Consider the following 55,574-nt stretch of genomic DNA (forward strand, 5'->3'; position numbering starts at 1 on the left):
CATCCACCTTGAAGTTTTTCCATCGTATCAAGATCTCCTGGCATGCGGCTAGGTTTACATCGGTGCTAAAGCATCCGCTCCAATATGCTATAATGGCAGCGCAGATTTCACTGTGAATAATGCCAACAATGTCGATATCATGCGACTCAAATAGTCTAACCAAACATTAGAAAATCTACAGTATGGATTGGTTACACCTTCCTCCGATGAACGCTTTGCGTGCCTTCTCAGCGGTTGCGGAAGCAGGGAGTTACACCGTGGCAGCTGAACGCTTGAACGTGACCCAAGCGGCTGTCAGCCAGCAGGTGAAATCGTTGGAAAGGCATTTGGGTGTAGCTCTCGTTGCCAGACGTGGGCGCAGCATCGAATTGACAGAGCCAGGCATCATTCTTTCACGTGAACTGGGTATCGGCTTTGAAATTATCGGAAGGGGTGTCGAACGACTGGCAGAACACACAGCGCAGCGCCCCGTTCAAGTGACCATGTCACCAGCATTCGCGGTGGAGTGGCTATTGCCGAGAATGGCAGAGTTTCAACGTGAACATCCAGAGATCACTTTGATGCTGAACCCAACCTCGGAACTGGTTCAGATAAGACCAGGTGGTATCGATGTCGCCATTCGGTATCACGACAGACGCATGCCGAGAAAAGAAGAGGATACTGTCCTTGTTTCCGACATGGTCGTGATCGGGACACCTTCACTGGTGGAAGGCCAAGATCTGCGTGACCCGGCCTCTCTGACAAAACTGCCTTGGTTGCAGGAACTGGGCACCAACGAAGCGGCCGACTGGTTCACCTATCATGGGGTCGTACCTCTCGAGCCATTGACGATAAATCACATGCCGGGGAACCTGATCATGACTGCGGTTCGCCGGGGTGACGGTATCACGTATTCTGCCAGAGCTTTTTTCGAGGACGATCTGTCATCTGGTCGGATGATTGAATTGTTCTCTGAGCCTCTCTTCGGCGTCTATTACATCCAGACGCAGGCAGAATTTCAGCGTCCCGAGGCTAAGGTGTTCGTCAACTGGCTTATATCTCAGTCGCAAGTCGTATCGGCAAACACGTCCGAAAACTGATCCAGTTGCAGTTGGAAACTTTCGAACCAAGCTAGGCTCGAGGCTGTCGCGCACCTCATTTGTTCGAAGTGCAAATCAAGTGATCAACTACGTACTCCGCGTCCTCGCCCACGCCATAAAACAGGCCAGACCCTTGTGTATGCATCCAATGCAGTCCGCAGAAGTACAGGCCTGCTATATCCGTAGTACCTCGCTCATATAGCGGATAGCCAGTCTCATCGAAGACTGGCAAGTCGATCCATCCAAAATCGCGGTGAAACCCAGTTGCGTATATGACGGTTGAAACATTTGCTGCAGCCAAGTCGAAGAACGGTGGTTCAGGTTTGGGCTGCCAGTTGATCGGGACAACAATTTCCTTGGGATCATCGAGTCCATTCTCTGCAACAAACGTGTCGATGCTCTCCATTTCCGCGCGACACACATCGTCCACTGCCTTGAGCGTCTCTTCAAGGCCGCCCGCCAAAATCAGACACCCGTCTTGAACACCCTCAACCTTGCTGTGTAGCTTGACCCCGTCGAGCGCCATCTGGCGCAGATCAATTGTACGACCGCTCTCTCGCCCAGAGAGATGTGGATGGGCTTTGAACCGGATAGTTGTCCCTTTGGGATGGTCTTTCACCGCCATGTTCATGTACCCAGTCGCCAAGTCCCATTCAAAAATGTCGCGCCCCCTATAGCGACGTGGGATGCGGCCAGCACTGCCCACTGCGAGATGTATGTCGCGCCCGGATAAGTGCAGGTCCTCAGCGACCTGACACCCTGACTGACCACTTCCAATAATGAATACCGCACCATCCGGTAGGCTCGCTGAGTTGCGATAGTCACAAGTATGTATGCCAGTAACCCTTTCAGGCAGATCGTAATGCCAACTTGGTATATTCGGGTGTTGATGCGTGCCGACGGTGACGATCAAGTTCTGCGCTCTGATTTCGCCATCTGATGTGGTTAGTTTGAACCGACCCGGTCCTGCACTTGCCTCGATTCTAGCCACCTCGACGCCCCCTCGATAGGGCGGACCAAAACTGCTCGCATAGTCTTCAATGTACTTGACGATCTCATCGCGGAGCATGAAACCATCGGGATCATCCCCATCGTAATGGAAACCAGGAAGTCGGCAGAGTTTGTTAGGAGAGACAAGGCAGAACGAGTCCCAACGGTTACGCCATGTATCGCCAATCTGCCCGCGGTCCAAAACAACGTGATCATGACCAGCCTGTTTTAAGTGCCAGCTAACAGAAAGACCAGCTTGACCTCCGCCCACAACCACAGTGTCAATCAGGGTGTACATAGCAGCAAACCTCTCTATGGAACTCTATCGGCGACAGCTAGTTGCTTCAACGTATCAATGTCCGCTCAGGGCTCGGAGCAGACATTCGCTGCACCAGGCCTAATTGACTGCTCCGCGGACGAAGCCGCCGGACTGCATAGCCTGCTTGATTTTGTTTTCTCAGATTGGAAGGCCTGCTCTTAGCCATCCATCCCTCCATTGCTCCGAGCATTCGGGAACGCTGAAAATGGGGAGTCTCGTTTGTTCTTTAATGTCTAGATCCGGACGAAGCTCCTTCAGTTCAGATACCGCAGCCCTCGCTGACTCTAGGTCTCCGTTTTGAGCCAATGATGCGATGAGCATGAGATGCGTAATCACGAATTTCGCCCTAATGGCCAAGGCGTTTCGATTGGCCTCAACGGCTTCAGCATAGCGGCCAAGTTGGAAAAATGCGGAGGCCTGCCCGACATAGGCTGCGTGCCGCATCGGATCTTTCGGACTGAGATTGATTGAGTGTGTCGCGTGTTCCAGGGCTTCTTCGGGTCTGTCGAGAAAACTCAGATTGATGCTAGCGAGCATGTGAACGGTCGCAGCGTTTGGATTTTCGGCCAATGCTTGTTTGAAAACTGCGCGAGCTCGCGGCAAGTCTTGTGCAAGCATAGAGATCGAGTGTGCGGCGTAGGCCAACGCAATTCCATCTGCGCGATCGCTCAACAATACACGTTCTGCTGCAGCAACAGCTGCCTTCGGCCCTTCGTCAATCGGTTTCAGTCCCTGCACCATTCTTTGGATATGCAACCACGCAAGTAATCCAGCTGCCGACGAATAATCAGGATCGCGCTCCAACGCCAGACGCGTAAGGCGAATGGCCTCACGGTTGTCTTCGTCCGTCAGCAGGTGAAAATGTGACTGGGCCCTAAGATAAAGTTCATAAGCGTCGAGATCTTCTGTCGGTTTCGCCCGAGCGCGAACTGTCTCGGCACGGCGAACGGACGGTTCGATCGCCGTAACAACTTCCTGCGTGACCTGATCTTGAAGGTCAAAAACATCGTCCAGCATCCCATCGAAACGATCGGCCCAAAGATGACTGCCATTCTCTGCATCAATTAGCTGTCCTGTTATCCGAAGACGCTGGCCTGCGCGCCTTACCGAACCCTCAAGCACATACCTCACGCCGAGCGCCTGCCCAACTTCGCGAATGTCGGTGCTCTTACCTTTAAAAGTAAAAGATGAGTTTCGCGCTACGACCATCAACCAACGAAAACGAGACAACTCTGTTATGATGTCCTCGGTAATTCCATCAGCGAAAAACTCTTGTTCCGGGTCGCCTGACATATTGTCAAACGGCAGCACAGCAATACCGGGTTTCTCAGATTTGACAGTTGCACTTGTAGCCGTCGAACCGACAGGCCACTGCCACACGCCAACTGGGCGTGCAATGTTCTTCAACTCAGTCTTCCGACCGCCAGAGAACGAGGCGGCGGCTTTCCGGTCTAGGCTGTTGTGTGCTGTGTCTGAAAGCAATATCTGCCCCGGTTCCGCTAATGCCTCGAGACGTGCAGCTATGTTGATACCGTCACCGAATATGTCATCGCCTTCCGAAACTACTTCCCCTGTATGTATGCCGATGCGGACTTGAATCTCCTGTGGTCGGTCAGCCGTCTGAACAGCAATCGCGCATTCTGTCGCAGCCGATGCGGAGCGAAACTCAGCAATCCAGCCGTCACCCATGCTTTTGATCAATCGTCCTTCATGAATAGCCAAAGCGGGCATTAGATGATCCTCACGGAAAGCCTTAAGCGCTTTGAGTGTTCCGTCCCTATCCTGATCCATCAACGCCGAGTAACCAGCGACATCAGCCGCCAGCACAGCCGCAAGCCTCTTTTCCATGTTTCTCTCCCCGCTTGTTGGAAGCTAGCCTGCAGAGAGAGCACTGTCAGCCCGGTATTTAGAGCAAAGTGGTCCCATCAAGAAAGCGCGATCGCTTTGGGCTCTCAACAGACACGGGAGCCCGTGCAGCATGTGTGATCACAAGGCGCCCTGCCCTTCGAGGACGACCAAAAGCGGCCGCTTGACCTTGACCTCTGTCGCCGCGGTGCGGCCCGTCAAAGGAGATACTCGTTGCACGAGTGAGGCTGGAAGAGGGACGGAGGTCCGAAGAGCGCACAAAGCTGCTGTTCGCCGCTGCGCGGCGCTGGGATGTAACCTGAATATCTGGTTCGTGGACAAGGTGGCCGTTGGTTCTATATACAAAAAGGCCATTCTTGGGTTTAGAGTATGCGGATTTCGTAAAGCGGGCAGGATTATGTGTCTTCTCTTCCGTAAGCACAATATCTCAATTGGCACCCTTATTGGATGTTGAGGAGGCAGCTACCAATCGAATTTCCATCATATCTTTAGGTCCAGGCGCGGCTTCCAAAACGGGCGGAAGAGTTCAATCTTGGGGCATCGGTTCATCACGACTTTAAGGCCCGCCGCTTCGGCGAGTTGCGCTGCTTTGTCGTCGTACACACCGATTTGACCCCAAAGAACTTTTGCCCCGATTGCGATAGCCTTCTCGGCAAAGGCATAAAACTCTTCCTTCGGGCGAAAAACGTCTACCATATCAACATGTTTGTCGATCTCTTCCAGCGAGTGGTAGACCTTGAGCCCTCTAATTTCCGAAACATTCGGGTTAGGATTCACCGGTAGAATATCATAGCCGATTTCACTCAGCTGTCGCAGAACGCCATAGCTGAATTTCGTTTTGTCCGCGCTAGCCCCCACCATTGCAATGGTTTTAACCGACTGCAGGATGTCGGCGAGGTATTTGGGGTCGTAATCGTAGATGCGGTCGATATCTGCTTCGGGCATCGGTTAACCTTCCTTCGGCGTCGCAATGTCAGCCTTGAGTTCGTGGGGTTTGAGAGGGTCGAGAAACGGATTGCGGTACAGCTTGTCATGGCTCTCGACCCCGATCTCAAGCGTGATGTCGGATGTCGGACGTGCCACGCAAAGGATCACATAGCCGTTCGCGATTTGCCGATTATTCAGCGCAACCTGTCGGCGTTGATCGATCGCGCCAGTCTGTAGTTTTGCCGCGCAGGTAATGCAGCCGCCATACTTGCACCCAAAAGGCAAGTCGACGCCCTGTTCTCTCAGCGTTTCCAGAAGTGGACGCCGCGCATCCACACAGTATTGCGCGCCATCTCTGTTCGCGATCGTCACGGTATACACAGTCATAGCCAGATGTCGCTTGTGCAATCACCGCCCGGATATCGGCTCTCGTGACAGCGCGATGGCCCATTCGGTTCTTTGCCAAAGTCCACAATGAAATCCTCGTTGATCTTCATGCCACCGTTTTCAGGGTCGCAATCGATCATCACCATAACCCCGCCCTTTTCGCGGATCTCGGGATAGAACTGGTTATCCCAAGTCGAGAACAGCGAGGTCGTGACATAAAGCCTTCGTCCGTCGAGAGAGAGCTGGAACATTTGCGGACCACCCGCGACCTCAACCCCATTAACTATCGGAGCTTTACCCAAAAGCCCTCCCATAAACACTTGGCCGGTTAGCTTGGGATTATGCGGGTCGGTGATGTCATACTGGCGCATATCTCCATGCAGCCAATTGTTCAGGTACAAGTATTTGTCGTCCATCGAGATCAGGATCGCCGACATTACCCCCGGCAACGGGATCGGCCATTCGGGGTGCATCTCGTTTTCCACGTCGATGATCTTTTCCCACTGCCACTTTTTGGCATCGTCTTGCCACCAATGGATCACATTGGTCGAAAGAGCTGCGCCACAGAACCCATGCGTGCTGTTGGGGTCATGGTGGAACTTGACTTCCAGTGGCAACAGCCCGTCTTCACCCAAATAGAAACTTTCGACCGGTTCGCGCTTTTCGAAATTCCAAAAATGCAGCTCCCGCCCATATTTCAGATGGCCCACTTCTTCCAGATCGAAGCCCGGCATGAAGGTATTGGGCGCAGCCCATTCGGAACTGACCATCACGTTGTGGCGTGGTTGGTACCAGAAGTCATAGCCGAATTTAATATCTCCCATCGAGGTTTCCCAGCGACCGACGATGTTGAACTCTTTGTCGAGATGCAGATAGCCTCCAGGAGCCTCACCCTTGGCATTTCCAAGGAAGGAAATGATAATTTCCGAGCCCAAACAATGCACCGTATGCGGGCCCGATAAATCTGCCTTGGCCTTGATTTCGGCCCCGTCGATGACCTTATGCAACCGCGGCGCACGCGGGTCAGTGGCTGTATCAACGATGTGAAGGTTGTTAGAGCGTACGCCCGGCAGGATCAGGTATTTGCGGGACATCGAGCCGTCGTCGTGACAGGACGAACAGGCGTTCCACCCCATGTGGTGAAGCTCGTCCCCAATCCCCGGCATTTCCAGCCTATGGATTACCTGAGAATAGGTCGGGCTGTCAGGGTCGACATCCACTGTAGCAAGATAATCAGGTTTCTGGATCCCTGTCCCGGTGTAGATGGCGATCGTGTAGAGTAGCTTTTCTCGGGGGGCTTTGATGGCTTCTTGCGGACTCTTGAAGCCCGGTCCACAGCATTGTCCATACATCGTATGCTCCTCCCTTGATTCCCCAAATTGTATCGTATATCGAAAAATCAATTATCATAAAGTGAGAAAAATGCATCTCGAACGATTAGCGCTGGTTTTGGAAATCGTGGGTCAAAAAGGACGTGCGTCCGTAGCGGATATATGTGCTCAGTCCGATATACCTAAACCGACGGCCTACAGGCTGGTTCAAGACCTTGTTTCGTCCGGCCTCCTTGAATCACCAACCCGCGGAGAGTTCGCGATTGGGAATAGGCTAAAGCGTATCACGTTGAGCGATCACTCTGATCCCGCTCTTTTGCAAGTGATTGCGCCTGTCCTATCTGGCGCCGCGAATGACTATGGCGCTGCATTTTTCTTGTCTCGGCTACGGGGCCATTGGGTCGAGATTATTCATGTGGAGACACCGCAGACGGGCGTGTCTTTTCTTCATCCAGGTATGGGCAAACGACCAATGCACGCGTGCTCTTGCGCCAAGGCAATCGCCGCCGTTTCGCCTGAACTGCTGTCTCAAGACCGATTGGATGGGCAGCTTAAGCAGTACACAGATCGCACGATTACAGACCCCAAGGATCTGGCCGCGGAACTCGATGTCATTCGAGCCAAAGGGTATGCCGAATGTGTTGAAGAGCTCGAGCGCGGAATCAGTTCTGTCGCTACAACGCTGACCAAGACAGGTGTTGGTGCGACGCTTTCAATCGGCGCTACGGCGTCTCTTCGGGTGTTTACACCTTCCGAGCGAGAAAAGATTGGCCATACACTTACCACAATGTCACACGAACTTGCTCGCGCGCTAGGATGGGGTGAAGCAGATGAAGAAAGGATATCCGCTTAGGTTCATGGGTATCGCAGTGCTTTAGGTTTATACCATCCAGCAGGACAGGTGTGTTTTGCGACCTTCGCCGCTTTCAGGTCAATGAGGGAGACAAATATGGACGATGCAATGTTTGGTGGGTTCTTCGTGATCAACGTAAAACCTGAGTATCGGCAGCCCTTTTTGGACGCCAGCATCTTCCAAGCGCAAAATGTTGTCAGTGAAGAACCCGAAGTTTTCCAGTTTCATATTATGGTGGATGAAACAAACCCAAATCGTTTCTATTTCTACGAAGTGTTCCGGAACGAAGCCGCAGTCCAGGATCATTGGGAATCTGAAACCTTCAATAACTGGTTAAACACTGTCCGAAAGATGCTGGATGGAGAGATCGAACTTGTTGCTAGGATGCGCTCGCTTTTTCCGACGCCAAAAGGTTTCGAGGCGCAAAAAGCAAGCCTGCTACTATGGTAAAATTGACCGACGTTTGAAACTACCACCGGTACGAGAAAATTATGAGATTTGGTGCTTGTCCGCTTTGGGCTCGAAGAGGACGTTCGCCGCACTTTACAGGAGTGACTGCTTACTTCGCACAAGCAGTCACATGGGAGTGATGACGCCCCAGCTACTGACCTGAGCCCGGCGATCCGGGCGGGAGCTTCAACTCAATCGACAACGATGGTGACGCTCGTCTCGGCTCAGAAGCCCAGTGGATGGTCAACACTCATGCGACAATCGCCAGTCACGAAAAGCGGGCGACTCTTGCCGCCCGCTCAATCTTCACACGTCGATCTTTTCTGCGATACTCAGCGCGTCTTCTAATTCAACGCCAAGATATCGAACTGTGCTGTCAACCTTGGTGTGGCCAAGCAAAAGCTGCACCGCGCGTAGATTGCCTGTTTTCCGGTAGATCAGTGCCGCTTTTGTGCGTCTCAGCGAATGCGTGCCGTAACCGCTCGGCTCCAAACCAATCGCCGACACCCAATCGAGGACCAGACGCGCGTACTGTCGTGTCGATATATGCGGCCTTTCGTGGAAGCGGCTTGGGAAAAGGAAAGTGCGCCCAAGCATCTCCGGGCGACATATCCAGGTACAGACGGACTGGCGGGTGTTTTCCGAGACCTCGAATTGGACCGGCCGTTTTGTTTTGCTCTGGACAACTGTCACGCGTTCGCGGACACGATCACCAGTAACAAGATCGGCTACGTTCAATCGAACGAGATCGCAGCCTCGCAGCTTGCTATCGATCGCAAGATTGAAGAGTGCCAAATCCCTGAGATTGTCCGAGAGTTCAAGCCGGGCGCGGATGGCCCAGACCTGCTTCGCGAGAAGCGGGCGTTTCTGGCCTATAAGGCGACCTTTGTTCCACGGCGGGCGCTTCGGTGTGATGGCAGGAAGTTGAATAATGGACATCGATTGTCCTCCATCCTTCCCTCCCTCTCCAGGCACCGACACCATGTCGACCAACTGACTCTATCAAGGAGCAAAATGGCAGGTGTCATCAGCTTACCCGACGTTCGTGAGCAGCGCAGCGTATGACCGTTTCGAGCCCAGAGTGGGTACAAAGTTAGACGGGTAAACGTGCGTGGATCTCAATCGGGGCAATCAATCCGCCTTCTATGTTTCGAACCATGTGTTGAATCTTTAGCGCTGTGTCATCGCCCATGATCAGATGCAGACCAAGGGGTGGAGGACCATCCGCGCGGCGTTGCGCCGCCGCCAAATCAGCAAAGAACTGTTTGGCAAATGCAGTGCGGTCGATCCGGTTGCTAACCTCGAAACCAACGGATTTCAACGCCGCCTCATATGTCTCCGGTCGTGCTAGCGCACTCTGTTCTGAAGAAGAAGCCCAAGGAGCCGGATAGTCCATGTGTCCTTCTCCGACCTGCATCACATCGTAAATTGCAAAGATGCCACCTGGCTTGAGAACCCGTTTCGCCTCCTGCGCTACGCCCACTTTGTCCTCAATGTTCATACCTACGTGGATCATATATGCGGCGTCAAAGGATTCAGCTTCTAGCGGCAAATCGAGCACGTTGCCTTTGATAAGCTGAACCCTATCCGACAATCCGGTCCATTCGGTAAGGGCGCGTCCGGTCTCCACAAACTCTGCGGTCAAATCAATGCCGGTTACGTTCGCTCCGGTGGTCGCCGCGATATAGCGTGCTGGACCGCCGAGGCCACATCCCAAATCGACAACCTGGCTTTCGGGCGTGAGGTCTAGAGCATTCACAAAGGGTTCGGTCGCAAGACGCCCGCCAATGTGAAATTCGTCAACCGGAGCCAACGCGTCATGAAAAAATGGCGGGGTTAAGTCCATAGCTGCGCAACCGTCAGAAATCCGTTTGAGCAAGTGTCCGGAATGGTAATGGCGCGCGACTTCATTGGGATTGGTCATTTGGAAGCCCCCTAATCGGTGCTGATAGTTTAAACACAGTGATCCTGTATGTCAGCTTTGTCCGCATAGCAGTCGTTCACGCCAGATGCAGCGAACGAGGGCACCGAGCCCGTTTCCGTCGCGCATTGAGTGAACTGTGATCTGTGCCGTGTGCACGCCAGATTAGGTTAATTTTTCGAGTCATGTTAGCCTGTTAAGTGATCGCAGTTCATAAGCCGGCCAGTGCTTTCTTTGCGATCGGCCTTTCTATTGCGCACCCAAGTCCACTGATCGGCTCATTGGATACCCGTCTATTAGGCGGGAAAACTTGAAACGACGGGGGAAGAATATGACAGCCAAGACACCAAGTGAACTCCGCGACTTATTGCGCGGGGATGTCATAACTGAGGACGACGCCAGCTACGAAGAGGCGCGCAATGTCCACAACGGGATGATCGACAAACGTCCCGCCGTTATTGTGCGGACCGCCAATGCAGGGGACGTGATGACGACCGTCAACTTCGCGCGCGATAACGGCCACGACCTTTCGGTTCGTGGCGGCGGGCATAGCGGGCCAGGATTTGGCACGAATAATGGAGGAGTCGTTATCGACCTATCGCACATGCGTAGCGTTCGTGTCGATCCCGGCGCACAGACTGTTCGCGCCGAAGGAGGTGCGACTTGGGGCGATTTCAACTCTGCCACACATGCCTTCGGCCTTGCCACCACAGGCGGCGTGATATCAACGACGGGTATCGCAGGACTCACGCTTGGTGGCGGGATTGGTTATCTGTCGCGCGGGCATGGTCTCTCTCTCGACAACCTGATTTCAGCGGACGTGGTGACAGCGGACGGCAAGATGCTGATGGCAAGCGAAGTCGAAAATGCCGATCTCTTTTGGGCGCTCCGTGGCGGCGGCGGCAACTTTGGTGTCTGCACCTCACTCGAGTACAAGCTTCAGCCGGTGGACACAGTTTACTGGGGCCCGATGTTCTTCGAGATAGAAGAGACAGAAACGATCTTCAAGTTCTACCGAGATTACATAAAGACGGCGCCGCGCGAGATGGGAGCCTTTCCAGCCTTCCAGATAGCTCCGCCGCTGCCTTTCATCCCTGAAGATCGCCACGGCGACATGTTTTGCGCTATCGTCGCCTGCTGGTCGGGTGATCCGGCAGAAGGAGAAAAACAGTTTAAGGCCTTCCACGAAGTCGCCGAGGTCAAGGCTGAACATGTCGGCCCTGTGCCTTATCCGGCTATCAACGCAGCCTTCGACGGCCTATTTCCAAAGGGCATACGGCAGTATTGGAAGGGCAATTTCGTCAAGGAGCTTACCGATGAGGCAATTGCCGCCCACGTCCAGCACGGGCCCAACGCGCCGACGGTCAGTTCCACCATGCATCTCTACCCGATCGACGGCGCCTGTCACGACGTGAACCCGGACGCAACGGCATTCGGGCACCGGGACTCCAATTTTTCGATGGTTGTCCTGGCCGCATCTGACGACCCGGCCAACGATGCGGCGCATACCAAGTGGGTGCGGGACTACTCAGATGCGATAGCGCCGCACTCCGAGCCCGGCGGGTACATCAATTTCATGGATGACGATGATGCCGGGCGCGCGCAGGAGAATTTCGGCGGCAACTATGAGCGGCTTCTCAAACTGAAGCGTCAGTACGATCCGGACAACCTTTTCCGCATAAACCAGAACATTGCTCCTTAGATCGAAGACACTGAACTAGAAAAGGCCTGCCTTGTCATCCTGGCTGTTGCCGACGGGGCAGGTCAGAACATTTTTATTTACAGGAAGGGACACCACATGATGATCGCACGCTGGACCTGTGAGGCGAAGTTCGGAATGAAATCAGAGGCGTTGGCGCTTCACAAGGAATGGGCCGAGCAGATCGGCTCGCAGACGGATATCGATATGTCGAAAAGCCGGATCGTTACCGGTTCGGTTGGCGCCAAGGAAGCAATCATTCAAGACGAATTCGAGATCGAAAATCTTGCCGAACTGGATGCGTTTTTTGACAAAATCGCTTCGATCAAGATGCACGCCAACTGGGGAAAAAAGATGGGGGAAATGATAGTTTCCGGCTCGACATATTGGGAGGTTTTTCGCGTCGTGGAGTAATGGACGAGGATCTCCCAGAACGTCATCCAAGCGACCGGCTGCGAATAACTGCTTTGGGCTCAAAGCGGCCCTGAGAAATGACGCAGCACATCGCCCGTGGTGAATGTAGGCGCGCGCTTTGGGTTGGGTGGCGGTAGAATATCGAAAGGAGAGAACGAGGTACATGTCTGCCGCTCGGCTATCAGCCTAGGCTCTCGTGACCCATCTAGGGCTCTATGCTTGGATCGGATCACCTGGCAAACCAATAGCCTCTCTAATGGGGTCAGGCAGATGAAGATTTTGTGCGAGGATATCCGCTTTTTCTGACAGCGCTTCAGCACGTTCTGCAGCAGTTTCCGCTTTGGAGTGCATTCCCGACTCCCTAAGTATCCAAGCCTTCACTAACCAAAAGTGTCTGCAGTAGGGACGCATTTCAGTCGCGTCTGAAATTGCTTCGATCGCGAGTTGCTTATCACCTGCCATCATGTGGGCAATTGAAAGGGGATAAAGCCGGTACGGAAGAAACGGATCCTCGGTGGAACGACACACGGCCTTTGCTAAACTCTTCCGAGCAGCCTCCCAGTTGCCAGCAATAAGCTCTGTGTAGCCGCTCGCCTCCATGCCCAAAACGTAGCTGGGATTCAGTCGGAAAATTCTATCAATGTCTTTCCGCGCACCATGCAGATCGCCCGCGAGGCGTGATCGCACCTGTGCCCGCGTGTACCAGCAATAGTCGGAGCGAGGCGCAGCCTGAACAGCCTTGTTCGACGACTCGATGATCCGCGTGCGCAGATCAGGACCAGCCTCGCGATAGCATGCTTCCAAAGGGTACAGTTTGGCTTCACACCACATCGCAAGCCCGGACCCATTCTCAGGATCAAGTCGAAGCGCTCGCTCCAGCAATTTACTCGCATGATTATAGTCCTCGACGGTGGCACGATAAAAGAGCATAGCCGCTCGGGATCTCAACTCACTGGGGCTCAATTGATCGTCTGGAATGTCGCTAAGTCGGTCACCGTCAAATGCGTTGATCTGCAGCCGCAATTCGTCCGAGAGCTGCTCTGCAGCCCGGTCAGTCAATTCAAACAGGTTCTCAGCATCTCCGTTTAATAAGCGAGACCAAATCACCTGCCCATCTCCTAAGCGGGTAAGGCTGGACGAGATCCTTGCTTCGGTCTCTCGGCAGCGCAATCTGCACCTTAGGCTATACGTTGCTTCGGTCTCGAACGTTAAATCTGTTGCGATCACACGTACACCAGTACGGCGCGAAAGACTGTGAACTAATTGCTCCTGCAGATCAGCACAAACCTCAAGCGTTTCTCTCGTTTCGGGAGCACTTGTGACCGGCTCCACTGCAATGGACGGCAAATCGGTGTGCTCAATTTCACGCTGCATTGCGGGCCGCCATTGAAACCCGTTCACCGGATTAGCAAGGTTCTTTAAATCGAACGTACCCGCATCGCTGAAACCCACTGACAGCTTTTCGTCCAACTGCCGCTTAAGGTCTTCGGAGATCATCACTCCGCCGGGTGGCGCCTCGGTTTACAGGCGCGCGGTGATGTTGATGCCGGCGCCATAAATGTCAGTCTCGTCTTGAACGATCTCCCCGAGATGCGCGGCCATCCTCAGCCTGATTTTCTCGTGGTTGACCAATGCCAATTGCACAATTTGAGCGGTTTCGATTGCCGCTGAAACCGAAGGAAAGGCAATGATCCATCCGTCACCCATCCGTTTCAGTATATCGCCGCCTCTTCGAATGGCCTCGGGCTCTAGACGTTTATCACGAAGTTCGCGAACCAACTCGATTGCGAGCGACTGATCCGCCTCCATTGCGGACGTATAGCCGACCAGGTCGGCCATCAAGATCACAGCAAGGCGAGCTCTCATGCAGCGAAGTTAGGACAACATTAAAGTTTTGTCATCTTTTGAAAGCGGAGGATGCTACCTCAGAACATCATCACGGCATGCAGCGAAAGACTGCTAAGTCCGCACAGCGGTCATTGATGCACTGCGCAGCGAACGTCTGCTTTGAGCCCAAAGCGGGCAGTCGGATCCGCCGCATTTTCAGATGCCGAGTCGAAAATGATACAGCTCAGCGCTCACCGACAATGATATTCAGAATTGCGTTCAGGTCCTCGCCCAAAGGATCTCGCGGACCAGTCTCGAAGACCACCTCTGACCACATAAAATAGACCACGAAGAGCCGCGCGCGCATTTCCAACTCGCTTTCATTGGTGCCGGCTTGGTTGAGCAGACCTTTTGCGAATTCTATCCGCATGTCCCGCACGCGATCGACAAGGTCGCGTACACTGGCGTCGGTTTGCGCCCACGAGGCAAAAGCAAGATCCAGTTTGCCGCTTTCCTTTTCCCGGATCACCCGAATAAGGTGCAGAGTCTTCTCCCGAACAGATCCCTCAAACGCGCGTGCGTCTTCCATGAATTCCTGACTGAACTCTTCGATCCAATAGAACTTCATCGCATCAAGCAGATCGTTTCGGTCGCGAAAGTGCCAGTAGAACCCGCTTTTTGCGACATTCAGCTTTCGTGCCAGATCGACCACACGAACAGCATCGATCCCACCTGCAACAAGGATCTCCAGCGCCTTGTTCAGCCAGTCGCGTTTAGACACACGGCCCGTAGGCCGCCCTTTCGGCTCTAATTCCCGTACCGATCTATCAACTAGACTCGGCTGTACAGTATTTGTTACCTTTTTATTCATCTGGCTAGCATCAATGGAGGAAACAGTGACTATGCATATTGTCCTAAATCGATCCAGAACGCTACGATGGATGAATATGATTGCTGTCCTGGCGATTAGCTCGCTGTCTGAACCTGCCTTCGCACAGGAAGTGTCTCCAACGGAACCCTTCGGAGAGCGCGACACCTACTATCCGAACACTGAGGCTTTGGGTAAGGACGAGATGCGGGTAATTGCCTGCGGAACGGGGATGCCGACAACCCGGGCTGCGCAAGCTGCGGCGTGTTTTCTTGTCGAGTTGGGCAACGGCGACAAATTCATCTTCGATATCGGGTCAGGATCGGCAGAGCGAATTTCTTCGCTTCAAATCCCATACGACTATCTCGACAAAGTGTTCATCGGCCATCTTCACGCGGACCACTTCGGCTCGCTTGCCGAGTTATGGATTGGCGGCGCACTTATGGGGAGGCAGAAACCCTTGCGTGTCTGGGGGCCAAGCGGTCCATCCGAGGAACTGGGCACCGCCGCCGCAATCGAGGCGCTGAAGATGGTATATCGTTGGGACCTCGCAGGGCGCGTCGGACTTGTGGATTTTAGAGGCTACGATCTTCAGGTTAACGAGTTCGACTACAAGGGTGAGAATGCAGTGGTCTATGAGGAAGACGGGGTTACAATCCGCTCCTGGCCTGCAATCCACTCGCTCGATGGACCTGTGAGTTTTGGTCTGGAATGGAACGGCCTGAAGTTCGTCTTCAGTTCAGATACCTATCCGAACAATTGGTTCAACGAGTATGCCAAGGACGCGGATCTTGCCATCCACGAGTGTTTCGTAGCTGTGCCGTCTCTGGTTGCGAAGATGGGGTTTACTCCGGAACAGGCCCTGTTGGTAGGGACGCAAATCCATACAGCCCCCGAGGCTTTCGGCAAGGTTATGAGCGAAATCGAACCGCGGATGGCCGTCGCCTATCACTTCTTCAAGGATTTCGACACGACGGCGGAGGTATACAGCCGCATCCGAACGACCTACGAAGGACCACTAAGCCTCGCTGAAGACTTTATGGTTTGGAATATCACTGAGGACGAAATCCGGGTCCGTTTGGCGGTCGTCGAAGAGGCCACGTGGGCCCCGCCACTCACTGGAGAAGCGCAACCGCCAGGTGGCGACGCTGATCGGGAAGCCTTTAGCGACAGTTCCGGCGTAGCCGTAGAGGACATGATCTATTCTGACTTTATTCTTGGGGGGAGCTGGGATGGTGTCGAAGACGCGCTTCGCGGTGTATACAAGGAAGCAGAAGAGAAACTCGGTCAGACCTTCCCATATCCGGGCGACGAATAAATTCAGTGATGATCCCGAAGCAAGAATGCGCGTCGGGATCTCATTTTTTTTCAGGCTTGCTATGAACAGTCCCGTACTCACTGCTCCCGCTATCTACGCGGGACATGATCTGGCGGACACTCTTCCAGTTCGAGCTCATGATGTGGAAAATCGCGACGCGGGCGTTGGTGGCGGCCAACCGAGTGAACAAGCGGCTGCTTCGTCCGCGAAATGGTCGTTCGGAACATACCCCAGCGCCGCACAGCAGCGAACGGCTACTGAGTCCGCACTGCGGTCACTGATGCACTGCGCAGCGAACGACTGTTCCGAGCCCTAAGCGGGCAATTTCTGATAGCTCAAAGGCTTTTTGTGTATAAGGTTTGCATTGCATCAAAACTGTCTCTGAAAAGATTTTGACGAAAGGCTGAACAGCTACGAGTTTAAATAAATCACATCACGCCGATGTTTTTTCTCGATTCCAGCATGCAGATTTCCTATACTAAAGTGGCAATCAGTGAGTGGTTGTTTCATTTAATCGATTCTGGTCGCTCCTCCCATTTGCGGTCGGAGCGACAAATTTTTTGACATGCTTGACGAAAAGCGTTCTAACCAGCTTCTTGATCCGATTGATTGATTTATTTTCCGCTAAAGTAAGTTCGGTAAATACTGCCGCTTTCCAAGTTCACTGAGTTTATTGCTGGGCGCGAGCATAACGCAGAGTTTGCTCCTGACCGTTATAGAGTTCGCGGCCAAGACTAAAGTCTAGGGTGGGGGCGGATCCACAAATGCAACGTGAACTGAGCAAAACGGATACTTCACATCGATCGGGCGAACGTGCAAAAGGTCCTAACTATACCGGAGAGTTCGAATTTGCTAGCAAAGCAGCTTGCGTTCTATTACTCACCCGCAGTTTTCCGAGAATATTCGTTATATGAAACTTCACGGTCACTTCCTTTAAACTTAAATCTTGCGCTATCGATTTGTTGGATTGACCTGATGCCAGCATCTGGAGGATCTGCCTCTCTCGAGCTGTTAAGCCATAGATTTTCAGTCTATCTTCAGATTGTTTCAGAGAATTGTCACTTGAGTGATCAACAGGACTATTCGCAATCAGTTCGTTGATACTAGCTAGCATCAAATCCACAGGCATAGACTTTGGAAAATAGGCGAGCGCCCCAAGTTCAATGGCTTTATCCGCAACTTCAGGAGAGGCTACTCCGGAAATTATCACTGTTTTTTGGTTTGGAAACCGCGATCTGAGTCTCACTAGACCCTCTAACCCGTCCATTCCTGGCATCTGATAGTCAATAATGGCGAGATCGATATTTCTGAAAGCTGAAAGCGATACGTATGCTTCCTCAGCGCTTGAAGCTACTTTTACTTCAAACCCAGCTTTTTCAGACAGATAGGCGGCCAAGGTATCGCGAACCAGTTGGTGATCATCGGCTAGTAAAATAGTACGCATCGACAACTAGGTTGCCTCCGAATAAGAACTATTGTCCACCAAGCGGCGATTGGCTCGGCTTTCCTTACAGTATGTTCGCTGCCCAATTAAATGATAACATCAATGTAACACCATGCGTTTGGGGAGGCCAACTCTATGATATCAAAAAGTGTTCTGAGCATCGTTTTAGCACTTGTCGCGATGTGTTTTTCATCAGCTAACGCACAAAATTCAATCCCATTGACGGTTGTGCTTGTTGGTGGAGAGCAAATAGAACTCTCATTGGAGGACTTGGATTCGTTGGAACAGGTTTCCTTTTCTACTTCTACAATTTGGACTGACGGAGTCCGAAAATTCAGCGGCGTGCCGGTTTCCGGCCTGCTTGGAAACCTCAACGCCGAAGGTAGTCTTCTTAAATTATTCGCTTTGAACGACTATTCAATAGAAATGCCCGTTGCAGAGTTGGAGTCGGAAGTGCCGATAATCGCGACCCGGATTGACGGCGCCACAATATCGGTTCGTGAAAAAGGACCTTACTGGATAATGTTTCCGTTTGACGACAGTCCTGACTATCAAACAGAGACGACTTTCGCCCGCTCAATCTGGCAGTTGCAACGAATTGTTCTTCACGAATGAGTTGTAAGCGACTCTAGTCTAAAAGGCAGAGTCTCAGGGAGTTGTGATGCAAGATAAACTGGCTAGGATCCTTATTCCGGCATCCGTGTTATTTCTTGTTGCGCTCGTGGTTGCCTTGGGGCGGAATCTTTGGCTTGAACAGCGCGCTTTGTCCACTGCTGGTAACGAAAATGCCCAGTGGACAATTTTGCAGCTGGACACTGAGTTTGCTAATTTGCGTTCTGTCTTGCTTGAGGAATCTTCAAGTCTCAGCCCCCACAGTGCAAGGATCGAAATACAGACCCAGATCGCCTTGAGCCGAATTGACCTCGTTAGTGAGGGAGTTGCGCGAGAAATAATCGAGAGCGATAACCGTGCTACGGAGCTGTTGCAACAACTCCATCATTTCGCCGAAGAAGCTACCAAACTTACTCAAAGCGACAGCCTACCCGCTGTTGTTGATGAACTTTTCAACTTGACGACACTTTACAAGCCAGTGGCAAGAGAATTGTCGTTGCTGGGAGTGTCTATCGGAGCCAAAAGAACTGAAGCTCGCCGACAAGTGTTTTCATCAGCTCTTAGAAATGCTGGCGTGATCGCAACTTCAGTCGTCATTTTATTGGCCGCCGTGCTTCTGTTTTTGTACCGAATGTTGCGGATATCAAGGAAGCGCGACCTCGCACTTCGCGAAACGACAGCCCGGTTAGAGTCGACAGTTTCAGCTTCGCTTGATGCTATAGTGATTGGAAATGAGAAGGGAGAAATTGTAGAATTTAATCAAGCTGCTGAGCATGTTTTTGGCTCGAAGAAGAAGGAAGTTTTAGGTAAGAAAATTGAAGGCACGATTCTGCCCGCTGTACCTTCCAAAGAAAGCAATGAGGCCGATAATACCGAACTTCCCAATCTTTTTTCTGGTTTTGCAGAAAATAAGCGAGTTGAGATTATAGGAACTAGGCGAAACGGGGAGGAATTCCCGGCTGAAGTCAATGTCATAAGGGTTTCAAAGGCCGGTAACGCTTTGGTTGCCGTTTACCTGAGGGACATAAGTGAAAGAAAGCGCAATGAGCGAGCGCTATTGGAGGCCAAGGAGAATGCAGAGCGAACTGATAGGGCAAAATCGCGGTTCTTGGAGATAATGAGCCATGAAATGCGAACTCCTATCACTGGCATTCTAGGAGTTTTGGACCTCCTCAAGACCACAGACCTTACGGAGAAACAAAGCCACTTTTTGGAGGTGGCCATCGCGTCTGGAGAAATTCTGCTGAAGCAGGTAAACGAAGCCCTTGATATTACGCGAATAGAGTCTGGATCTCTGGTTCTGTCACCTGCTAAATTCAACCCACACAATAAAATATCACAAGCCATTGCAGTTCTTGAACCATTGGCGATGGCAAAAGGATTGAAACTGAAAACCGACCTTGATCCTGACTTGTTCGGCTACTTCATTGCTGACGAATTGCGTGTCGGCCAAATCGTCACGAACCTGGTTGGAAACGCTATCAAGTTTACTTCTGTCGGAAGTGTCAATGTCCAGTTGCGCGGCAACATTTCGCAGCAGATAACTGACTTAATTTTGACCGTCTCAGATACGGGAGACGGGATTCCAGAAAACCAATTTGAAAAAGTTTTCGAAGACTATGTGACGCTTGCACTAGACAAAGGTAGACTGCCTAGGGGAGATGGGCTTGGACTACCAATTTCAAGAAAAATTGCGAGGATGATGGGGGGAGACATTACTGTTTGCTCACAGTTGGGACGCGGAAGTCATTTTACCCTGACTATACCCATGAAAAAAGCGTCCGAATCTCCGCGAAATGGACCTAAGGTCGATCGCTTAAATTTAGTAAGATCCGCCCCGAGTGTGCAGAAACTTTCTGTCCTCGTCGTTGAAGACAACGCTGTCAACAATTCGGTTCTTTGTGAAATGCTATCAAGCTTGGGTCACAACGTTCAAAGTGCGCTCTCAGGGGACGAAGGATACGAATTGGCAATAAGCACAAAGCATGATGTCATTCTTATGGACATTGGTTTACCTGACACTGATGGTTGCAAACTGACAGAGAGGATCAGAATGTCGGGTGGCCCGAACAAAACCAGTCGGATTCACGGTCTTTCTGCTTACGATGAAGGGGAATATCTTAAAAATGCTTTGAAATCTGGCATGGACGGTTTTTCAACCAAACCAATTCGCCTCCGAGATCTCCAAAAGGTATTGCTGGGAGAGCCGCTGGTTTCGGACCCTGTGCGGGGAGATGCATCTTTAATTGATACAAAAATACTGCAAGAACTTGGTGACACACTAGGTCAAGCGCAAATGGAGAATGCTCTACGGGAATTCTTCGAAGAGATGTTCAATTTCTGTGTGGAACATGAGATGCTTTCTGATTTGAATGAGAGAGGGGAACTGGCATCTCACCTTCATAAACTAAGCGGAGCAGCCGCTTTGTTCGGTTTTCGCTCATTGACGAAAGTTATTGAGCACACCCGTAAGCAAGCTGTCGAGGCAGATATAAACTCACTAGAATTCGATTTAAGCCGCTTAAAGCAAGAGACCGAAGAGACTCGCCGGAGAATGGAAAAACTAGACTTCACTAAGAAAACTGACACTTCGCGCCGGTACATTAGCTAGTTTTTTGCCTACTTTTGGCGAGTATTGTCTTGCCGATCTATTCTAATTGGTAGGTTGATAAAATTTATCGGTAGCAGATAATTCGGAGAGAAAAAACAAAAGAACGGTACTCACTCACCGGAACAAACTATCGTTCTTAGCCCGCCGACGTTGTTCGGCGGGTGTTTTTGTTGGTCTTGTCGGAAAAACTTTGGTCGAGGCGGGCAGGAGGCAGTCGTAGCTTCCAATCAACAAAACAAAGTAGCCATCCAAGTACTTGAAAAACAAGACCCGTGATCATTCGTCCGGCTGTGAAGCTGAATGTGTGGTTCTCTCTTCGCTTCGAAATGTAAAAAACCTCACGCACGAGCGTGGCATCGAAGTAAGTCATGTAACTTTGCTCGTAAAACGGTAGTACACATCACTTTCATACGCCGCTTTGAAGAAACGGCAGCTTTGTCCGCAAAGCAGTCACTCAAGACGAGGGCAACGAATGACCGCTTCGAGCCCTTTGCGGTCATTCGGCTTGACCTGACGCAAGCATTCAAGACAAGCGGCAAAGCAAGGGCCGATCACAGGAAAAATCAGGCCGGGATACCTGCCTTTGCAAGCCCTGCAAGGTAAAGTTCCATTTGATCGTCCCGCTTCAGATAGAACAGCTTATTTTTTGCGAATGACCGCGAGAATTTCGGCTCTTCCACCATTAGGTTATGCACCATCTTCGCCAGATCTTTGTCCCGCCCGAGATTGGCAAGCGCCACGACTGCATGCGCGGTGGCCCAGTATTGGCAATTTGGCACATCGCGAGCCCGCTCTGCCCAGTCCAGAGCTTTCTCGAACTGGTGATCGAAAAGCAGAGTCAGCGCGCCATAGCTCAGAAAGGCCCAAAGCTGTGGATGGTTAGGGCTCATCTCCACGGCTTTCTCGAAATTGGCAATCGCCTCTTCGTATCGTCCCTCATAGGAAAGTGAGTCTCCCAATCCGCAATATGCTGGAGCCAGCGTCGGGTTCAATTTGATTGCAGTTTCATTCTCAGCCAGCGCGCTGCGGTATTCCCGGCGGGCCAGTTGGACTCTGCCCATCAGCATGTAGAGCAGCGCATTCTGGTTATCCATTGAAACGGCGGTGCGTGCGGCAGCCAGCGCTTCGTCCATAAGGGCAGAATCCGGTTCCGTGTCCCAATACACCATCCCGAGAATCGTGGCATAGGCCCACCAGGCGTGTGCCTCGGGAAAACTGGGGTCCAGTTCGCGGCTTTGGAGAAACAACCTCTGAGCTTCACGGTTGCTTACGGCAGTAAACTTGTAAAAGTGCGCAAGCCCAAGATGATAGCAGTCCCAGGCATGGGGGTTTCGGCGCGGCGTATCTTCTAACTTGCGCCGGATCGCATTTCCGACCTCGGGCTCCAGTCTGCCAACAATTGTTTCCGTGATCTCGTCCTGAACATCGAAGATGTCTTCCAACTGACGGTCATATTTTTCCGCCCACACGTGGTTGCCAGTCGATGCGTCAATCAGCTGAACCGTGACTCGAATGCGCGCACCTGCTTTTCTGACCGAGCCTTCGACAACGTAGTCGGCGTCCAAGTCATCGGCGAGCTGCCGAACATTCGGGGATTTTCCCTTGTAGGCAAAGGTCGTGTTGCGCGCGACGACCTCGAGCCAGTGGTGTTTCGACAGAGCCGTAATTATGTCTTCGGACAACCCGTCCGAAAAATATTCCTGTTCAGGGTCGCCTGAAATGTTGTCAAATGGTAATACGGCGATCGCAGTTCCGTCAGGGGACCCGGGCGGTTCAGAATCAAAAAGCGGATCTACAGACTCGGCGTCCCCCCACCACCAGACTGGCACCGGTCGATCAATGTTCTTAAGCTCACGGTTTTCTCCGCCTTGGAACGCGCAAGCCGTTTTGCTGTCCAGGCATTCATAGGCGGAGCCGGAGATGAGAACCTGCCCGGCTTCGGCAAGCGCTTCCAAACGAGCGGCGACGTTAACGCCGTTACCAAATACATCATCCTCCTCGAAAACGACTTCACCTGTGTGTATCCCAATTCTCAACTTCAGTGTATTCTGGCTGGCCAAAGAGTTCTGAATGGCGACAGCACAGGTCACAGCGTCAGAGACTGATGGAAACTCGACTATCCAACCATCCCCCATGCATTTCACTAAATTGCCGCGATGCGCGACTACAGAAGGGTCAAAAAGCCCAGATCGAAACTCTCGCAACGCGCTGAGCGTTCCGCTTTGATCCGAGTTCATAAGGCGGGAATACCCAACCAGATCGGCTGCTAGTATGGCGGTCAGCCTGCGTTTCAGAGGTCATCCTCCTCCGAGCAAAGTGTAATTATCAAAGATTATCATGCGCAGGCTTGGAAAGAAACCGAAGGGCGACTTCGCCCGCAAGACGGCCGCCGGATGAGTAAAGTTGCAGCGAAGGCATGAGCAAGGCCATTGGATGTCACAGTCGTGCCGAAGCGCATTAGCAGCGCAACAGCAGCGCTACTGGCCCACGCGTAACAAGCTGAATTGGAAGGACTGAGAGCTTCCCCAAGGAGTATGGTGTGTGTGCTTCCGATGCGTGACCAGGGAAATACGATCGCCTAATACCTCGCATAGCCCCTCTGGATCATAGCGAACGATTGGCAAACCGCTGCACTTCTTCGGACCATCGAGTGCAAACGTTGCGATAATCGCATGGCTACCTGGGAGAAGGCAGCGGTACAACTGGTCCCGGTAGGCGGAACGGTCGTCCTCATCGACAAGGAAATGAAATACGGCGCGATCGTGCCATAGATCATAGCTTCTCTCCGGGCTCCAGGTTGTGACATCGGCTGCGATCCATTCAATCTGCTCGCCTACGGCGCCAAGTTGTCCACGAGATCGATCAAGCGCAGCTTTGGATACATCGAGCACAGAAACGTCGCTCAGTCCTCTTTCGATCAGGCGTTCTGCGAAGCGTGAAGTGCCTCCGCCTATGTCTATCACAGAAGAGGCATTATCGACGCCGACCACGTCGCAGAGCTCCAACGAGATCGAGGGATCATCCTGATGCCAACTCAGCTGGGTATCGTCTTTCTCGCGGTAGACCTCCTCCCAGTGGCTCACTCTCTCGTCTGCCATGGTGTCTCCACTTGATCCCGTCAGGTGGTGATCATGTAACTTTAGGTCAATGACTGCAATGTCCGCACAGCGGTCATTGATGCCCCACGCGCCGAAAGACTGCTTTGACCCCAAAGCAGTCGTATAGAAGACCATGAAAACCCAGTGCTATTGGAAAACTATTACAAACCCGGCGGCCCCGAATGACAGATCGGTGCCTTCGTCGCTCACTCAACAACCATCGCTACCACGAGAGCCTCGTGATTCTGACACCAGTGGACGTCTATCATGGCCGCGGTGCGAAAATCCTGAAGGTGAGAGAGGAGATCAAGACGCAGACAATCCGATAACGGCAGTTGCAGAGCCAAGCCGCTGCCACCTAAACTTCAACAGAAACCGAACTAGAGCCTCCGCTACGATACAGCCTGTGTTCTCCAAAATACTCTGACGACGGGCAAAAGGTGTATTGACATAGCCTAAGTGCGCAATGCACATTTAGACTATGAAGTCTGGTCATCTGATAAAAGTCATATCGAATGCGCTTGGTATCGATCAAGCGACAGTTCACTTTGTTGCAAGGAAGCTCCGTGAAGCAGGCTTTCTGACGACAGGAGCTCGTGGCGTGAACGCACCGGATATGACAACGCGTGATGCAGCGAGGCTTACGCTTGCGCTAATGACAGGCGCTCCGCCAAACCGTATAGTCGATACTTTTGAGATTTACCGACAATTCCGGAATGATGAGTTCGAGCATATAGAATCTGCAAAGGTCATTCAGCGTCTCGATTTCAAGCGAGAAAACACTGCGGAAGACTTCCTTGTCTACTTATTTGATTTTGTGTTGTCGCATCGGTCCAATTCTGAATCTGACATATTACTCAATGGATTAGAATTTAACGTCCATGAGAAACCAGCTTATGTGATTTTCAAAAACGCCGGATTAGAAATATATTTTACAGCGGTACATCTTTCCGAAATGAAAATAAACGAATTCGAAGACGACCCGACCATGTGGTCAAATTCAGGGCCTGCCGGATTGTTTGAAATGGAAGGCATGCATGTCATGCGCCAGATCTCGCTTGGAGAGATAGAGGCTATTGCATCAGAGTTTGGGACTGAGTGATGCCTCACGCAATAAAAAAAACCAACCGGAAATAACAGCGTCAATTGATCCTCGGGGTAAATTGACCCCAAACGGACCTCCTGGTCAACGTCATGGACCAACGAGCGTCTTGGGAGGCACTAGCAGTGGCTAACGCTAGTCTCACTATCAACGTTAATGAAAAACGCATGCTGAAACAGTCTGAGGCAGCGGTTTATACTGGGCTACCTCCAAAGCTCTTTAAAACAACGTGCCCCGTCCAGCCAATTGAAATGCGGCCCGGCACAGTTCTTTGGGACAAGCGCGATCTGGACAATTGGATTGATGCAATGAAGGAAGGAGCCGAGATGGCAACGCAGGACGTCATTCTTGGCAAGTTGTAATGACACGTGTCAGGGTTAGAGGTTTCAAGATATTCGATGATCGGCACGGGAAACCGCGCTGCTATCATCGCGCCACGGGTCACAAGATCGACCTGGAAAAGACTCCATTAGGATCGGCTGAGTTTTTTGCGGAATGCGCCCGCATTGCTGCCATTGCCGAGGCGAGGAAGGCGCAAGCTCCTAAGCCAGGAACCCTTGGCGGGCTGGTCAATGCCTATTTCCAGACTGAACACTATGGCAATCTGTCGGACGCCACCAAGCGCGACTATCGCAAGTGCGCTGACTTCCTGCACCCAATCCGGGACACGCCTGTTTCCGCAATCACGACGCCCCTCGTTTCGGGCATCCATGACAAAGCGGCGGACAAGATTGGCTGGCGGCGAGCAAACATGGTCCGCACCTTCCTGAGTCAAGTTTTTCGCTACGCCATTCCGCGCGGTCTGATCGACCGGGATTATGCGGCAGGTGTCATTCCCAAGCCGCGCCCGAAAAATCGGCCCTATGCCAACCGGCCTTGGACGGTGGAGGAACGCGCAGTTGTGCTGGATCGAGCCGCCCCGCACGTTCGAGTGGCGGTGGCGCTGATTATGAATACCGGCCTTGATCCGTCCGATGCGCTCAAGCTGACCCGTCGCCAGATAGACGACGACACGATTTGGGGCGTCAGGGGCAAGACGGGCCAGGAAGTTGCCGTTCCAATCGGTCCGACGCTGCAGGCGGCTCTGGATGCTGCGCCCAAGCACGACGCCGTGACCATCCTTGCCTCATCAAACAGAAAGCCTTGGACCTACAACGGCTTTTCGACGGTCTGGTACCGCTTCAAGAAAAAGCTGGAAGCTGAGGGCGTTGTACAACCTGGCCTGACACTCAAGGGGCTGCGGCATACCGTGGCCACGACACTGCGCGAGGCAGGGCTTGAGGAACGCCAGATTGCGGACCTGCTGGGGCAAAAGACCCCATCTATGGCCCGTCACTATTCCCGGTCCGCCAACCTCGCGGACCGCAACCGGATCACGATGGAAGCATTAGAAAAGGAGAACGAACGCAGATCGAGAGTTGTCAAACCCTTCAAGAAAACTGTCAAACCATGAAAGGCCCAAAATTGAATATTGAGAACAATCAATCGCTTGAATGGTGCCCGGGGGCGGAATCGAACCACCGACACGAGGATTTTCAATCCACTGCTCTACCCCTGAGCTACCCGGGCACGGGAACGATGTACATCGTTGGGTGGGGGCCTTCTATGACTTGCTACCGGCAGTGTCCAGAGGCTTTTTTACATTTTTTCAATGCGGTCGTTTTGGCATAAGGTCTTAGGCTTCAGCTTCGGCTTCAAGGTCCTCTTCGCGTTGCGATGGGACAGCATATGAGCCGTTCAGCCACTTGGCCAGATCAATGTCCGCGCAGCGTTTTGAGCAGAAAGGGCGGAACTTTTGCACCGTGTCTTCACCGCAGATCGGACAGCTCATTTCAGGATCTCCGCCAGCGGCAAGCGGCTGCGTTTGCGTTGCAATTCGAAATGCCCCAGCGGGGTCCAGCCTGCCAGGATGGTCTCGTCCGGGTCCGATTTGAAAGCAGCACGTAGAGCGGATTCAAAACCGCGTCGGTCCTTCTTAGGCATCGGTGCCAGGTCCAACGTGATCTGCCCCGCCAACCCACGCACACGCAGAGCCCGCGGCAACAACTTGGCGCAAGCAAAATTGGCTTTGGTGCCCGCAGCGAGAGACGTATCTGAACCGGTATTCACATCCACTGCAACCAAGGCACGCGTGGGTTCGACATAAAGATGCCCACCGCCCGGCAAAGGCTCGGACGTTCCGCGCGCCATATCGAGCGCATCCAAAACACCGTGACTTTCGAATCCCCCGGCCTGCGTGACAACCTCAGCCGGGTCGGTCCAGTCGCGCCAGGCGAGGATATGAGGGCCATCCCCTTCGCTCAGCACCTCTGTCTCTGTGCCATCGTCATTCATCACCTGATCCGCCTGGGCCAACATGGCTGAAATATCCTCGGCAATGTCATCGGCATCCGCACCTGCACAGCAGGAACGAAGGATCAGACCATAAGGGCTGTCGCCCATCTGTTCGTGTGCAATTTCCAACAACTGGTCGCGGGTATCGTCATCCCTGATGCTGCGCGAAATATTCAGACCCGGCGCTTCGGGCGTGACAATGGCATAACGGCTTTTGAATAGGATCCGGTTGCTGACAGGGATCGCTTTTCCTTGTTCGGCATAGCCACTCACCTGTACCAAAAGTAAAGCCCCCGGCGCCAAGCCTTTAACTTGACGCAAGAAAGCGGGCCCATCTGGCGTTGTCAGAAACATACCGCCCTGCCCTTTGACTGGGCGGTCTGCGCGGGCGCGGTAGATCGTGCCGGGCGTGGGCGCGTCAGCTGCAATCAGGAAGTCATCAAGCTTTCCGTCAACCATAAGGGCCGCGGCTTCGCGATCCTCGATGTGGTCCAGAACGATAGTGCGGCCCTTCATGGTGCCTCGCGATAAAGTGGATAGCCGATACCCTGCAACAGGGCGGCGGTTTCGGACAGGGGCAGTCCGACAATGCCGGTGAACGATCCCGAAATCCAGGGTATGAACGCACCTGCGGGGCCTTGAATGGCGTAAGCTCCAGCTTTGCCCTGCCAGTCCCCTGTCGCCAGATAAGCATTGATTTCGACATCGGACAGGCGTTTGACCCTCACCTGCGAGACCACGTCACGCTGTAGTATTCGATCCCCAGACCGTACAGCTACCGAGGTTATGACCCGGTGACGGCGACCGGACAATGCGTGCAGAAATTCGGCGGCCTGGCCCGCATCTTTGGGCTTTCCCAGAATGCGCCGCCCCAATGCGACCGTGGTATCTGCGCAAAGCGTGATGTCACCGCTATCCGCCTGCACCGCCAGCACTTTCTCGCGCGTTATCCGACTGCAATAAGGAACCGGAAGCTCAGCTTTCCGAGGCGTTTCGTCGATGTCAGGGGGGCGGATGGCATCGGGCTGCACACCAAGCTGGGCCAACAGGTCCAGCCGTCTCGGGCTGCCCGATCCTAGGATAAACGCCATTGCGGCAGGCGTTACTTGAAGCGGTAGTTGATCCGACCCTTGGTCAGATCATACGGGGTCATTTCGACCTGAACTTTGTCGCCGGCCAGAACACGGATGCGGTTCTTGCGCATCTTGCCTGCCGTATGTGCGATGATCTCATGGCCGTTTTCCAGCTCGACCCGAAACGTCGCATTAGGCAGGAGTTCCTTCACGACACCGGGAAATTCGAGCGTATCTTCCTTGGCCATGTTGTCTCCATCATTACGTTGAACCCGCAGAATCTGCGGGGATGAGCGCTTAAATGAGCCTATTTTGCCCTTATTTCAAGGGCGGAATCACCTAAAGGTCGGATATTGTGACCGATTCGACTCGGAGGGCTTGTTCTTCCCAATGCGTTCGGTTCAACACATGACCATCCGCACGGACTTCGGCAATGGCTGACAGATCGATCTCGGCATAGGTCCAGCCGGGCTGATTAAGCGTGCCCTCGGCCAGCACACCAGTGGCTGGAAAGCCCTTGTCAGGCGGGCCGAATATGCCGCCCGTACCAGTGTTTTTGTCCACGGCCTCGGACCAATCATTGTCACCTACCAGCGACGCCATAACTGTAACACATTGGTTTTCCAAGGATCTTGACATCGCTCCGATACGAACCCGCCAATAACCCGAAAGAGCTTCGGTGCAAGACGGGACCAATATCAGATCCGCCTCGCTCAGCGCGCGGCCCAGCAAAGGGAATTCGCTGTCATAGCAGATGAGCACCCCGATCTTGCCCAGCGCGGTGTTGAACAGCTTCAGCGGACCACCGGGGGCAATGTCCCAATCTTCACGCTCGAACCGGGTCATGATCTGCTTGTCCTGATGGTCGCAAGCGCCGTCCGGCGAATAGAACGCGGCGCGGTTCACTGGACGACCGTGGCCATCCACAACCGGGGCGGAAGCGCTCAGAATATATGTGTTGTATGTCTTCGCAAGGCGGCTGTGCAGGGTTTGCACATCCCCCATCCGGTCAGACACGGCATGGATCGAACGTTCCAGATCGCCTGCCACGGCGACCCCGTCGAGGGTCGAAAGCTCCATAGCCCCGTATTCAGGAAAGACCAACAGCTCGGCCCCCTGACCTGCGGCCTCGGCAACCCATCGGTCCAACTTGTCTTCGTACTGTGCCCAACTGTCGAGCCAGCTGAGATCGTAAGCAGCGGTGGCGACTTTCATGATTTCGTATCCAAAGGAACTCAGTCGGCGCGACACTAGAAGAGGACGGCGTGGTATGTACAGGGCATTTGTTTCCGCACCGTCCTTCTGACCCGCACCCAAGCGCTGTGGAGGTTTTACGAGACGCTGACCCAACGATCAAACGATAACCCGCCAAAAACCAGCTTGCCATCAACAATGTAATAACATTACATGATCGGCAATTTATAGCGGGAGAGGATAGGCAACCGCCTGTACCCCGAAACGAGCCATATACACAGGAGCACATTCCATGAGTGACACCCGACTTCCGGTCACAGTACTGTCCGGCTTTCTGGGCGCGGGCAAAACAACCCTCTTGAACCGCGTACTCAACAATCGCGATGGCCGCCGGGTGGCCGTGATTGTCAACGACATGTCCGAAGTGAATATCGACGCTGATCTCATACGCGCCGATACCGAGCTTTCCTGCACAGACGAGACACTGGTCGAAATGTCGAACGGCTGCATCTGCTGTACGCTGCGCGACGACCTGCTGGACGAGGTACGCAGACTGGCATCTGAAGGGAGGTTTGATTACCTGTTGATCGAATCCACCGGCATTTCCGAGCCTCTACCCGTAGCGGCCACTTTTGACTTCCGCGATGAGCTTGGCGAAAGCCTCTCGGACGTTTCACGCCTGGACACGATGGTGACGGTTGTAGATGCGGTGAACCTGCTCAAGGATTTCTCCAGCCATGATTTCCTACGCGACCGTGGCGAGACGATGGGCGAAGAAGATGAGCGCACGTTGGTACATTTGCTGACCGATCAGATCGAATTTGCAGATGTGGTCATTCTGAACAAAGTTTCTGACGCCGGACCAGATCGCGTGGATGCTGCGCGCAAGATCATCCGAAGCTTGAACGCGGACGCCCGGATCATCGAGACCAACCACTCGGACGTGGCCGCAGATGAAATTCTGGATACCGGGCTGTTCGACTTCGAAAAGGCGCATGAGCACCCGATGTGGGCCAAAGAACTTTATGGTTTTGCGGATCACGTGCCAGAGACCGAGGAATATGGCGTCACCAGCTATGTCTACCGTGCGCGGCAGCCCTTTATCCCTGAAAAGATCCTTGAAATCCTGAACGGCGATCTGCCCGGTGTGATCCGGGCCAAAGGCCATTTCTGGATCGCCACGCGCCCGGATTGGGTGGCCGAGTTTTCGCTGGCGGGTGCCCTGTCCTCGGTACAGCCGCTGGGCACTTGGTGGGCCACCGTGCCCGAAGACCGCCGCCCAGATCACGAAAGCGCACGAGCTTACATGAAGGCCCATTGGCAAGAGCCGTGGGGCGATCGGCGGCAAGAGATAGTGTTCATCGGCAGCGGTATTGATTGGCCCAGATTGAAAGCCCGGTTGGATGCTGCGCTGCTGCCCGCTGTCGCAGCAACTCGTCTGGAGGATCTACCCAATCTGGCAGACCCCTTCCCGATCTGGCGACGGGCAGAGGCTGCAGCATGAGTATTGTTCAAAACATCATCCAAGACGCCGCCATAGGGGTCGAGATTTGCACCACGCCCAACGACCTTTCAGCCATTCATCAACCCGGATGTGCTGCGGCAATTTGGAACCGGCAACCGCTGCAGGGTTTTCAATCCTGGCTAAACGGGATCGCGCCCGAACAACTGCCCAAGACCCGCGTGATCCTGCGCCCCGAGTTGGTGCGCGAGGCTGTTTCTGAAGTATGCGACGCGCGCGGCACCCCACCGGGTGCAGAGCGCGACCGGCTGGTGGACGACATTGCAGCGCTGTCTGATATCTTTGCCGGTCTGATGAACGCGAAATGGCTGCGGCTGCGGTTGGACGTGATAACGACCAATGCATGCCGCAGGTTCCACGTCGATGCCGTGACCGCGCGCCTCGTATGCACCTATAAGGGAACGGGAACGCAATATGGGGTCTCGACAGGTGGCGCAGACCCATCGCGCGTTTTCACGACCCCAACCGGCGCACCAATTCTGTTATGTGGCACGCTCTGGCCCGCACAACCAGACTCCGGTTTTCTGCACCGCTCGCCTCCGATTGAAGGCACGGGCGAGACGCGGTTGGTACTTGTTCTGGATCCGGTCTTTGACCCAGACAGTGAGTTTGACCCGATCTTAGCGCACTGAGAACCAATTGCCAGGGCATGCTCTGCCCTGGACCTGCTCTAAGCCCTGCACAGACGGGAACGTGAATTGGCATCCGCCGTCTGACGTGCTTGAATGTACGAGGGAGGCTGGTGATGCAAAAACAAGAAGAGTTCGAGAAGTTCTACTATGCCAAGGTAGGGATGGGCGAAGCCTGCGGATGCGCCGAGCGTGTCATTGACGTCTATGAGTTCAACCGCAAGGGCGGCCAGCAATCCAAAACGGCTGTGAAACTGGAAAAACGCAAACGCCTGTCGCTGCGAGCCTGGGCTGTCAAGTACGGCTTTCTAAGCCGCAGACGCGCGCCCTGACCAGGCAGCGCGCGCGTGCTGGCAAAAGCTCTTACAGGTCCCTGATCCAAAACTGCAACGGCTTGAGCGTCTCACCCTCTTCACCCAGATCTTTCCACGAAAACTTCGCGATCACGCCCGGCAGAGGCGCGTAGCCTCGAGCGCGCCAAAAGGTGTCAAGCGAGCGGTATTGCGCGGGCCGCATGGGGTGATCCGCCGGGCGTTGTACGCCGCAAAAAGCGGTTTTTGCAAACCCCAGCCGGCAGGCATGGGCTTCACGTTGGTCAAAGAATTTGTGGCCGACACCCTGCCCCCTGTACTGGGGTAAAAGCACCGATTCCGCGCAATAGAAGATGTCGCCCAAATCAAGGCCCGTACCTTCGAAAGCAGCGGCGAAATCTTCGGCATGGTCGATCAAGGGGGCACCAGTAGACGCGCCGATCAGGCGGTCGCCGTCAAATGCACCAACCACGATTGCCTGTTCGCTGTCGCGGTAGGACTGAAGGTATTTCCGCTCGTAATCGAGATCGCCATCATACAGGTAAGGCCAGTCGTGAAAGACCTTGATCCGCAGACGGGCGACATCGCCCAGAGCAGCCTCAAGCGCCGCTCCGGTCAGGGGGCGGACAGCGTTGACCTCAGCCATTCGAGACCTGTTTGGTCCAGTCCGTAAGGTTATAAAAAGTGGTGACGCGGGTGATTTTGCCGTCTTTCAGATCAAAGAATGATCCGGCAGGCAGGCGATAGGTCTGGCCGCGTGCTTCGGGCAGGCCCTCGTCGGTCTCCAGATAGGTGCCGTTCACGATGAATTCGGCCGCAGCGCGGGTGCCACCCTGGGCATCGAACACGACGATATCTGTCAGGTTCTCTTTGTAGCAGCGATTCATATGGGCGCAGAAGGCAGCAAACTTTTCCTTGCCCACACGGATTTGGCCCTCGTTTACGTGATGGGCCACGTCGTCGGACAAACAGGCCAACATGCCATCAACATCACCGGCGTTGAATGCCTCGAAATAGGTTTGAACGGTCTGGTTCATGGTTCACTCCGTTGGTTCGCCCCAGCGGTCTTTCAGATGCTTGATGATCTGATCGCGGGTCTGTCGGTAGTGGTGTAGCTTTGTTTCCCGTGTCTCACCCATTCCAGTAGGGTCCATTATTGGCCAATAATCGACATCGAGGTGAAAAATCCGGGTCAGTTCCAACGCCTTGCGTTGGCTGGCGGGGGACAAGGCGACAATCAGGTCGAACGAACTGAGGTCATCACCCCACTCTTCCATCTCGTCGAAGGATCGGGTGCGGTGGCGGGATAGCTCGACCCCGATTTCGTGACAGACGGAAATACAGAAGCCGTCAATATCCAGATCGTTGTGGACTCCGGCAGACTGCACATAGGTGCCGGTGCCGTAGAATTTCTTCATGATGCCCTCGGCCATCGGGGATCGAACCGAGTTGTGGTCACAACAAAACAGGATCGACTGCGGCAGAGGCGTCACCCGTTAGCCTCCGAAATGCAGCACGCAGATCAGCGTGAAAAGGCGGCGGGCGGTGTCGGTGTCTACGTCGGCCTTGCCCTCTAACCTTTCCTGCAAGACGCGGCTGCCTTCGTTGTGGATGCCACGCCGGGCCATGTCGATGGTTTCGATCTGGCTGGGCGGCAGAGACTTCACCGCGTCGAAATAGCTTTCGCAGATCTGAAAATAATCTTTGACCACTTGCCGAAACGGACCAAGCGACAAATGGAACTCAGCCGCTTTCTGTTCTTCCTCGGTTGCAACGTCAAAGACCAACCGCTTGTCGCGGATCGACAATTGCAGGCGATAGGGCCCGTCGGGCACAACGCGGTCATCGCGTTTGGGCAGAGAGAAACTGTTCTCTTCCAGCAAATCATAGATGGCGACCTTGCGCTCCTGCTCGATCTCTGGCGTCGGCGGAGGCAGGTTTCGGTCATCCAGTTCGATATGCGAGATGCGGGTCATCTTTACAGCTATAATCCTTGTGTCAGCACAGACCTATAACAACGAAATTGGCGGGGCAACGCGCAGAAACGCCACATCGGCCAAGTCTTTGCGCCATCTCATCCATTTAGGCGGTTCAATCGCGCTGCTACCGACAGCCCATGCGCCTCAAGGCTTTCCGATTGGGCCAGTTGTTCGGCGGCTGGACCTATGGCACGCAACGCTTCGGGGGTCATGTGGCTCAGTGTGGTGCGCTTGAGGAAGTCCATCACGCTGAGCCCCGATGAGAACCGCGCAGACCGGGCGGTCGGCAGAACGTGGTTCGGGCCGCCAACGTAGTCACCGATGGCTTCGGGCGTATATTGGCCCAGAAAAATGGCGCCAGCGTGGATCGTCTTTTCGCTCAACGCCAGCGGATCAGAAACGCACAGTTCCAGATGTTCTGGCGCAATGCGGTTGGACAGGATTGCCGCCTCGTCCAGGTCGCGTGCGGTGATGATAGAACCGAAGTCACGCCAACTGGCCCCGGCGATTGCGCGGCGTTGTAGGGTCTCAAGGCGCTTTTCCACCGCGTCCGCGACGCGTTGCCCGAAAGCAGCGTCATCGGTGATTAGGATGGATTGCGCGCTTTCGTCATGTTCGGCCTGACTGAGCAAATCCAGCGCGATCCAGTCGGGGTCGTTATCCTTGTCGGCAATCACCAAAATCTCCGACGGGCCCGCGATCATATCAATGCCGACCTTTCCAAAGACACGGCGTTTGGCGGCTGCAACAAAGGCATTGCCCGGGCCGGTGATCTTGTCGACCGGCGCGATAGTGTCGGTGCCATAGGCCAGTGCGGCCACAGCCTGCGCGCCACCGATTCGATAGATCTCGTCCACGCCCGCCAATTGCGCGGCCAGCAACACCAGCGGGTTCACCTGCCCGTCTGGTGTGGGAACCACGATGGCCAACCGCTCTACGCCCGCCACTTTAGCCGGAATGGCGTTCATCAACACCGACGACGGATAGGATGCCAGACCGCCCGGCACGTACAGCCCTGCGGCGAAGACTGCCGACCAGCGCCAACCCAGCGTCGCCCCGGCCTCATCCGTCCAGCTATGATCGGTGGGCATCTGTTTTTCGTGATAGGCCCGGATGCGGGCTGCAGCCAGTTCAAGCGCCTCGCGATCCTCGGTCGAGACTTGCGCCACCGCATCCACAATTTCCTGCGCGCTGAAGGCCAAAGTTTCCTGTGTTAGCTCCAGACGGTCAAACTTAGCAGTCAACTCGATGACCGCCGCGTCACCGCGGTTGCGAACATCATCAATGATCTGAGCCACAACCGAATCCACATCTGGGCTGTCTTCGCGCTTGGCTGACAGCAGCGTTTGAAAGGCACCCTCAAAATCGGGCGATGTGGTGTCGAGGAAAACGGGCATGATCAGGCACTCCGGGCGTTGCGCCATGGGACATATCGCCCGCTGGGCGCGGCCTCAACCCTCAGTCGCCGGGGTGCAGCGATTTGCGCATCGCCAAGCAGGACAAATCCTGGCGGTCACTGCACCGCCCGGTATCTTCCCACCCATGGCGTAGATAAAACTTCCGCGCCGTCCGGGTCGCATCCAGATGCGCCTCGGTGCAACCGCACGCAGCCAGTTGCTGTTCCAACCGATTGAGCAGAGCGGCCCCAACCCCGCTGCCCACATGACCGGGATCAACGTAGAGCAAGGTGATCTTCCCGGTCTCGAACAAACCGCCGACGGCAGCCACCCGCCCTTCATGCTCGGCCACCCAGATCTGCGACCCTGATTTGAACCAACCCCTGATGGTTTCTGGATCTTTGTTTGCAGTCCACTCTTTCAAATGGTCAGGATCATTATTGTGGTCGGCCACACAAAGCTGCGTGATCGACCGGATCAGCACCCGGCTGATGTCGAACACGTCGAACACGGTGGCCGGACGCAGCGCGATGCCTCCTGGCAGTCTAGAGAACGCCTGAGAGATACCGCGCTTATTCTGCATCTATTCGGGGTGATGCGGGGCCTGACCCGACGGGGCCTGATACGGGCGGGTTACATCCTTGAGGGTCACGTCGACGGCTTCAACCCGCAGGCGGATCACACCATCCCCTGCCAAAGTCAGCAAGATATGGCCTGCGCCATCCTCGCCCGCTTCAAAATCGACGGACAGAAGGGACATGATCATGTCCTTGTCGCTGCGATCGATACCCTGGCTGGCCACGGACAGTACTGAATCGAAAACCAACACCGATTGCACCCGTTCAAACGGGCGTTCACGACGGGTGGCCGCATCTTTGTATTCCCAGCGAAAGCGGTTCAGCAGCAGACCAAAACGGCGCTGCGACGGCTGCCATTTCATCTCGGTCACCGGGAAAACCGCGTCCTGCGCCAAGGTCGAGATCACCTGAAGGTCGTCACTGTCCTCAGCACCCAGATTCAGCGGGGCCTCGCGCCCGTCTTCAAAACTTGCGTCTGTCATTGGCCCTTGATCCGTTCGATTTTTGCACCCACGCCTTCCAGCTTGCGCACCACATGCTCATATCCGCGGTCCAGATGATAGACCCTGCTTACCGTTGTTTCACCTTCTGCCGCCAGCCCCGCCAGAATCAGCGAGACCGAGGCGCGCAGGTCCGTTGCCATCACAGGCGCACCTTTCAGGCTTTCAACACCGGTGACAGTGGCCGTACCGCCATGCACCTCGATATTCGCGCCCATGCGCACCAGTTCGGGCGCGTGCATGAATCGGTTTTCGAAAATGCGTTCTTCCAGCACCGAGGTTCCTTCGGCGGTGCACATCAGCGCCATCATCTGCGCCTGAAGGTCCGTCGGGAATCCCGGGAAAGGTTCGGTCACAACATCCACGGCCTGAACGCGGCCATTCTTTCGCGCGACTTTCAGTCCCTTTTCGGTTTCCGTAACGCTGACTCCTGCTGCGTCCAGCTTCTCGGCAAAGGATTCGACCAGCGACATGCGCCCGCCCAGCAATTCAACTTCACCGCCGCAAATCGCCGGAGCCAGCATATAGGTACCCAGTTCGATCCGGTCCGTAACGACCTGATGCGTGGCACCATGCAACCGATCGACACCCTGGATTTCAATGGTCGAGGTCCCCTCGCCCGAAATCTGGGCTCCCATCTTGCGCAAGCATTCGACCAGATCGACAATCTCAGGCTCGCGCGCGGCATTCTTCAGAACAGTGGTTCCCTTGGCCAGCGTCGCAGCCATGACGATGTTTTCAGTTGCCCCAACCGAGGCAAAGCGCATCTCATGCACCGCGCCTTTCAGCCCGCCCTGTGCCTTGGCGTGCAGATACCCGTCTTTCAGTTCGATCTCTGCACCCAGCGCTTCCAGCCCCTCGACATGCAAATCCATCGGACGCGCGCCGATCGCGCAACCACCAGGCAGTGACACAACGGCCTGACCAAACCGCGCCAGCAATGGCCCAAGCACCAGATTAGATGCACGCATCTTACGCACGATGTCATAATCTGCAGTCTGACTGGTCAGGTTATGACTCGACATTGCGATCACCTGCCCGTCCTGCAGCGCCGACACCTCGGCCCCAAGCGATTGCAGCAGGGCAGTCATCGTTTTGATGTCGCTCAGCCGTGGAGCGTTGGTCAGTGTCAGCGGTTCTTCGCTCAGAAGCGTCGCGGGCATCAACGTCAGGCACGCATTCTTGGCCCCCGCAATCGGAATTTGCCCGGTCAGCGGGCCATTGCCCGTTACAAGAATCGAATCCATCTGCTCTTATCCCTCGTCCTTATCGGCTTTGTCCCCCGAGGCCGCCCGCGCCTTGGCCTGCGCCTTGCGCCGCGCCATGTTCGCCTTCAGCGCCGCCTTCAAACGCTCTTCTCTTGCGCCCCCGGATTTGCCTTGTTTTTTGGGTGAATTTTTATCTGTCATGCTCTTTCTCTACAGGAGGCGAAAAAAACCGTCCAGACACCCTTGCGCCGCGTTTCGTTTGAGTCTAATCACCCGCCCACAGCGCTGCTGTAGCTCAGAGGTAGAGCACTCCCTTGGTAAGGGAGAGGTCGAGAGTTCAATTCTCTCCAGCAGCACCATCCATACATCTCCAATATCGTGACCACCCTTGTTTCTATGACTTCGCTCCGCCGAGTTCTAAGCAGGGAAGCATTGGATAGAAGCGCGTATAGAACAAACTCCTTGCCATCTCATGGGGCCGCCAAACCTGAAACTATGGAGCTGCGACCTGCCCGGCGGACACTCGGACCGGATATATTCAAGTGTTAATCCGCCGTTCTCAAAACGACCTTGTCGCTGAAAAATGCAGTTAGTTTGATCACCCGATTGGCTTTCTGGCAATCTGACTGACATAGGACATGAAACCAAAAAACGTGTTACTTGAAACGCGACTGCGTGCTTCTGCTTTCAGCGCTTCTGCTGTCTGAGGGAAAAGGACACCTGTTTCGACCATTCGGTCCGCCCCGCGATCTATCACTGTCATGAAATACCCGGCTTCGCCTTCGGCCACATAGCCATGTCCACAGCGTCGGCCAAGTTCGAACCCTGCGGTACCCAGCAACTCTCCGATCTGACGCATGACCCAAAGATTGGTGACATTCTGGTTGATCATAAAGCGGACAAGCTGATCCAACGGGTCGAAATCTGCAATCTGGGCCGTCGCCGTATCATAGTCGCCATCGCAGACGGCAACCAAACCGCCCGGTTTGAGTATCCTGTGTGCCTCGCGAACGGCGTCTTGCGGATCGGGAACATGGCACAACAGCGTGTGCATCAACACCAGGTCAACAGATGAGGATAGAAGCCCTGTATTCCTTGCATCACCAACCTCAAACCTCAAAGATGGTTTTCCGTCAAAACGTTGCCGCGCTCTTTCAACCATTATTGGTGATGGCTCGATGCCCAGCGCCTTGGTCGCACCGGCCATCTCGATCAAGTCGTTGGTAACGTGCCCAGTGCCAGAACCGAACTCAACCGCATACGCTCCCTCAGGCAGTTCAAGGTCACCGAGATAGGCCCTTCTGATCTCAACCTGAGCAGGCTCCAAACAACGTGCATCCATTGCATCGGCAATACGCGCCTGCAACGCATCGTCTTCGTTGGCCAGATTTGAATATGGGTCAGACATACCTTTCTCCCTTGAATTTTTGGTCTCCACAACACCGCATCAATCAGGGGAAATTCTAACACATCCGGCTTTTTCAACAACGTCAGCGCCTGGCTACAAAGCTTGACAACCTGGTTCATCTTGCGAAAATTGCCTCGGATGAGGAACACAAGAGCAAGTTGTTCGACTCGCCCTATCGAAAACGACTACTCTTTGGAAACCGTCGATTGTCCGACGAAACCGATGCCCACAATTAAGGCAAAGGTTAAGAAATGTAGGCACAAGAATCTCATGGATGACAAGTTCTCGCAATAGTTATGCCTACATCGCAATCTATTGGTAAATAATCCTGCCGATCTGTTGACTAGTCCGGTTTTAATGAGGGGGTATCTCGGCAGGGTTAGGGGGATGCCCGCTCAGGTCCGATTTGGACCGATGAAGCACGGCATCCCCTGCCGTTTTAATAGCTCTCTTTCCCGCTCAGACGCTTCTCAGTCGATCTTGTTACGCTGTGCGTGCGGTGTGACACCAAAGCTGGATCGGAACACGCGCGAGAAATGGCCCGGGTTTTCGAAACCACAAGCAATTGCGATCTCGGTGACTGAAGCCTCGGTTTGCAGCAGCAACTTTTGGGCACGTTCCAGGCGCAGTTCCATAAAGTACTTCTTGGGCGATGTGTTCAGATACTTGCCGAACAGCCGCTCTAGCTGCCGGGTGGAAATGCCAAGTTCTTCGGCAATAAAGGACGGCGAGATTGGGGTCTCGATGCTGTCCTGCATGATGTTGATGGCCTTGGCCAGGTGCGCATTGCGCATCCCGTTGCGTGACTGCAGCGAAACCCGCTGTTTCGCCGTTGCATTGCGCACCGCGTTGTAAACCATTTGATCTGCCACATCGATTGCCAACTCTTCGCCATGGTCGCGCTCGATCAGATGCAGCATCAAATCTGCCGTCGCGGTTCCGCCCGACGCGGTGATGTGTTTTTCGTCAGCAACAAAAACACTGCGAACCAGATTAACCTCGGGAAACGCCTCCATGAAGGCATCATGGTATTCCCAATGGATCGCCGCCTGCATCCCGTCCAGAAAGCCGGCTTCGGCCAACACCCAGGCACCCGAACATAGGGCACCGATTGGGGTGCCGCGGGCGCGCGCTCGCCGCAGGGTGGCCAACAGGCGGCGGGTGACGTGCTTACGCATATGAATGCCCGACAGCACAAAAAGCTGGTCGCATTTGGCCAGGTTTTCCAGCCCGGAGTGAACCAGCGTAACTGACCCATTTGAGCACACCGCCTGTTCGCCATGCTCAGACACGAAGTTCCAGCTATAAAGTTCTTCCCCGCTCACAAGGTTCGCAATCCTCAGCGGTTCCACCGCGCAAGAGAACGCAAGGTGCGAGAATTCCTCGACCAGAAGAAATGTGATGCGCCGCGTCTTAGGCATGAGTTGATCCGTTTGAACTTGGGACAGCGCCCGAAAGTGAGTCTATTTTGCAGGAGCCTATGCTGCACGAAATTTTTTTGTATACAAGTTGTATTTTCTTAGCATACATAACCGTGACAGCACGATTCGACCGCTTTATGAAAGATGGATGAGCTAAGGGATGAAAGACGAAGCCAAGTCGCGAAAAGGCGCGTTACAAGAGCACCTGAAAACATCCATTCTGACTCTGCGCTTGCAACCAGGCACAGATCTGGACGAGGCGCATTTGTCAGATGAATTCGGCCTGTCACGCACACCGCTGCGCGAGGTATTCCGGCAACTGGCGGGGGAAGGCTATCTCGACCTGCGTACAAACCGCAGCGCGCGGGTGTCCGAGATGTCTTACACGACCCTGCGCGATTTCTTCCTTGCCGCACCAATGGTGTATGGCGCGATCCTGCGTCTGGCTGCGGGAAACGCGCGCCCTGCGCAGATCGACGCCCTAAAAGACGCGCAGCAAGCGTTCAAAGCCGCGTTACGTACAGGTTCGGCCGAGGATCGGGCGCTGGCCAACAATCGCTTTCACGATGTGACTGGCGAGATGTCGGGCAATGTCTATCTGCTGCCCTCGTTCAACCGGCTGCTGATCGATCACGCGAGGATCGGCATGACGTTCTATCGCCCACAGTCCGATGAAATGTCGGAAAACCTGTCACGCGCCAGCGAACAGCACGATGCCATCATCGCAGCCATCGAGGCGCGGGACGAAGCAGCAGCGGCAAAGCTAGCCGAAGATCACTGGAACCTGTCACGCGATCAGATTGAGATGTTCGTGATGCCAGACGCGCTGGATGTCCCGATGGGCGTCCCACTCCTTTCGAAACCTGCATGAGGACGGAATGAACCCGATTTTCAAGTTTGAGGGGATTTATACCCCTGTGGTCACGCCCTATCACAACGATGGAAGCGTTAATTGGGACGCCTTGTCCAATGTGATCGAATACCTGATCCAGAGTGGCGTGCATGGTCTGATTTCGGGCGGATCGACAGGTGAAAACTATGCCCAGACTGTGGAAGAACGGCTGGAACTGGCCAAATTCACACATCAGCAATTGAAAGGCCGTCTGCCTCTGCTCGTAGGGACCGGGGCCATGCTGACGCCGGATTCCATTGCGCTGGCCTCGGGCGCGCGCGAAATTGGTGCAGATGCGATCCTGCTGGCCAGCCCGCCCTATTCGGTGCCGACCGACCGCGAAAACGCACTGAACGCGCTGGCTATCGACAAGGCCGCGGACCTGCCCGTAATGCTGTACAACTACCCGCACCGCACCGGCACGATGATGGGTGAGGAATTTCTTGACCGTGTAGGCCGCAGCCGGAACTTCTGCGGCATCAAGGAAAGCTCGGGCGATATCAACAGGGTGCACCTGCTGGCGCGGGACTATCCACACATCCAGCTTGGCTGCGGTATGGACGACCAGGCGTTGGAATTCTTCGCCTGGGGTGCGCCGTTCTGGGTCTGTGGCGGGTCGAACTTTCTGCCCACCGAGCATGTGGCGCTTTACGATGCCTGCGTGATCGAGGGGAATTTCTCCAAAGGTCGGCGGATCATGTCGGCCATGATGCCGCTGATGCGGGTGTTGGAACAGGGTGGCAAGTTCATCCAGACCATCAAGCATGGCGTGACCATGAACGGGATCGATGCGGGCGCGATGCGGCCTCCGCTGAAGGGTCTGAACAAAGACGACAAGCGCGCGTTGGAACAGGTGACGCGTGTGCTCAAGAAGACAATCGCTGACATTGTGGCTGAGGGGTAAGAGACATGGATCTGCTGACACAGGACGAATACAAATCCATCGCCGCAGGCCTGACGCTGCCTACAGGCGCTTTCATCGACGGCGCCTTCCGCCCCGCGATTTCGGGTGAGACCTTTGAGACAGTGAACCCAGCCACTGGCGACAAACTGGCGGACATCGCGTCTTGCGGCGCAGCGGATGTGGACTTTGCCGTCGAAAAGGCGCGTGAGGCGTTTGACGATGGCCGTTGGTCCAAGCTGCATCCGAGCGAACGCAAGGATGTGCTGATCCGGTTGTGCAAGTTACTGACCCGCAATACGCGCGAACTGGCGGTGATGGAAAGCATCGACAGCGGCAAGACCATCCTTGATTGCGAATCCGTGGATGTGCCCGAGACGATCCACTGCCTGAAATGGCACGCCGAGGCGATTGACAAGATTTACGATCAAGTCTCGCCCGCCAGCGACGATCACATCGCCATGGTGGTGCGCGAACCGATTGGCGTCGTCGGCCTGGTGCTGCCCTGGAACTTCCCGCTGCTGATGCTGGCGTGGAAAATCGGGCCTGCTTTGGCGGCGGGCTGTTCGGTCGTGGTGAAACCCGCGACTGAGACCACGCTGACCGCTCTGCGTATGGCTGAGCTGGCGATGGAGGCTGGCCTGCCCCGCGGCGTTCTGAACATCGTTCCGGGCGGCGGCGCAGAGGTCGGTGAACCCATCGGGCGGCATATGGATATTGACATGGTCTCTTTCACCGGCTCGACCGTAACCGGCAAACGGTTCCTGACCTATTCCGCCGAAAGTAACGCCAAAGAAGTGGTGCTGGAGATGGGCGGCAAAAACCCGGCCATCGTCATGGATGACGCTGAAAACCTTGACCGTGTGGCCGCGCATGTGGTGAACGGCGCGTTCTGGAACATGGGCGAGAACTGCTCGGCCTCGTCGCGCCTGATCGTGCACAAGGATGTAAAGGCAGAGTTGCTGGAGCGCATTGCACATCACGCCAAACAGTGGAATATCGGTGACCCTCTGAACCCGGAAACCCGTATGGGCGCGCTGGTGAGCGAAGGGCATTATAACAAGGTCTGCGGTTATCTGGATCAAGCCGAGAACGTAGTGATCGGCGGCAAAGCTGACAAAGGCTTTGTCGAGGCTACGGTGGTCGAAGTACCCGGCAATGACGCCACCCTGGCGCGGGAAGAGATCTTTGGCCCGGTTCTGTCGGTGATCGAAGTGTCAGGCTTTGACGAAGCCATCAAGATCGCCAATGACACCGACTATGGCCTATGTGCCTCGATCTTCACTGCCAACGCCAAGCGCGCCATTCGCGGGGCTCGGGCGATCCGGGCGGGCACCGTGACAGTCAACAGCTTTGGCGAAGGCGACATCACCACGCCATTTGGCGGCTACAAGCAGTCTGGCTTTGGCGGTCGCGACAATTCGGTCCACGCCCACGATCAGTACACCCAGTTGAAAACCATCTGGATCGATCTGGCCGATGACGCAGACGAGGCGGTGGATTGACGCGGTTCGAGGCCAAAAGACTGCCCCGGCAGACGGGCCCGGCCGGATGGAATGCCATCCTGCCACCCCAGACGCCCCTGCCGGAACTGGACAAGGACCTGATTGCCGACATCACTATCGTTGGCGGTGGGTTTGCTGGGCTCAGCACGGCGCGGCGGCTGCATCAACTGGATCCATCACTGAAGGTTGTTCTGCTGGAAGCAGGCCGATTTGCCGATGGTTCTGCGGGGCGGAACTCGGGATTTATGATCGACCTGCCTCATGATTTGGCCTCGGACAATTATGCAGGCGAAGGATTGGAAGAGGATCGCGCCGCAATTGCACTGAATCGCAAGGCCATTGCTTTTGCGAGCGACGTGGCCGGGGAATGCGAGTTAAATCAGGAAATGTTCGACCCCTGCGGCAAGTACAATGCCGCCGCCACCAAGGCGGGCGACGCGCACAACCGCGCGTTTGCGGAACACCTGAGGAAACTGGGTGAGCCTCACACGCTCTATGACCAGCAACAGATGCACGAAATCACGGGCAGCCCACATTACACCTCGGGACTTTACGCGCCAGGAACAGTGATGATCCAACCCGCAGCCTATGTGCGGGCGCTTTCGGCCCAATTGGCTGATCAGATTGACGTGTTCGAAAACTCATCAGTCACCAGTTTCGAAAAGCAAGGCACAAGCTGGGTGGTCAAAACCACCAAAGCCAAGGTCAAGACCGGGCGGATTATCCTCGCCAATAACGGCCATCTCGAAAGCTTTGGGTTCTACCAAAGACAATTGATGCATATCTGCCTCTACGCGTCGATCTCAGCACCTTTGACTGAGGCACAGATCAAAACGCTTGGCGGGCAATCGCGCTGGTCGGTGACACCTGCCGATCCGATGGGCACATCGGTGCGGCGCATTTCCGGCAGCTACGGCGATCGCATCCTGATCCGCAACGGTACCAGCTTTCACCCGACAATCGAGACCAGCCCAATGCGGCTGCGCAATGTCGGCTGGGTTCAGGACCGCAAGTTCATGGAACGTTTCCCGCACCTGTCAGACGTAACGATGGAGCACCGCTGGGCCGGGATGCTTTGCCTAAGCCGCAATGGGTCTGCGGCCTTTGGTGAACTTGAGGACGGTGTGTTCTCGGCCTGCTGTCAGAATGGCCTGGGCATCGCCCGAGGAACCTTGCAAGGCATGGGCATCGCAGAATTGGTGATGCAAGGCGGATCAGAGATCGCCACTCACTTTCTGGAACAGCCGGATCTTCCGCGATTGCCGCCCGAGCCATTCGCCTCGCTTGGGGCAAACAGCTATTTGATTTGGAAAGAATGGCGATCCGGTAAGGAGTGATGCGTTGGCGTCAGGGAAGGCTAAGCTTGGCCATGCGCCCACCATCTACGGTGTAGACCTGCCCGGTGATAAAGCCCGCCTCCTCTGACGCCAGAAACGCGACGAGGGCTGCAACCTCTTCCGGCCGACCGGTCCGTGCAACAGGGTGGATTTTGGCTATATCATCACGGAATGCAGCAGGGTCAGGCATGGAATCGATGAAATCTTCGTTCAGTTCGGTATCGATCCATCCGGGTGCCACGGCGTTGCAACGGACACCTTCAACCCCGTGATCCACGGCAACGGCGCGGGTCAGACCATGCAGCCCTGCCTTGGACGCGCAATAAGCCGCGTGACCGGGATTGCTGCTCAAACCTTCAATGGATCCGGTATTGACGATATTACCGCGGGTTTGACGCAGATGCGGCAGCGCGGCTTTGATCATCAGGAACGGAGCGGTCAGATTGACCGTCAGATTGCGGTGCCAATCCTCAAGGCTCATGTCTTCGACCAAAACTTCCTGCATCATACCCGCGTTGTTGACCAACACATCCAGGCGCCCAGCATCAGATACCACTTCGCTGACCGCCTGTGCCGGGCTGTCGGGATCGGTGAAATCCGCTGCAATGCCTTGAAACTCGCTGTCTTCTCCACGTTGCGCGGTAAAGACCTGCGCGCCCTCGTCCCGCAACCGACGGGCAATGGCCTGACCGATGCCGCTGCGCCCGCCTGTGACCAATGCCACCTTTCCCTCGAACCGCTTCATGAAACGGGCTTCCCTCCGTTGACCTCGACCAGCGTACCGCAAACATAACGCGACGCATCCGAGACGAGGAACATGATGACGTCTGCAATATCCTCGGGCTCGGCGATGCGGCCCAGCGGCACGCTTTGGCCCAGCTCGGCCACGGCCGTATCGGGATCAAAACCGCGCTTTTCAAAACCCGAGCGCAGCATAGGCGTATTCACCTCATTCGGGCATACAGCGTTGACGCGGATACCCTGATGGGCATGGTCCATACCCATACATTGGGTCAGGGACGCAATGGCCGCTTTTGTCATACAATAAACGGCGTGATTGGGGCCGGGGCGCAGCCCCCAACAAGACGCGGTGTTGACGATAGCGCCCCCTCCCGTTTCAGCCATGATCGGGATCGCCGCGCGACAGATACGAAACGGGGCTTCGACATTGACGCCCAGTGACAAAGACCAATCCGCATCCGACGTGTCGGTGACAGACCCGCGTGTGATGACACCTGCATTGTTGATCACGATATCGAGCCTGCCCAGCGCAGACGCCGCCGCCCTGGGCAATTGGTCGGCATAGTCTGGATCAAGCAGATCGCCCGGCAGATACGCCTCGGCCTCAATGCCATCGACCGACCGGTCCGCAACCGCGACCCGCGCCCCAGCTTGGCGCAAACGCTCAACGATTGACGCCCCGATACCTCCGGCTGCGCCAGTGACCAAAGCCGATTTTCCATTCAGGGTCATGAGATCATCCACGGTTAAAACGACGCAACAGGGGTGCCAAATTGGCTTTCATCAGGCACCACGCCCAGCCCCGGCCCGGTTGGCAACGCAATATGCCCGCCTTTGATCTGGATACCATTTTCGGGATCATAGTTGCCTTCGATATAAGGTGCGGCAAGCCAGACGCCTTCCAGCAGATCGGGCCGAACCGTTGCACCGACATGAGTACAGGCAGCGGCGATGATGTCCCCACCCCAGCTGTCATCGCAGGTGTGCGGAAGGTTTCGGGCTTCGCAAATGTCGCGGAAAGCGCGCATGGGGTTCAACCCGCCGATCCGAGTGACTTTCATCCCGAACCCATCGACCAGACCGGTCCCTGCTGCTGAGATCACAGTGTTCAGACTGGTGCTGTTTTCGTCCATGTAAATGCCGTGCGTGACCTGAGGTCGGATCTTCTGCAAATCCTCAATGGTGTTGCAGGGCTGTTCCATGATGAACGGAATTTCAGGGCATTCGCGGCTGACGCGCAAAGCGTCGCGCGTGGTCCAGCCCCGATTGCCGTCCACGGCCAGACGCGTACCCGACCCTTTGACAACCTCCCAGACCTTGCGGATGGTTTCGATGTCGATCTCGACCGGGCGGCCCCCGACCTTGATCTGCAATCGCGGGTAGCCTTCGGCCATTTTCTCGGCTGCCAGTCGGGCAATATCGTCAGGCGCACCAACGCCAGTGGCATAGTAGGATGGGACTTTGTCAGTTGTTGCACCACCCAGCAGGTCGCTGACAGGCACGCCCAAGTGTTTACCCAGCACATCGTGAACCGCAATATCGACAGCCGCTTTGGCATATGTGTGCCCGTTCAGCAGCCCATCCATCCGGCGATGCAGTGTCAGCGGCAGTGCTTCGGTGCCGATCAAGCCCGGGGCCATTTCGATCAAAGCTGCACGGGCGCCTTTTGCGTGCGCCTCAGCATATGTCGGGCCAACTGGGCAGGTCTCGCCCCAGCCGATCAATCCGTTATCGGCAACGACTTTGACCAGAGTGGTATCAAGCGACCAGACCTGTGCATTGGCCATGGTGTAGGGTCCGTTTTTGACCGGCAGGTCGTGGCTGTAGATATGGAGTTCGGCGATCTTCATGCTGCTCTGCTTGTCCTGAACGAAAAAAGGGCCCACCCGGATTGCGGGCGGGCCAGTACGGGGAGATTGTATCAGTAGGTCTGGTTCAACTCATCCGCCGCCGGGATTTCCCTTTCGCGGCGCGCGATATAGTCCAGAAGCGCTTCGTTTTTGGCTTCGTCCAGTTTTGGCTCTTGGTACTCGGCCAGTAGTTTTCGCGCGTGCTTCAAGGCGCGTTCTGTGATTTCCACTTCGCCCTCAGCCACCCATTGTTCGATCGAGTTGTTGTCAAAGAGTTCAGGCATAAAGAACGCCGTCTGGAAATTGTCCTGCGTGTGCGGGTGGCCAAGGTAGTGACCACCAGGGCCTACATCCGGAACCGCGGCAAGCGCCTGATCGAAATCGTGCCACTTCGGGCCTTCCGCCATGCGGTAAGCCATCGCGCATTGTTCGGCATCCACCACGAACTTGGCAACTGAACAGTGCATGCCCGCCTCATTCCAGCCTGCCGAATGCCAGATATAGTTGGCTCCGGCATGGATCACCGCGCTGAGCGTTGTGGCGGATTCGTATCCCGCTTGCGCGTCAAACGTTTTGGCGCCGCCCAGCGTGTTCGAAGTGCGCCATGGCACGTCGTAATACCGCGCCATCTGGCCGATCATGAAATTCATCAGGCTGATTTCAGGCGTGCCCGCCATGGGCGCACCGGATTTCATCGACACGGTCGACAGGTAGTGCCCCCAGATCGCAGGTGCGCCCTTGCGGATCACCTGTGTGTAGGCCAGCGCCGACAACGCCTCGGCTGTCAGCTGCGCTACGGTCGCGGGGACCGAAGCGGGTGTGTTCGCGCCACCCAAAACGAAGGGCGAGCACAAAACTGGCTGGTTGCGTCGGCTAAAGGCGCGCATCGCGCCCAGCATGGTTTCATCCCACACCAAAGGGCTGTTGCCGTTGCAGTTGCCGGTGGTGACAGGATGGTCGTCGATAAAGCCTTCGCCGAACAGGATATCGCACATATCCATCACATCCTCGGCGTTCTTAGGCGATGTCGTCATGCCCATGAAAGTCTTGTCCGAGTATTTCATCGAAGAATATGTGATGCGCAGGTGCCGCTGGCTGATCGGGTGATCATAAGGCTCGACAATATGGTGGGCCGAGCTGTGTAGTGCAGGCATCATGTGCGACAGCTTGTGGAACATCGCCAGATCATCCAGCGTCGGATTCCGCCGCACGTCATCCAGATCGCGCAGGAAAGGCGCGCCGGTCATTGGCACAAAGATCGAATGTTTGCCGCCCAGTGCAAGGTTCTTTTGCGGGTCACGCGCATGATAGGTGAACTGCGATGGAATGGTCGAGATCAGCTCGCGTACCATGTTGCGGTCCAGATAGACCAACTCTCCGACAACCTTGGCTCCGGCTGTCTTCCAGTCTTCCAGCGCGATGGGGTCGCGGAATTGAACACCGACATTTTCCAGAATATCCATTGCCGCGTTGTCGATACGTTCGACCTGGCTTTCGTCCATGACTTCGCAAACGGGAATGCCTCGGGTCAAACCCGGCAGCATGGCAAAGTTTGGAGCAGTACGTTGGGCGCGACGGGCAGAGCGTCCACCGGACCGCGCGGCAGTGCGAGTAGTCAAAGGGCAATCCTCCAATTTTCAATCATACTGGCGGATTCGCGGAGCGATCACCTCTCTGATTGCGATATGTGCTTGCAGGAAGCGACACGGGCCACATCGCGGGATTTTCGCGCTTGCACTGCGCAAATGAACCCTTGGTTACCTTTCGTTAAGTAACCTGCTTCACTGTCAATCAGGTGCATACATCTGCAACACGTACCCGTATGGTTGTTTCAGGAGGGGCGCAGAAATGCACCACAAAACAGAGATGCTCATCATTGGCGCCGGGTTTTCAGGGCTGACCATGGCGCTTGAGGCGCGCAAACGTGGGCTCTCCGATCTTGCGATTCTGGAAAAGGCAGATGATATCGGCGGCACGTGGCGCGAAAACACATATCCCGGCGTGGCCTGCGATGTGCCTTCACATCTATATTCTATGGCGACCCACCCTAATCCCCATTGGAGCCGCGCTTATGCCGGAGGCGCTGAAATTCAGGCTTACCTGAAGGGCGTCGCGCAGCACGAGGGATTGTATGACCTCTGCCATTTCGGCCAGGAACTGAAAGCGGCCAAGTGGGACGGCGCGCGCTGGCAAGTGGAAACCATGGACGGGCAAAGTTGGTCGGCGCGGTTTCTGGTCTCGGCCATTGGGGCGTTGCATCACCCCAGCATTCCCGATCTTCCCGGCGCGGACGGTTTTCCTGGGCCATGCTTCCATTCGGCTCAATGGGATCACGACGTTGATCTGACCGGCAAACGAGTGGCCGTTGTGGGCACCGGGGCGTCGGCGGTTCAGTTCGTGCCAGAGATTGCCAAACTTGCCCGCCACGTGACTATCTTTCAGCGCAGTGCGCCTTATGTCATGCCGCGCCCGGACGGCCCAATTGCGCCCTGGGTGCGCAAGCTATATGCCCACCTTCCCTTACTGCCGCGTATCCGGCGCAAACTGATTTTCATGTTTTTCGAGTTCCGACACCGGGTGTTCAGGGGCGAGGAACGGGCGATGAACTTTGCCCTTAAGATGTGGCGTAAATCGCTGGAAGGGGCGATAATCGACCCCGAAGAACGGCGCATTCTGACACCCGACTATCAGATTGGTTGCAAACGTATCCTTAGCTCGAACGACTGGTACCCAACCCTGGCCCGCGACAATGTCAGTGTCGTGCCACAGGGCGTTGCCCGTATCGATAGGGATACGCTCATCACGTCAGACGGCACCAAAGTCCAAGCTGATGCCCTGATCTGGGGCACCGGATTTCATGTGACCAATGTTGTCGAGCGATTGGACATCACAGGTTCCGGTGGCCTGACACTGCGAACGGCCTGGGCTGACGGCATGAATGCAAATCTGGGCACAGCGATTGCGGGCTTTCCAAATTTCTTTATTCTTCTGGGCCCGCATACCGGTCTTGGCCACAACTCGGTCGTGCTGATGATCGAGGCGCAGGTTGGACATATCGGTCGCGTCCTAAGCGAGATGCAGCGCAAAGGGATTGCCGCGATCACACCTGATGCAAAGAAACAAGCGGGTTTCACCCAAGAGATGCAGGACCGTCACGCCGACAGTGTCTGGCAGACGGGGGGGTGTACATCCTGGTACATTGACGAAGACGGCAGGAACACGACGTTATGGCCCGGGACTGTTGGTGAATATCAAGCGCGTATGGCACAGTCGGGATTGGAACAATACACTACCGTCGGACAGGAGACAGCTAGATGACACTTATTCTAAGCCTGATTGCAGCCTGTATCGTCTTTCTTCTGGCCATGGCCGTTTGGACCCGGCGGTTGACCCGTCAGGGGCTGAGCACCGTACCACAAATGGGCCAGATCGTGCCCGTGCAGGGCGGCAGTATCCATTATGTTGAAAAGGGTGATCCTGACGCGCAAACGCTGGTCCTTGTACATGGTCTGGCGGGGCAATTACAGCATTTTACCTACGCCTTGGCCGATCAACTGGCCGAAGAATACCATGTCATTGCGCTGGATCGGCCAGGCTGCGGATATTCTACCCGTGACACGGCAGAACTGGGGCAATTGCCGCAACAAGCCGCAATGATTGCCGAGTTTCTGGAGATAAAAGGCGTAGATCAAGCGGTTCTGGTCGGGCATTCACTGGGCGGCGCAGTGTCACTGGCGCTGGCACTGGACCACCCCGAACGCGTATCAGGTCTTGCATTGCTGGCGCCTCTGACGCACAGGCTGCCTGAAACGCCGGTGATCTTTAAGCCGCTCGATATCCGATCCGGATGGCTGCGCAGCCTGATTGCAAATACGATTGCGGTGCCTATGGCCGCGAAAACTGCACCCTACAGCCTGGGCGTAGCGTTTGGCCCTGAAACCGCACCAGATGACTTTCTGGATCGTGCGGGCGGCGCGCTTGGGTTGCGCCCCTCGGCGTTTGTTACGGCCTCGCAAGACGTTGCCGGGTTGGACGCAAGTTGCGACGCGCAGGTGTCCAGATACCCCGAGCTATCCGTGCCGGGCGGTATCTTGTATGGCCGCCAGGACGCACTCTTGTCCCCTGCCCTTCACGGCCCTCCGATGATCAAATTTGGTCTAAGCTATGAAGAGCTGGACGGGTTGGGACACATGATCCTGATCACCGAGCCGGAAATCTGTGCCGCGTTTATTCGCCGGATGGTGGCGGAAACCAAATCACCGCAGACACCCCTGAAGGAACCAACCGCCGCGCCTGTGAAAGAAATCCCTGGTTAGGTTGATTTCCCTCTTGACCCTCCCCGGCCCCTCGCTTACATCGCCTCTCACTCAAGGCGGAGTAGCTCAGTTGGTTAGAGCAGCGGAATCATAATCCGCGTGTCGGGGGTTCAAGTCCCTCCTCCGCTACCACCAAACCCCCCACCTTTTTGGAACGGTTTGAAACCAAGGCGCTAAGGCGGCCCTTCACCTCGACAGGCACGCCGTCTTCCTCGGTCGGAGACACAACGATCTCCGAAATCAAGCCGCGCACCGCATCACGTGCTTTTGGATTCGGATTGCCGTTATGCGCCTGCATAGAAGAGATCATTTCATCCAGTGCCGTGACATACTTGGAAGCTGTCGCTGGATTGAACTCGAACGCCCGCTCCTTCTCGTCAAAGCTGGCCAACACATCCATGGCAACCGAAGCGCGTTCTTTGGCCTCAGTCAACTTTGCCTCTCCTTCGACTCCTTCAAGAATACCCATCTCGAAAAGTTCGATACGACGCGATAGCAGCTTGTTGGCTTCTGCTACCGTGCGTTCAAGTTTCTTCCTGTCTGGTTTGCCGGCTGCGTTGAGTTCGCGACGTTCTTCATTGTAGGCACGGATGAATTCATTGATGTAGGTTGGCGTCGACAGCTCTTTTCTTAGTTCGGCCAGCAGGGCGCTTTCGATCTTGTCGAGGCGAACCTTCCCATTATTGTTGCATGAGCCACTCTCTTTAGCCGCAGAGCAACGAATCCGGATAGCACTGCCCTTTCGGTCATGAATAGACATGCCACCACCGCAGCAACCGCACCTAAGCAGGCCCGAGAAAGGACGCAAGGGTTTGCGAGTCGACTTTCCGGAGCGCTTATTTTCGGACTGCTTGGCCAACCGTTTCTGAACCGCATCCCACAGTTCCTCATCGATTAAACGTAGATGCGGAACCTCTGCATACTTCCAGTCTTCGGCCGGCTTTTCGCGGCTGACTCTTTTTCCTGTTGTCGGATCGCGCACCATCTTGACGCGATCCCAGACGAGGATGCCCGCGTAGAGTGAGTTGCGGAGGATTCCATAAGCGCGCTTCTTATTGCCGTTCAGCGTGGAAGCGTTCCACTTTGACCCACGTGGCGGCAACTCACCCTGAGCGTTGAGATCATGAGCAATATCTCGCGGGGAGGCTCCTTTAGAGTAGGCCAAAAAAATTCGGCGTATAACTTTCGCTTCGTGTGCTTCGATCTGAAGCTCACCGGGTTTCCCCGATATGGGTGAGTAGCCATAAGCCTTGCCGCCGGCACTCAAACCCTTGGCAATGTTGCCTGACATTCCGCGATGAACTTTTTTCACGGAGGTCCTTAAGGAACATCGTACCATAAAGGCCGCGGAAACCGATTTGAAGCTCGGACTGAACCCCTTCACTGGCAGAGATGATATCGACGCCTGCGAAGCTAAGCTGCTTTTGCACATACTGAAGATCTCCGATATCTCGGCTAATTCGGTCGACGCATTCGACAACCAATGCATCAATTTCGCCAGCTCTCGCTGCTTCGAGAAGATTGGCAAGGCCAACTCGCCCGACCAGGGTCGCGGATGACATGGCCTTGTCTTCAAAAACTTGGACTAATCGGTATTTCTCGCGTCTCAGGTAGCTTCGGCAAAGCTCCACCTGATCTTCAATGGAGCGCTCCGATTGGAGCGTGGTCGAATAGCGGGCGTAGATCGCAGCGCGGCGTTGCATTCTCTCGAGTTCCTCGCGTCTTGTTGTGCTGCCGCCCGGGCCAATTCCCGGACGAGCTCAAGCAAACCAACATCTGGCGTCGGGTTTTGCTTTGCTGCTGGGGACTTGGTGATCTCTTCACAAATCGAAAAATCGGTTTGGATCGTTTTTTGAACTGTCATAGTGCTCGCTTTATGTTTCAACGAGCGTGAGATCGGTCTCTTTTAGAAAATTTAGAAACGCAGTTTTATCCGAACGGTTCGGAGAGCGAGAAACGCTCTCCGAAAGCTGCAGGCTAAGTCTGCGCTTCAGCGATCACTCGGCGTGTTATTCGGTCGGCCCGGCGCAGATTCTGGATGAGTTGAAGACGCCTGCGAAGCGTTACCAGAGGTTCAACCGTACGGTTCAATTCGGCTGCCCGATTTGTCAGCCGCTTGTTGATCCAGGCACCGCCAGGGCAATGCTCGTGTGCAATCACCTCGCTCACCCATCCGGCTTCTATCTCAACCAGAACAGGCTGGAGCAGAGATTCGAGGTCTTCGAGATCGCGATCACCGAACATTTCACCCGCACGGAGGCGTGAGCCAAATCGATAGGCTATGCGCGCGCCACTGGGCTCCAGATTGTCTATCAGCATGTCGAGTGCCTTCGACGCCGAGGGCACCATGTTGAGCGCTTCGAGGATCGCGGCCTCGATCGGCAATAGCTGCTGTGCGATGCTATCATACATAGCGCACCTCCCGCGTATCCGGCCGTCCCTTGCGACGCGTTTCCACCGTGACGGCGCGTATCTTTCGACCCGAGCCTCTGCTGCCGAACCTACGGGAGCGCCGGATATCGCGTTCTGCATGTATTCGTGCGCGAACGCGATGAAGTCGATCCAGCGCTGCGTCGGCGAGTTCACCCAATACGGGCGTTCCATCGGAGTTTCTGTCGAAGCCGCTGTTGTCTACAGATACGGAAACACGTCGAGCCGCATTGAAGCGTGTTGGCGCCCTCAAAGAAGCCTGTTCCCGCTCCTCTTCCGAACGCACATCGACGCAATAAGCCTGCTTACGTGGACACGGGTTCGTCGTGCCGTAGGCCAGAACCGCAAAGCGCTCACCGGCCATTTCCTCGACATCAATAACCAGCGACGGCCGAACTTTGGGATCATCCTCTCCCATCGTTTCATGGGGGAAGCGAAACGCGACGACATCGCCAACTTTCAAACGGGATTTCCAGTTCTCGGAGGGCAGCGCGATTTCAGTTTGAAGTGTCATGAGACATCCTTCATCGAAGTTGAAAAGAGCCGCGTCTTCCACCGTGTTTGGGCTGGTTCCCACTTTCGGCTGCGCGACATCCGGACTGCGCAGTCGAAGGTGGGCAACCTGCCTTTTCCGCTGTTTCGGTTCTCGTCCGTGCGCTGTTGTCTGGTCTGTTGCAGCTTTCCGATTTGTCGCCAGCGTGTTCGAAGTGTTTCCAATGGGTCGGTTGACGGGTGTTTCCGACTGCTGTGCCTCTGTTGGAGGGCCACAGAGTTCTCTGTGTCCAGAATGGTTCCCCTGTAGTGGGCATGGACCTGTCCGGTCCGTAGCAACGGGCAGCTCTGGGAGTGTTCCTGCCTTTTTACGCGCGTAATACTGGGACCTACCCAGGCCATAGTTCGTCCAAGGCTTGTTTCTCGATGCGCTGTTTTGC

Annotated in this window: 57 protein-coding genes, 3 tRNA genes and 1 pseudogene (1 of these 61 running past the window's edge); 23 read left to right on the forward strand and 38 right to left on the reverse strand. The window is 55.0% G+C overall.

Annotated elements, in window-relative coordinates; all coding sequences use genetic code 11:
- The first annotated feature begins 206 nt into the window (after positions 1-206).
- Positions 207-1,079, forward strand: a complete 873-nt coding sequence (locus GS630_RS17830; RefSeq protein WP_253740697.1) for a LysR family transcriptional regulator — start codon at positions 207-209, stop codon at positions 1,077-1,079.
- Positions 1,080-1,134: 55 nt separating this feature from the next.
- Here GS630_RS17830 and GS630_RS17835 read toward each other — a convergent pair whose 3' ends face one another.
- The 5 genes from GS630_RS17835 to GS630_RS17855 all read right to left on the reverse strand — a co-directional run bounded on the left by GS630_RS17835 (position 1,135) and on the right by GS630_RS17855 (position 6,920).
- Complete coding sequence (locus GS630_RS17835; protein WP_170560168.1) at positions 1,135-2,367, reverse strand: NAD(P)/FAD-dependent oxidoreductase; 1,233 nt, start codon at positions 2,365-2,367, stop codon at positions 1,135-1,137.
- Positions 2,368-2,526: 159 nt separating this feature from the next.
- Positions 2,527-4,236 carry an adenylate/guanylate cyclase domain-containing protein gene (locus tag GS630_RS17840; RefSeq protein ID WP_171621229.1) on the reverse strand — a complete coding sequence of 570 codons (1,710 nt, stop codon included), beginning with the start codon at positions 4,234-4,236 and terminating at the stop codon, positions 2,527-2,529.
- Between the two features lie 498 nt (positions 4,237-4,734).
- Positions 4,735-5,199, reverse strand: a complete 465-nt coding sequence (locus tag GS630_RS17845; RefSeq protein ID WP_170754812.1) for a CoA-binding protein — start codon at positions 5,197-5,199, stop codon at positions 4,735-4,737.
- Positions 5,200-5,202: 3 nt separating this feature from the next.
- A complete protein-coding gene (locus GS630_RS17850; protein WP_171621230.1) occupies positions 5,203-5,568 on the reverse strand; it encodes a 2Fe-2S iron-sulfur cluster-binding protein in 366 nt (121 codons plus the stop codon).
- Positions 5,565-6,920: a selenium-binding family protein gene (locus GS630_RS17855; RefSeq protein WP_171621231.1), complete on the reverse strand. Its 1,356-nt coding sequence runs from the start codon at positions 6,918-6,920 to the stop codon at positions 5,565-5,567. Before GS630_RS17855 ends, GS630_RS17850 begins: the two co-directional genes overlap by 4 nt.
- Before the next feature lie 70 nt (positions 6,921-6,990).
- Here GS630_RS17855 and GS630_RS22525 point away from each other — a divergent pair.
- From GS630_RS22525 to GS630_RS17865, 3 genes and pseudogenes are all read left to right on the forward strand, one after another.
- Positions 6,991-7,125, forward strand: a pseudogene (locus GS630_RS22525) (helix-turn-helix domain-containing protein); the annotation flags it as partial.
- A gap of 63 nt (positions 7,126-7,188) precedes the next feature.
- Positions 7,189-7,752, forward strand: coding sequence for an IclR family transcriptional regulator C-terminal domain-containing protein (locus tag GS630_RS17860; RefSeq protein ID WP_253285947.1), 564 nt, complete (start codon positions 7,189-7,191; stop codon positions 7,750-7,752).
- Positions 7,753-7,848: 96 nt separating this feature from the next.
- Positions 7,849-8,202: a putative quinol monooxygenase gene (locus GS630_RS17865; protein ID WP_010437910.1), complete on the forward strand. Its 354-nt coding sequence runs from the start codon at positions 7,849-7,851 to the stop codon at positions 8,200-8,202.
- Positions 8,203-8,508: 306 nt separating this feature from the next.
- Here the strand turns inward: GS630_RS17865 and GS630_RS17870 are convergent, their stop codons facing one another.
- Both GS630_RS17870 and GS630_RS17875 read right to left on the reverse strand, forming a co-directional pair.
- Positions 8,509-9,141, reverse strand: a complete 633-nt coding sequence (locus GS630_RS17870; protein WP_171621314.1) for a tyrosine-type recombinase/integrase — start codon at positions 9,139-9,141, stop codon at positions 8,509-8,511.
- A gap of 154 nt (positions 9,142-9,295) precedes the next feature.
- The gene (locus GS630_RS17875; protein ID WP_171621232.1) at positions 9,296-10,126 is read right to left on the reverse strand and encodes a class I SAM-dependent methyltransferase; all 831 of its coding nucleotides are present in this window, start codon (positions 10,124-10,126) and stop codon (positions 9,296-9,298) included.
- A 328-nt stretch (positions 10,127-10,454) separates the two neighbouring features.
- Between GS630_RS17875 and GS630_RS17880 the strand changes: the two genes are divergently transcribed.
- Together GS630_RS17880 and GS630_RS17885 are read left to right on the forward strand one after the other, a co-directional pair.
- Positions 10,455-11,825: an FAD-binding oxidoreductase gene (locus GS630_RS17880; protein WP_171621233.1), complete on the forward strand. Its 1,371-nt coding sequence runs from the start codon at positions 10,455-10,457 to the stop codon at positions 11,823-11,825.
- A gap of 96 nt (positions 11,826-11,921) precedes the next feature.
- Complete coding sequence (locus tag GS630_RS17885) at positions 11,922-12,236, forward strand: hypothetical protein (protein WP_171621234.1); 315 nt, start codon at positions 11,922-11,924, stop codon at positions 12,234-12,236.
- Between the two features lie 213 nt (positions 12,237-12,449).
- Here GS630_RS17885 and GS630_RS17890 read toward each other — a convergent pair whose 3' ends face one another.
- From GS630_RS17890 to GS630_RS17900, 3 genes are all read right to left on the reverse strand, one after another.
- Positions 12,450-13,733 (reverse strand): tetratricopeptide repeat protein, encoded by a 1,284-nt coding sequence (locus GS630_RS17890; RefSeq protein WP_171621235.1) that lies wholly within the window; start codon positions 13,731-13,733, stop codon positions 12,450-12,452.
- A 24-nt stretch (positions 13,734-13,757) separates the two neighbouring features.
- Positions 13,758-14,075 (reverse strand): adenylate/guanylate cyclase domain-containing protein, encoded by a 318-nt coding sequence (locus tag GS630_RS17895; protein WP_171621236.1) that lies wholly within the window; start codon positions 14,073-14,075, stop codon positions 13,758-13,760.
- 232 nt (positions 14,076-14,307) lie between these two features.
- Positions 14,308-14,844: a TetR/AcrR family transcriptional regulator gene (locus GS630_RS17900; protein WP_171621237.1), complete on the reverse strand. Its 537-nt coding sequence runs from the start codon at positions 14,842-14,844 to the stop codon at positions 14,308-14,310.
- 166 nt (positions 14,845-15,010) lie between these two features.
- Between GS630_RS17900 and gntH the strand changes: the two genes are divergently transcribed.
- Positions 15,011-16,249, forward strand: a complete 1,239-nt coding sequence (gene gntH, locus GS630_RS17905; RefSeq protein WP_171621238.1) for a guanitoxin biosynthesis MBL fold metallo-hydrolase GntH — start codon at positions 15,011-15,013, stop codon at positions 16,247-16,249.
- An 829-nt stretch (positions 16,250-17,078) separates the two neighbouring features.
- Here gntH and GS630_RS17910 read toward each other — a convergent pair.
- The gene (locus GS630_RS17910) at positions 17,079-17,693 is read right to left on the reverse strand and encodes a response regulator transcription factor (RefSeq protein ID WP_171181261.1); all 615 of its coding nucleotides are present in this window, start codon (positions 17,691-17,693) and stop codon (positions 17,079-17,081) included.
- 135 nt (positions 17,694-17,828) lie between these two features.
- On the opposite strand from GS630_RS17910, the gene GS630_RS17915 reads away from it, so the two are divergent.
- Together GS630_RS17915 and GS630_RS17920 are read left to right on the forward strand one after the other, a co-directional pair.
- On the forward strand, positions 17,829-18,308 hold the full coding sequence (locus GS630_RS17915) for an oxidoreductase (protein WP_171181263.1): 480 nt from the start codon (positions 17,829-17,831) through the stop codon (positions 18,306-18,308).
- Between the two features lie 46 nt (positions 18,309-18,354).
- The gene (locus GS630_RS17920) at positions 18,355-20,916 is read left to right on the forward strand and encodes an ATP-binding protein (RefSeq protein ID WP_171621240.1); all 2,562 of its coding nucleotides are present in this window, start codon (positions 18,355-18,357) and stop codon (positions 20,914-20,916) included.
- Positions 20,917-21,479: 563 nt separating this feature from the next.
- Here GS630_RS17920 and GS630_RS17925 read toward each other — a convergent pair.
- Entirely contained in the window at positions 21,480-23,210 is a 1,731-nt protein-coding gene (locus GS630_RS17925; RefSeq protein WP_348540072.1) for a tetratricopeptide repeat protein, read from the reverse strand.
- Between the two features lie 183 nt (positions 23,211-23,393).
- Positions 23,394-24,014, reverse strand: coding sequence for a trans-aconitate 2-methyltransferase (locus tag GS630_RS17930; protein ID WP_170791675.1), 621 nt, complete (start codon positions 24,012-24,014; stop codon positions 23,394-23,396).
- Between the two features lie 481 nt (positions 24,015-24,495).
- Between GS630_RS17930 and GS630_RS17935 the strand changes: the two genes are divergently transcribed.
- The 3 genes from GS630_RS17935 (at position 24,496) to GS630_RS17945 (ending at position 26,569) form a co-directional block, all read left to right on the forward strand.
- The gene (locus tag GS630_RS17935; protein ID WP_171621241.1) at positions 24,496-25,116 is read left to right on the forward strand and encodes a hypothetical protein; all 621 of its coding nucleotides are present in this window, start codon (positions 24,496-24,498) and stop codon (positions 25,114-25,116) included.
- A gap of 167 nt (positions 25,117-25,283) precedes the next feature.
- Positions 25,284-25,478, forward strand: coding sequence for a hypothetical protein (locus GS630_RS17940; RefSeq protein WP_237216012.1), 195 nt, complete (start codon positions 25,284-25,286; stop codon positions 25,476-25,478).
- Entirely contained in the window at positions 25,478-26,569 is a 1,092-nt protein-coding gene (locus GS630_RS17945; protein WP_171621242.1) for a tyrosine-type recombinase/integrase, read from the forward strand. Before GS630_RS17940 ends, GS630_RS17945 begins: the two co-directional genes overlap by 1 nt.
- A gap of 41 nt (positions 26,570-26,610) precedes the next feature.
- Here the strand turns inward: GS630_RS17945 and GS630_RS17950 are convergent.
- The 6 genes from GS630_RS17950 to GS630_RS17975 all read right to left on the reverse strand — a co-directional run bounded on the left by GS630_RS17950 (position 26,611) and on the right by GS630_RS17975 (position 29,738).
- Positions 26,611-26,685, reverse strand: a tRNA-Phe gene (locus GS630_RS17950).
- Between the two features lie 106 nt (positions 26,686-26,791).
- Positions 26,792-26,947 (reverse strand): DNA gyrase inhibitor YacG, encoded by a 156-nt coding sequence (locus GS630_RS17955; RefSeq protein ID WP_171621243.1) that lies wholly within the window; start codon positions 26,945-26,947, stop codon positions 26,792-26,794.
- Complete coding sequence (locus tag GS630_RS17960) at positions 26,944-27,966, reverse strand: ribonuclease E/G (protein ID WP_171712151.1); 1,023 nt, start codon at positions 27,964-27,966, stop codon at positions 26,944-26,946. Before GS630_RS17960 ends, GS630_RS17955 begins: the two co-directional genes overlap by 4 nt.
- Positions 27,963-28,541, reverse strand: coding sequence for a nucleoside triphosphate pyrophosphatase (locus GS630_RS17965; protein ID WP_171621245.1), 579 nt, complete (start codon positions 28,539-28,541; stop codon positions 27,963-27,965). Before GS630_RS17965 ends, GS630_RS17960 begins: the two co-directional genes overlap by 4 nt.
- A gap of 11 nt (positions 28,542-28,552) precedes the next feature.
- Positions 28,553-28,771 carry a translation initiation factor IF-1 gene (gene infA / locus GS630_RS17970; RefSeq protein ID WP_005978431.1) on the reverse strand — a complete coding sequence of 73 codons (219 nt, stop codon included), beginning with the start codon at positions 28,769-28,771 and terminating at the stop codon, positions 28,553-28,555.
- A 91-nt stretch (positions 28,772-28,862) separates the two neighbouring features.
- On the reverse strand, positions 28,863-29,738 hold the full coding sequence (locus GS630_RS17975; protein ID WP_171175807.1) for a carbon-nitrogen hydrolase family protein: 876 nt from the start codon (positions 29,736-29,738) through the stop codon (positions 28,863-28,865).
- 271 nt (positions 29,739-30,009) lie between these two features.
- Here GS630_RS17975 and GS630_RS17980 point away from each other — a divergent pair, with 271 nt between their 5' ends.
- From GS630_RS17980 to GS630_RS17990, 3 genes are all read left to right on the forward strand, one after another.
- Complete coding sequence (locus tag GS630_RS17980) at positions 30,010-31,221, forward strand: GTP-binding protein (RefSeq protein WP_171621246.1); 1,212 nt, start codon at positions 30,010-30,012, stop codon at positions 31,219-31,221.
- Positions 31,218-31,871, forward strand: a complete 654-nt coding sequence (locus GS630_RS17985) for a DUF1826 domain-containing protein (protein ID WP_171621247.1) — start codon at positions 31,218-31,220, stop codon at positions 31,869-31,871. The genes GS630_RS17980 and GS630_RS17985 overlap by 4 nt, the downstream gene beginning before the upstream one ends.
- A 113-nt stretch (positions 31,872-31,984) precedes the next feature.
- Positions 31,985-32,200 (forward strand): hypothetical protein, encoded by a 216-nt coding sequence (locus GS630_RS17990; RefSeq protein ID WP_171621248.1) that lies wholly within the window; start codon positions 31,985-31,987, stop codon positions 32,198-32,200.
- A 31-nt stretch (positions 32,201-32,231) separates the two neighbouring features.
- On the opposite strand, the gene GS630_RS17995 is transcribed toward GS630_RS17990, so the two are convergent.
- The 9 genes from GS630_RS17995 to GS630_RS18035 all read right to left on the reverse strand — a co-directional run bounded on the left by GS630_RS17995 (position 32,232) and on the right by GS630_RS18035 (position 38,042).
- Positions 32,232-32,825 (reverse strand): GNAT family N-acetyltransferase, encoded by a 594-nt coding sequence (locus GS630_RS17995; protein WP_171621249.1) that lies wholly within the window; start codon positions 32,823-32,825, stop codon positions 32,232-32,234.
- Positions 32,818-33,216: a ketosteroid isomerase-related protein gene (locus tag GS630_RS18000; RefSeq protein WP_171621250.1), complete on the reverse strand. Its 399-nt coding sequence runs from the start codon at positions 33,214-33,216 to the stop codon at positions 32,818-32,820. The genes GS630_RS17995 and GS630_RS18000 overlap by 8 nt, the downstream gene beginning before the upstream one ends.
- Before the next feature lie 3 nt (positions 33,217-33,219).
- Positions 33,220-33,672 (reverse strand): low molecular weight phosphatase family protein, encoded by a 453-nt coding sequence (locus tag GS630_RS18005; protein ID WP_171091313.1) that lies wholly within the window; start codon positions 33,670-33,672, stop codon positions 33,220-33,222.
- 3 nt (positions 33,673-33,675) lie between these two features.
- A complete protein-coding gene (locus tag GS630_RS18010) occupies positions 33,676-34,155 on the reverse strand; it encodes a UPF0262 family protein (RefSeq protein ID WP_171175817.1) in 480 nt (159 codons plus the stop codon).
- A 98-nt stretch (positions 34,156-34,253) separates the two neighbouring features.
- Positions 34,254-35,555, reverse strand: coding sequence for a histidinol dehydrogenase (hisD, locus tag GS630_RS18015; RefSeq protein WP_171621251.1), 1,302 nt, complete (start codon positions 35,553-35,555; stop codon positions 34,254-34,256).
- Positions 35,556-35,616: 61 nt separating this feature from the next.
- Positions 35,617-36,138 carry a GNAT family N-acetyltransferase gene (locus tag GS630_RS18020; RefSeq protein WP_171621252.1) on the reverse strand — a complete coding sequence of 174 codons (522 nt, stop codon included), beginning with the start codon at positions 36,136-36,138 and terminating at the stop codon, positions 35,617-35,619.
- The gene (locus GS630_RS18025; RefSeq protein WP_171621253.1) at positions 36,139-36,615 is read right to left on the reverse strand and encodes a DUF2948 family protein; all 477 of its coding nucleotides are present in this window, start codon (positions 36,613-36,615) and stop codon (positions 36,139-36,141) included.
- The gene (gene murA, locus GS630_RS18030; protein ID WP_171175823.1) at positions 36,612-37,880 is read right to left on the reverse strand and encodes a UDP-N-acetylglucosamine 1-carboxyvinyltransferase; all 1,269 of its coding nucleotides are present in this window, start codon (positions 37,878-37,880) and stop codon (positions 36,612-36,614) included. The genes GS630_RS18025 and murA overlap by 4 nt, the downstream gene beginning before the upstream one ends.
- Positions 37,881-37,886: 6 nt before the next feature.
- Positions 37,887-38,042, reverse strand: coding sequence for a hypothetical protein (locus GS630_RS18035; RefSeq protein ID WP_171175825.1), 156 nt, complete (start codon positions 38,040-38,042; stop codon positions 37,887-37,889).
- A gap of 83 nt (positions 38,043-38,125) precedes the next feature.
- Between GS630_RS18035 and GS630_RS18040 the strand changes: the two genes are divergently transcribed.
- A tRNA-Thr gene (locus GS630_RS18040) sits at positions 38,126-38,200 on the forward strand.
- Between the two features lie 239 nt (positions 38,201-38,439).
- Here GS630_RS18040 and GS630_RS18045 read toward each other — a convergent pair.
- Together GS630_RS18045 and GS630_RS18050 are read right to left on the reverse strand one after the other, a co-directional pair.
- Positions 38,440-39,249, reverse strand: coding sequence for a methyltransferase domain-containing protein (locus tag GS630_RS18045; RefSeq protein ID WP_171621254.1), 810 nt, complete (start codon positions 39,247-39,249; stop codon positions 38,440-38,442).
- A 470-nt stretch (positions 39,250-39,719) separates the two neighbouring features.
- Entirely contained in the window at positions 39,720-40,670 is a 951-nt protein-coding gene (locus GS630_RS18050; RefSeq protein ID WP_171175897.1) for a GlxA family transcriptional regulator, read from the reverse strand.
- A gap of 160 nt (positions 40,671-40,830) precedes the next feature.
- On the opposite strand from GS630_RS18050, the gene GS630_RS18055 reads away from it, so the two are divergent.
- Genes GS630_RS18055 through GS630_RS18070 form a run of 4 tightly spaced genes read left to right on the forward strand, consistent with a single transcriptional unit; the run spans position 40,831 to position 45,305 of the window.
- A complete protein-coding gene (locus GS630_RS18055) occupies positions 40,831-41,541 on the forward strand; it encodes a GntR family transcriptional regulator (RefSeq protein WP_171175899.1) in 711 nt (236 codons plus the stop codon).
- Between the two features lie 7 nt (positions 41,542-41,548).
- The gene (locus tag GS630_RS18060; protein ID WP_171621255.1) at positions 41,549-42,466 is read left to right on the forward strand and encodes a dihydrodipicolinate synthase family protein; all 918 of its coding nucleotides are present in this window, start codon (positions 41,549-41,551) and stop codon (positions 42,464-42,466) included.
- 5 nt (positions 42,467-42,471) lie between these two features.
- Positions 42,472-43,968, forward strand: a complete 1,497-nt coding sequence (locus tag GS630_RS18065; protein ID WP_171621256.1) for an aldehyde dehydrogenase — start codon at positions 42,472-42,474, stop codon at positions 43,966-43,968.
- Positions 43,965-45,305, forward strand: coding sequence for an FAD-binding oxidoreductase (locus GS630_RS18070; protein WP_171621257.1), 1,341 nt, complete (start codon positions 43,965-43,967; stop codon positions 45,303-45,305). The genes GS630_RS18065 and GS630_RS18070 overlap by 4 nt, the downstream gene beginning before the upstream one ends.
- Positions 45,306-45,315: 10 nt before the next feature.
- On the opposite strand, the gene GS630_RS18075 is transcribed toward GS630_RS18070, so the two are convergent.
- From GS630_RS18075 to GS630_RS18090, 4 genes are all read right to left on the reverse strand, one after another.
- Positions 45,316-46,050, reverse strand: a complete 735-nt coding sequence (locus GS630_RS18075; protein ID WP_171175907.1) for an SDR family NAD(P)-dependent oxidoreductase — start codon at positions 46,048-46,050, stop codon at positions 45,316-45,318.
- A complete protein-coding gene (locus GS630_RS18080; RefSeq protein ID WP_171175909.1) occupies positions 46,047-46,778 on the reverse strand; it encodes an SDR family NAD(P)-dependent oxidoreductase in 732 nt (243 codons plus the stop codon). The genes GS630_RS18075 and GS630_RS18080 overlap by 4 nt, the downstream gene beginning before the upstream one ends.
- A 14-nt stretch (positions 46,779-46,792) precedes the next feature.
- Positions 46,793-47,896, reverse strand: a complete 1,104-nt coding sequence (locus GS630_RS18085; RefSeq protein WP_171175911.1) for a mandelate racemase/muconate lactonizing enzyme family protein — start codon at positions 47,894-47,896, stop codon at positions 46,793-46,795.
- Between the two features lie 71 nt (positions 47,897-47,967).
- Positions 47,968-49,515 (reverse strand): trimethylamine methyltransferase family protein, encoded by a 1,548-nt coding sequence (locus tag GS630_RS18090; protein ID WP_171175913.1) that lies wholly within the window; start codon positions 49,513-49,515, stop codon positions 47,968-47,970.
- 229 nt (positions 49,516-49,744) lie between these two features.
- Here GS630_RS18090 and GS630_RS18095 point away from each other — a divergent pair, with 229 nt between their 5' ends.
- From GS630_RS18095 to GS630_RS18105, 3 genes are all read left to right on the forward strand, one after another.
- The gene (locus tag GS630_RS18095; protein ID WP_171175915.1) at positions 49,745-51,214 is read left to right on the forward strand and encodes an NAD(P)/FAD-dependent oxidoreductase; all 1,470 of its coding nucleotides are present in this window, start codon (positions 49,745-49,747) and stop codon (positions 51,212-51,214) included.
- Positions 51,211-52,212, forward strand: a complete 1,002-nt coding sequence (locus GS630_RS18100) for an alpha/beta fold hydrolase (RefSeq protein WP_171621258.1) — start codon at positions 51,211-51,213, stop codon at positions 52,210-52,212. Before GS630_RS18095 ends, GS630_RS18100 begins: the two co-directional genes overlap by 4 nt.
- A gap of 55 nt (positions 52,213-52,267) precedes the next feature.
- Positions 52,268-52,344: transfer RNA gene (locus GS630_RS18105), tRNA-Met, on the forward strand.
- Here GS630_RS18105 and GS630_RS22665 read toward each other — a convergent pair.
- From GS630_RS22665 to GS630_RS18125, 4 genes are all read right to left on the reverse strand, one after another.
- On the reverse strand, positions 52,301-53,503 hold the full coding sequence (locus tag GS630_RS22665) for a recombinase family protein (RefSeq protein ID WP_371809138.1): 1,203 nt from the start codon (positions 53,501-53,503) through the stop codon (positions 52,301-52,303). The genes GS630_RS18105 and GS630_RS22665 overlap by 44 nt on opposite strands.
- Complete coding sequence (locus GS630_RS22440; RefSeq protein WP_253285942.1) at positions 53,424-53,915, reverse strand: recombinase family protein; 492 nt, start codon at positions 53,913-53,915, stop codon at positions 53,424-53,426. Before GS630_RS22440 ends, GS630_RS22665 begins: the two co-directional genes overlap by 80 nt.
- A 274-nt stretch (positions 53,916-54,189) precedes the next feature.
- Entirely contained in the window at positions 54,190-54,624 is a 435-nt protein-coding gene (locus tag GS630_RS18120) for a hypothetical protein (protein WP_171621259.1), read from the reverse strand.
- Positions 54,617-55,574, reverse strand: partial view of a hypothetical protein gene (locus GS630_RS18125; RefSeq protein ID WP_171235695.1) — the 3' portion only. 1,196 nt of this gene lie beyond the right edge of the window; the window shows 958 of its 2,154 coding nt (coding positions 1,197-2,154); its start codon lies off the right edge, out of view; it ends in the stop codon at positions 54,617-54,619. The genes GS630_RS18120 and GS630_RS18125 overlap by 8 nt, the downstream gene beginning before the upstream one ends.

This window comes from Ruegeria sp. HKCCD7303 (genome assembly GCF_013111185.1).
Lineage (GTDB): Bacteria > Pseudomonadota > Alphaproteobacteria > Rhodobacterales > Rhodobacteraceae > Ruegeria.

What these genes read in the sequence shown, in the direction of transcription:
- infA (WP_005978431.1), bottom strand. Translation starts at nt 28,771, where the DNA reads ATGGCCAAGGAAGATACGCTCGAATTTCCCGGTGTCGTGAAGGAACTC.
- gntH (WP_171621238.1), top strand. Translation starts at nt 15,011, where the DNA reads ATGATTGCTGTCCTGGCGATTAGCTCGCTGTCTGAACCTGCCTTCGCA.
- GS630_RS17830 (WP_253740697.1), top strand. Translation starts at nt 207, where the DNA reads ATGAACGCTTTGCGTGCCTTCTCAGCGGTTGCGGAAGCAGGGAGTTAC.
- GS630_RS17835 (WP_170560168.1), bottom strand. Translation starts at nt 2,367, where the DNA reads ATGTACACCCTGATTGACACTGTGGTTGTGGGCGGAGGTCAAGCTGGT.
- GS630_RS17965 (WP_171621245.1), bottom strand. Translation starts at nt 28,541, where the DNA reads ATGGCGTTTATCCTAGGATCGGGCAGCCCGAGACGGCTGGACCTGTTG.
- GS630_RS17870 (WP_171621314.1), bottom strand. Translation starts at nt 9,141, where the DNA reads ATGTCCATTATTCAACTTCCTGCCATCACACCGAAGCGCCCGCCGTGG.
- GS630_RS18000 (WP_171621250.1), bottom strand. Translation starts at nt 33,216, where the DNA reads ATGAACCAGACCGTTCAAACCTATTTCGAGGCATTCAACGCCGGTGAT.
- GS630_RS18120 (WP_171621259.1), bottom strand. Translation starts at nt 54,624, where the DNA reads ATGTATGATAGCATCGCACAGCAGCTATTGCCGATCGAGGCCGCGATC.
- GS630_RS22665 (WP_371809138.1), bottom strand. Translation starts at nt 53,503, where the DNA reads ATGTCAGGCAACATTGCCAAGGGTTTGAGTGCCGGCGGCAAGGCTTAT.
- GS630_RS17885 (WP_171621234.1), top strand. Translation starts at nt 11,922, where the DNA reads ATGATGATCGCACGCTGGACCTGTGAGGCGAAGTTCGGAATGAAATCA.
- GS630_RS17855 (WP_171621231.1), bottom strand. Translation starts at nt 6,920, where the DNA reads ATGTATGGACAATGCTGTGGACCGGGCTTCAAGAGTCCGCAAGAAGCC.
- GS630_RS17850 (WP_171621230.1), bottom strand. Translation starts at nt 5,568, where the DNA reads ATGACTGTGTATACCGTGACGATCGCGAACAGAGATGGCGCGCAATAC.
- GS630_RS18060 (WP_171621255.1), top strand. Translation starts at nt 41,549, where the DNA reads ATGAACCCGATTTTCAAGTTTGAGGGGATTTATACCCCTGTGGTCACG.
- murA (WP_171175823.1), bottom strand. Translation starts at nt 37,880, where the DNA reads ATGGATTCGATTCTTGTAACGGGCAATGGCCCGCTGACCGGGCAAATT.
- GS630_RS18095 (WP_171175915.1), top strand. Translation starts at nt 49,745, where the DNA reads ATGCACCACAAAACAGAGATGCTCATCATTGGCGCCGGGTTTTCAGGG.
- GS630_RS17880 (WP_171621233.1), top strand. Translation starts at nt 10,455, where the DNA reads ATGACAGCCAAGACACCAAGTGAACTCCGCGACTTATTGCGCGGGGAT.
- GS630_RS17915 (WP_171181263.1), top strand. Translation starts at nt 17,829, where the DNA reads ATGATATCAAAAAGTGTTCTGAGCATCGTTTTAGCACTTGTCGCGATG.
- GS630_RS22440 (WP_253285942.1), bottom strand. Translation starts at nt 53,915, where the DNA reads ATGCAACGCCGCGCTGCGATCTACGCCCGCTATTCGACCACGCTCCAA.
- GS630_RS17895 (WP_171621236.1), bottom strand. Translation starts at nt 14,075, where the DNA reads ATGGCCGACCTGGTCGGCTATACGTCCGCAATGGAGGCGGATCAGTCG.
- GS630_RS17955 (WP_171621243.1), bottom strand. Translation starts at nt 26,947, where the DNA reads ATGAGCTGTCCGATCTGCGGTGAAGACACGGTGCAAAAGTTCCGCCCT.
- GS630_RS17845 (WP_170754812.1), bottom strand. Translation starts at nt 5,199, where the DNA reads ATGCCCGAAGCAGATATCGACCGCATCTACGATTACGACCCCAAATAC.
- GS630_RS18075 (WP_171175907.1), bottom strand. Translation starts at nt 46,050, where the DNA reads ATGAAGCGGTTCGAGGGAAAGGTGGCATTGGTCACAGGCGGGCGCAGC.
- GS630_RS18100 (WP_171621258.1), top strand. Translation starts at nt 51,211, where the DNA reads ATGACACTTATTCTAAGCCTGATTGCAGCCTGTATCGTCTTTCTTCTG.
- GS630_RS17865 (WP_010437910.1), top strand. Translation starts at nt 7,849, where the DNA reads ATGGACGATGCAATGTTTGGTGGGTTCTTCGTGATCAACGTAAAACCT.
- GS630_RS18065 (WP_171621256.1), top strand. Translation starts at nt 42,472, where the DNA reads ATGGATCTGCTGACACAGGACGAATACAAATCCATCGCCGCAGGCCTG.
- hisD (WP_171621251.1), bottom strand. Translation starts at nt 35,555, where the DNA reads ATGCCCGTTTTCCTCGACACCACATCGCCCGATTTTGAGGGTGCCTTT.
- GS630_RS17920 (WP_171621240.1), top strand. Translation starts at nt 18,355, where the DNA reads ATGCAAGATAAACTGGCTAGGATCCTTATTCCGGCATCCGTGTTATTT.
- GS630_RS17960 (WP_171712151.1), bottom strand. Translation starts at nt 27,966, where the DNA reads ATGAAGGGCCGCACTATCGTTCTGGACCACATCGAGGATCGCGAAGCC.
- GS630_RS18085 (WP_171175911.1), bottom strand. Translation starts at nt 47,896, where the DNA reads ATGAAGATCGCCGAACTCCATATCTACAGCCACGACCTGCCGGTCAAA.
- GS630_RS17995 (WP_171621249.1), bottom strand. Translation starts at nt 32,825, where the DNA reads ATGGCTGAGGTCAACGCTGTCCGCCCCCTGACCGGAGCGGCGCTTGAG.
- GS630_RS17980 (WP_171621246.1), top strand. Translation starts at nt 30,010, where the DNA reads ATGAGTGACACCCGACTTCCGGTCACAGTACTGTCCGGCTTTCTGGGC.
- GS630_RS17985 (WP_171621247.1), top strand. Translation starts at nt 31,218, where the DNA reads ATGAGTATTGTTCAAAACATCATCCAAGACGCCGCCATAGGGGTCGAG.
- GS630_RS17940 (WP_237216012.1), top strand. Translation starts at nt 25,284, where the DNA reads ATGCTGAAACAGTCTGAGGCAGCGGTTTATACTGGGCTACCTCCAAAG.
- GS630_RS17890 (WP_171621235.1), bottom strand. Translation starts at nt 13,733, where the DNA reads ATGATCTCCGAAGACCTTAAGCGGCAGTTGGACGAAAAGCTGTCAGTG.
- GS630_RS17910 (WP_171181261.1), bottom strand. Translation starts at nt 17,693, where the DNA reads ATGCGTACTATTTTACTAGCCGATGATCACCAACTGGTTCGCGATACC.
- GS630_RS17930 (WP_170791675.1), bottom strand. Translation starts at nt 24,014, where the DNA reads ATGGCAGACGAGAGAGTGAGCCACTGGGAGGAGGTCTACCGCGAGAAA.
- GS630_RS18055 (WP_171175899.1), top strand. Translation starts at nt 40,831, where the DNA reads ATGAAAGACGAAGCCAAGTCGCGAAAAGGCGCGTTACAAGAGCACCTG.
- GS630_RS17975 (WP_171175807.1), bottom strand. Translation starts at nt 29,738, where the DNA reads ATGAAAGTCGCCACCGCTGCTTACGATCTCAGCTGGCTCGACAGTTGG.
- GS630_RS17990 (WP_171621248.1), top strand. Translation starts at nt 31,985, where the DNA reads ATGCAAAAACAAGAAGAGTTCGAGAAGTTCTACTATGCCAAGGTAGGG.
- GS630_RS17875 (WP_171621232.1), bottom strand. Translation starts at nt 10,126, where the DNA reads ATGACCAATCCCAATGAAGTCGCGCGCCATTACCATTCCGGACACTTG.
- GS630_RS18080 (WP_171175909.1), bottom strand. Translation starts at nt 46,778, where the DNA reads ATGACCCTGAATGGAAAATCGGCTTTGGTCACTGGCGCAGCCGGAGGT.
- GS630_RS18025 (WP_171621253.1), bottom strand. Translation starts at nt 36,615, where the DNA reads ATGACAGACGCAAGTTTTGAAGACGGGCGCGAGGCCCCGCTGAATCTG.
- GS630_RS18035 (WP_171175825.1), bottom strand. Translation starts at nt 38,042, where the DNA reads ATGACAGATAAAAATTCACCCAAAAAACAAGGCAAATCCGGGGGCGCA.
- GS630_RS17945 (WP_171621242.1), top strand. Translation starts at nt 25,478, where the DNA reads ATGACACGTGTCAGGGTTAGAGGTTTCAAGATATTCGATGATCGGCAC.
- GS630_RS17935 (WP_171621241.1), top strand. Translation starts at nt 24,496, where the DNA reads ATGAAGTCTGGTCATCTGATAAAAGTCATATCGAATGCGCTTGGTATC.
- GS630_RS17840 (WP_171621229.1), bottom strand. Translation starts at nt 4,236, where the DNA reads ATGGAAAAGAGGCTTGCGGCTGTGCTGGCGGCTGATGTCGCTGGTTAC.
- GS630_RS18020 (WP_171621252.1), bottom strand. Translation starts at nt 36,138, where the DNA reads ATGCAGAATAAGCGCGGTATCTCTCAGGCGTTCTCTAGACTGCCAGGA.
- GS630_RS18010 (WP_171175817.1), bottom strand. Translation starts at nt 34,155, where the DNA reads ATGACCCGCATCTCGCATATCGAACTGGATGACCGAAACCTGCCTCCG.
- GS630_RS18045 (WP_171621254.1), bottom strand. Translation starts at nt 39,249, where the DNA reads ATGTCTGACCCATATTCAAATCTGGCCAACGAAGACGATGCGTTGCAG.
- GS630_RS18050 (WP_171175897.1), bottom strand. Translation starts at nt 40,670, where the DNA reads ATGCCTAAGACGCGGCGCATCACATTTCTTCTGGTCGAGGAATTCTCG.